Source organism: Fictibacillus sp. NPDC058756, from assembly GCF_042746035.1.
GTDB lineage: Bacteria > Bacillota > Bacilli > Bacillales > Fictibacillaceae > Fictibacillus.
In genome coordinates this window covers 1,326,000-1,383,670 of sequence record NZ_JBHYPU010000001.1, presented here as the reverse complement: position 1 = coordinate 1,383,670, position 57,671 = coordinate 1,326,000, and the positions used below count along the sequence as shown (strand labels likewise).

Annotated in this window: 62 protein-coding genes, 2 pseudogenes, 1 riboswitch and 1 other annotated feature; of the genes and pseudogenes, 13 read left to right on the top strand and 51 right to left on the bottom strand. The window is 38.2% G+C overall.

Features of this window, described 5'->3' with window-relative positions; all coding sequences use genetic code 11:
- Nucleotides 1–120 precede the first annotated feature (120 nt).
- Nucleotides 121–322: riboswitch (cobalamin riboswitch) on the bottom strand.
- 69 nt (nt 323–391) lie between these two features.
- From ACFW35_RS06875 to ACFW35_RS06825, 11 genes are all read right to left on the bottom strand, one after another.
- Entirely contained in the window at nt 392–1,177 is a 786-nt protein-coding gene (locus tag ACFW35_RS06875) for a 3-hydroxybutyrate dehydrogenase (RefSeq protein ID WP_379844647.1), read from the bottom strand.
- A 27-nt stretch (nt 1,178–1,204) separates the two neighbouring features.
- A complete protein-coding gene (locus tag ACFW35_RS06870) occupies nt 1,205–2,599 on the bottom strand; it encodes a GntP family permease (protein WP_379844645.1) in 1,395 nt (464 codons plus the stop codon).
- A gap of 311 nt (nt 2,600–2,910) precedes the next feature.
- A complete protein-coding gene (locus ACFW35_RS06865; protein ID WP_379844644.1) occupies nt 2,911–4,275 on the bottom strand; it encodes a sigma-54 interaction domain-containing protein in 1,365 nt (454 codons plus the stop codon).
- A gap of 106 nt (nt 4,276–4,381) precedes the next feature.
- Complete coding sequence (locus ACFW35_RS06860; protein WP_379844643.1) at nt 4,382–5,122, bottom strand: class I SAM-dependent DNA methyltransferase; 741 nt, start codon at nt 5,120–5,122, stop codon at nt 4,382–4,384.
- Nucleotides 5,122–5,490, bottom strand: a complete 369-nt coding sequence (rsfS, locus tag ACFW35_RS06855) for a ribosome silencing factor (protein WP_066291153.1) — start codon at nt 5,488–5,490, stop codon at nt 5,122–5,124. Before rsfS ends, ACFW35_RS06860 begins: the two co-directional genes overlap by 1 nt.
- 14 nt (nt 5,491–5,504) lie before the next feature.
- On the bottom strand, nt 5,505–6,077 hold the full coding sequence (gene yqeK, locus ACFW35_RS06850) for a bis(5'-nucleosyl)-tetraphosphatase (symmetrical) YqeK (RefSeq protein WP_379844641.1): 573 nt from the start codon (nt 6,075–6,077) through the stop codon (nt 5,505–5,507).
- Nucleotides 6,070–6,648: a nicotinate-nucleotide adenylyltransferase gene (locus ACFW35_RS06845; protein WP_379844639.1), complete on the bottom strand. Its 579-nt coding sequence runs from the start codon at nt 6,646–6,648 to the stop codon at nt 6,070–6,072. Before ACFW35_RS06845 ends, yqeK begins: the two co-directional genes overlap by 8 nt.
- Before the next feature lie 12 nt (nt 6,649–6,660).
- Entirely contained in the window at nt 6,661–6,951 is a 291-nt protein-coding gene (gene yhbY, locus ACFW35_RS06840; RefSeq protein ID WP_379834881.1) for a ribosome assembly RNA-binding protein YhbY, read from the bottom strand.
- A gap of 2 nt (nt 6,952–6,953) precedes the next feature.
- Nucleotides 6,954–7,781, bottom strand: coding sequence for a shikimate dehydrogenase (gene aroE / locus ACFW35_RS06835; RefSeq protein WP_379844637.1), 828 nt, complete (start codon nt 7,779–7,781; stop codon nt 6,954–6,956).
- A 14-nt stretch (nt 7,782–7,795) separates the two neighbouring features.
- Nucleotides 7,796–8,899 carry a ribosome biogenesis GTPase YqeH gene (yqeH, locus tag ACFW35_RS06830; RefSeq protein ID WP_379847411.1) on the bottom strand — a complete coding sequence of 368 codons (1,104 nt, stop codon included), beginning with the start codon at nt 8,897–8,899 and terminating at the stop codon, nt 7,796–7,798.
- Nucleotides 8,896–9,411, bottom strand: coding sequence for a YqeG family HAD IIIA-type phosphatase (locus tag ACFW35_RS06825; RefSeq protein ID WP_379844636.1), 516 nt, complete (start codon nt 9,409–9,411; stop codon nt 8,896–8,898). The genes yqeH and ACFW35_RS06825 overlap by 4 nt, the downstream gene beginning before the upstream one ends.
- Before the next feature lie 409 nt (nt 9,412–9,820).
- Here ACFW35_RS06825 and ACFW35_RS06820 point away from each other — a divergent pair, with 409 nt between their 5' ends.
- Entirely contained in the window at nt 9,821–9,964 is a 144-nt protein-coding gene (locus ACFW35_RS06820; RefSeq protein ID WP_066291173.1) for a sporulation histidine kinase inhibitor Sda, read from the top strand.
- Here the strand turns inward: ACFW35_RS06820 and ACFW35_RS06815 are convergent.
- Nucleotides 9,939–10,400: a hypothetical protein gene (locus ACFW35_RS06815; RefSeq protein WP_379844634.1), complete on the bottom strand. Its 462-nt coding sequence runs from the start codon at nt 10,398–10,400 to the stop codon at nt 9,939–9,941. The genes ACFW35_RS06820 and ACFW35_RS06815 overlap by 26 nt on opposite strands.
- A gap of 178 nt (nt 10,401–10,578) precedes the next feature.
- On the opposite strand from ACFW35_RS06815, the gene ACFW35_RS06810 reads away from it, so the two are divergent.
- The 7 genes from ACFW35_RS06810 to pssA all read left to right on the top strand — a co-directional run bounded on the left by ACFW35_RS06810 (nt 10,579) and on the right by pssA (nt 16,489).
- Complete coding sequence (locus tag ACFW35_RS06810; RefSeq protein WP_379847410.1) at nt 10,579–12,918, top strand: Na+/H+ antiporter subunit A; 2,340 nt, start codon at nt 10,579–10,581, stop codon at nt 12,916–12,918.
- A complete protein-coding gene (locus ACFW35_RS06805) occupies nt 12,918–13,256 on the top strand; it encodes a Na(+)/H(+) antiporter subunit C (RefSeq protein WP_379834889.1) in 339 nt (112 codons plus the stop codon). Before ACFW35_RS06810 ends, ACFW35_RS06805 begins: the two co-directional genes overlap by 1 nt.
- Complete coding sequence (locus tag ACFW35_RS06800) at nt 13,249–14,724, top strand: Na+/H+ antiporter subunit D (RefSeq protein WP_379844633.1); 1,476 nt, start codon at nt 13,249–13,251, stop codon at nt 14,722–14,724. The genes ACFW35_RS06805 and ACFW35_RS06800 overlap by 8 nt, the downstream gene beginning before the upstream one ends.
- 4 nt (nt 14,725–14,728) lie before the next feature.
- Nucleotides 14,729–15,205: a Na+/H+ antiporter subunit E gene (locus ACFW35_RS06795; RefSeq protein ID WP_379834892.1), complete on the top strand. Its 477-nt coding sequence runs from the start codon at nt 14,729–14,731 to the stop codon at nt 15,203–15,205.
- Nucleotides 15,202–15,492, top strand: coding sequence for a Na(+)/H(+) antiporter subunit F1 (locus tag ACFW35_RS06790; protein ID WP_379844631.1), 291 nt, complete (start codon nt 15,202–15,204; stop codon nt 15,490–15,492). Before ACFW35_RS06795 ends, ACFW35_RS06790 begins: the two co-directional genes overlap by 4 nt.
- Nucleotides 15,464–15,817, top strand: a complete 354-nt coding sequence (gene mnhG, locus ACFW35_RS06785; RefSeq protein WP_379844629.1) for a monovalent cation/H(+) antiporter subunit G — start codon at nt 15,464–15,466, stop codon at nt 15,815–15,817. The genes ACFW35_RS06790 and mnhG overlap by 29 nt, the downstream gene beginning before the upstream one ends.
- Before the next feature lie 126 nt (nt 15,818–15,943).
- Nucleotides 15,944–16,489 (top strand): CDP-diacylglycerol--serine O-phosphatidyltransferase, encoded by a 546-nt coding sequence (pssA, locus tag ACFW35_RS06780; protein ID WP_379844627.1) that lies wholly within the window; start codon nt 15,944–15,946, stop codon nt 16,487–16,489.
- Nucleotides 16,490–16,816: 327 nt separating this feature from the next.
- Here the strand turns inward: pssA and ACFW35_RS06775 are convergent, their stop codons facing one another.
- The 5 genes and pseudogenes from ACFW35_RS06775 to ACFW35_RS06755 form a co-directional block, all read right to left on the bottom strand.
- The gene (locus tag ACFW35_RS06775) at nt 16,817–18,598 is read right to left on the bottom strand and encodes a M3 family oligoendopeptidase (protein WP_379844625.1); all 1,782 of its coding nucleotides are present in this window, start codon (nt 18,596–18,598) and stop codon (nt 16,817–16,819) included.
- A 288-nt stretch (nt 18,599–18,886) separates the two neighbouring features.
- The gene (locus ACFW35_RS06770) at nt 18,887–19,168 is read right to left on the bottom strand and encodes a small, acid-soluble spore protein, alpha/beta type (RefSeq protein WP_379844623.1); all 282 of its coding nucleotides are present in this window, start codon (nt 19,166–19,168) and stop codon (nt 18,887–18,889) included.
- 83 nt (nt 19,169–19,251) lie between these two features.
- Nucleotides 19,252–19,635 (bottom strand): annotated as a pseudogene (locus tag ACFW35_RS06765) (sigma-70 family RNA polymerase sigma factor); the annotation flags it as partial.
- A 564-nt stretch (nt 19,636–20,199) separates the two neighbouring features.
- Nucleotides 20,200–20,718: a YbaK/EbsC family protein gene (locus ACFW35_RS06760; protein WP_379844621.1), complete on the bottom strand. Its 519-nt coding sequence runs from the start codon at nt 20,716–20,718 to the stop codon at nt 20,200–20,202.
- Between the two features lie 179 nt (nt 20,719–20,897).
- Complete coding sequence (locus ACFW35_RS06755; RefSeq protein WP_379844619.1) at nt 20,898–22,085, bottom strand: iron-containing alcohol dehydrogenase; 1,188 nt, start codon at nt 22,083–22,085, stop codon at nt 20,898–20,900.
- A gap of 465 nt (nt 22,086–22,550) precedes the next feature.
- Here ACFW35_RS06755 and ACFW35_RS06750 point away from each other — a divergent pair, with 465 nt between their 5' ends.
- A complete protein-coding gene (locus ACFW35_RS06750; protein ID WP_379844618.1) occupies nt 22,551–23,324 on the top strand; it encodes a 2-keto-4-pentenoate hydratase in 774 nt (257 codons plus the stop codon).
- A 427-nt stretch (nt 23,325–23,751) separates the two neighbouring features.
- Here the strand turns inward: ACFW35_RS06750 and ACFW35_RS06745 are convergent, their stop codons facing one another.
- The 7 genes and pseudogenes from ACFW35_RS06745 to ACFW35_RS06715 form a co-directional block, all read right to left on the bottom strand.
- Nucleotides 23,752–25,260: a recombinase family protein gene (locus ACFW35_RS06745; protein WP_379844616.1), complete on the bottom strand. Its 1,509-nt coding sequence runs from the start codon at nt 25,258–25,260 to the stop codon at nt 23,752–23,754.
- 229 nt (nt 25,261–25,489) lie between these two features.
- Nucleotides 25,490–25,789, bottom strand: a complete 300-nt coding sequence (locus ACFW35_RS06740) for a spore coat protein (protein WP_379844615.1) — start codon at nt 25,787–25,789, stop codon at nt 25,490–25,492.
- 2 nt (nt 25,790–25,791) lie between these two features.
- Entirely contained in the window at nt 25,792–26,001 is a 210-nt protein-coding gene (locus ACFW35_RS06735; protein ID WP_379844613.1) for a hypothetical protein, read from the bottom strand.
- A 17-nt stretch (nt 26,002–26,018) separates the two neighbouring features.
- On the bottom strand, nt 26,019–27,155 hold the full coding sequence (locus ACFW35_RS06730; protein ID WP_379844612.1) for a zinc-dependent alcohol dehydrogenase: 1,137 nt from the start codon (nt 27,153–27,155) through the stop codon (nt 26,019–26,021).
- Between the two features lie 18 nt (nt 27,156–27,173).
- Nucleotides 27,174–27,542 (bottom strand): spore coat protein, encoded by a 369-nt coding sequence (locus tag ACFW35_RS06725; RefSeq protein ID WP_379844610.1) that lies wholly within the window; start codon nt 27,540–27,542, stop codon nt 27,174–27,176.
- Nucleotides 27,535–27,804, bottom strand: coding sequence for a spore gernimation protein GerQ (locus tag ACFW35_RS06720; protein ID WP_379844609.1), 270 nt, complete (start codon nt 27,802–27,804; stop codon nt 27,535–27,537). Before ACFW35_RS06720 ends, ACFW35_RS06725 begins: the two co-directional genes overlap by 8 nt.
- A gap of 505 nt (nt 27,805–28,309) precedes the next feature.
- A pseudogene (locus tag ACFW35_RS06715) lies at nt 28,310–28,660 on the bottom strand (sigma-70 family RNA polymerase sigma factor); the annotation flags it as partial.
- Between the two features lie 168 nt (nt 28,661–28,828).
- Here ACFW35_RS06715 and ACFW35_RS06710 point away from each other — a divergent pair.
- Together ACFW35_RS06710 and ACFW35_RS06705 are read left to right on the top strand one after the other, a co-directional pair.
- Entirely contained in the window at nt 28,829–29,152 is a 324-nt protein-coding gene (locus ACFW35_RS06710; protein WP_077359138.1) for an aminotransferase yhxA, read from the top strand.
- 19 nt (nt 29,153–29,171) lie between these two features.
- Nucleotides 29,172–29,567 carry a DUF350 domain-containing protein gene (locus ACFW35_RS06705; protein WP_379844608.1) on the top strand — a complete coding sequence of 132 codons (396 nt, stop codon included), beginning with the start codon at nt 29,172–29,174 and terminating at the stop codon, nt 29,565–29,567.
- 329 nt (nt 29,568–29,896) lie between these two features.
- Here ACFW35_RS06705 and ACFW35_RS06700 read toward each other — a convergent pair whose 3' ends face one another.
- Nucleotides 29,897–30,343, bottom strand: coding sequence for an RNA helicase (locus ACFW35_RS06700; protein ID WP_379844607.1), 447 nt, complete (start codon nt 30,341–30,343; stop codon nt 29,897–29,899).
- A gap of 81 nt (nt 30,344–30,424) precedes the next feature.
- Here ACFW35_RS06700 and ACFW35_RS06695 point away from each other — a divergent pair, with 81 nt between their 5' ends.
- The gene (locus ACFW35_RS06695) at nt 30,425–31,663 is read left to right on the top strand and encodes a glutathionylspermidine synthase family protein (RefSeq protein ID WP_379844606.1); all 1,239 of its coding nucleotides are present in this window, start codon (nt 30,425–30,427) and stop codon (nt 31,661–31,663) included.
- 43 nt (nt 31,664–31,706) lie between these two features.
- Here the strand turns inward: ACFW35_RS06695 and ACFW35_RS06690 are convergent, their stop codons facing one another.
- Nucleotides 31,707–31,859 (bottom strand): YrzI family small protein, encoded by a 153-nt coding sequence (locus tag ACFW35_RS06690; protein ID WP_379834906.1) that lies wholly within the window; start codon nt 31,857–31,859, stop codon nt 31,707–31,709.
- Nucleotides 31,860–32,370: 511 nt separating this feature from the next.
- Between ACFW35_RS06690 and menA the strand changes: the two genes are divergently transcribed.
- Entirely contained in the window at nt 32,371–33,261 is an 891-nt protein-coding gene (gene menA / locus ACFW35_RS06685; protein WP_379844605.1) for a 1,4-dihydroxy-2-naphthoate octaprenyltransferase, read from the top strand.
- A 138-nt stretch (nt 33,262–33,399) separates the two neighbouring features.
- Here the strand turns inward: menA and ACFW35_RS06680 are convergent, their stop codons facing one another.
- From ACFW35_RS06680 to ACFW35_RS06560, 25 genes are all read right to left on the bottom strand, one after another.
- A complete protein-coding gene (locus tag ACFW35_RS06680; RefSeq protein ID WP_379844604.1) occupies nt 33,400–34,191 on the bottom strand; it encodes an SDR family oxidoreductase in 792 nt (263 codons plus the stop codon).
- Nucleotides 34,192–34,208: 17 nt separating this feature from the next.
- Complete coding sequence (locus tag ACFW35_RS06675; RefSeq protein ID WP_379844603.1) at nt 34,209–35,063, bottom strand: GRP family sugar transporter; 855 nt, start codon at nt 35,061–35,063, stop codon at nt 34,209–34,211.
- 145 nt (nt 35,064–35,208) lie between these two features.
- The gene (locus ACFW35_RS06670) at nt 35,209–35,448 is read right to left on the bottom strand and encodes a YrhC family protein (protein WP_379844602.1); all 240 of its coding nucleotides are present in this window, start codon (nt 35,446–35,448) and stop codon (nt 35,209–35,211) included.
- Nucleotides 35,449–35,887: 439 nt separating this feature from the next.
- A complete protein-coding gene (locus ACFW35_RS06665) occupies nt 35,888–37,024 on the bottom strand; it encodes a bifunctional cystathionine gamma-lyase/homocysteine desulfhydrase (RefSeq protein ID WP_379844601.1) in 1,137 nt (378 codons plus the stop codon).
- Between the two features lies 1 nt (nt 37,025).
- The gene (locus ACFW35_RS06660) at nt 37,026–37,949 is read right to left on the bottom strand and encodes a PLP-dependent cysteine synthase family protein (RefSeq protein ID WP_379844600.1); all 924 of its coding nucleotides are present in this window, start codon (nt 37,947–37,949) and stop codon (nt 37,026–37,028) included.
- Nucleotides 37,950–37,960: 11 nt separating this feature from the next.
- Entirely contained in the window at nt 37,961–38,428 is a 468-nt protein-coding gene (locus ACFW35_RS06655; protein WP_130294756.1) for an S-ribosylhomocysteine lyase, read from the bottom strand.
- Nucleotides 38,428–39,129, bottom strand: a complete 702-nt coding sequence (gene mtnN, locus ACFW35_RS06650; protein WP_379844599.1) for a 5'-methylthioadenosine/S-adenosylhomocysteine nucleosidase — start codon at nt 39,127–39,129, stop codon at nt 38,428–38,430. Before mtnN ends, ACFW35_RS06655 begins: the two co-directional genes overlap by 1 nt.
- A gap of 16 nt (nt 39,130–39,145) precedes the next feature.
- Entirely contained in the window at nt 39,146–39,784 is a 639-nt protein-coding gene (locus ACFW35_RS06645) for a class I SAM-dependent DNA methyltransferase (RefSeq protein WP_379844598.1), read from the bottom strand.
- A 556-nt stretch (nt 39,785–40,340) separates the two neighbouring features.
- On the bottom strand, nt 40,341–40,973 hold the full coding sequence (gene modB, locus ACFW35_RS06640) for a molybdate ABC transporter permease subunit (RefSeq protein ID WP_379844597.1): 633 nt from the start codon (nt 40,971–40,973) through the stop codon (nt 40,341–40,343).
- Entirely contained in the window at nt 40,970–41,722 is a 753-nt protein-coding gene (gene modA, locus ACFW35_RS06635) for a molybdate ABC transporter substrate-binding protein (RefSeq protein ID WP_379844595.1), read from the bottom strand. The genes modB and modA overlap by 4 nt, the downstream gene beginning before the upstream one ends.
- 99 nt (nt 41,723–41,821) lie before the next feature.
- The gene (locus ACFW35_RS06630; protein WP_379844594.1) at nt 41,822–42,430 is read right to left on the bottom strand and encodes a YrrS family protein; all 609 of its coding nucleotides are present in this window, start codon (nt 42,428–42,430) and stop codon (nt 41,822–41,824) included.
- 82 nt (nt 42,431–42,512) lie between these two features.
- Nucleotides 42,513–44,270 carry a peptidoglycan D,D-transpeptidase FtsI family protein gene (locus ACFW35_RS06625; protein ID WP_379844592.1) on the bottom strand — a complete coding sequence of 586 codons (1,758 nt, stop codon included), beginning with the start codon at nt 44,268–44,270 and terminating at the stop codon, nt 42,513–42,515.
- A 411-nt stretch (nt 44,271–44,681) separates the two neighbouring features.
- The gene (greA, locus tag ACFW35_RS06620) at nt 44,682–45,158 is read right to left on the bottom strand and encodes a transcription elongation factor GreA (RefSeq protein WP_066291237.1); all 477 of its coding nucleotides are present in this window, start codon (nt 45,156–45,158) and stop codon (nt 44,682–44,684) included.
- A 149-nt stretch (nt 45,159–45,307) separates the two neighbouring features.
- On the bottom strand, nt 45,308–45,949 hold the full coding sequence (gene udk, locus ACFW35_RS06615; RefSeq protein ID WP_077359155.1) for a uridine kinase: 642 nt from the start codon (nt 45,947–45,949) through the stop codon (nt 45,308–45,310).
- Nucleotides 45,950–45,978: 29 nt separating this feature from the next.
- Nucleotides 45,979–46,623, bottom strand: coding sequence for an O-methyltransferase (locus tag ACFW35_RS06610; protein WP_379844590.1), 645 nt, complete (start codon nt 46,621–46,623; stop codon nt 45,979–45,981).
- A gap of 154 nt (nt 46,624–46,777) precedes the next feature.
- Nucleotides 46,778–47,905 (bottom strand): endolytic transglycosylase MltG, encoded by a 1,128-nt coding sequence (gene mltG, locus ACFW35_RS06605; RefSeq protein ID WP_379844588.1) that lies wholly within the window; start codon nt 47,903–47,905, stop codon nt 46,778–46,780.
- Between the two features lie 596 nt (nt 47,906–48,501).
- Entirely contained in the window at nt 48,502–48,801 is a 300-nt protein-coding gene (locus ACFW35_RS06600) for a DUF1292 domain-containing protein (protein ID WP_379844587.1), read from the bottom strand.
- Nucleotides 48,802–48,813: 12 nt separating this feature from the next.
- Nucleotides 48,814–49,242 (bottom strand): Holliday junction resolvase RuvX, encoded by a 429-nt coding sequence (gene ruvX, locus ACFW35_RS06595; protein ID WP_379844585.1) that lies wholly within the window; start codon nt 49,240–49,242, stop codon nt 48,814–48,816.
- The gene (locus tag ACFW35_RS06590) at nt 49,242–49,517 is read right to left on the bottom strand and encodes an IreB family regulatory phosphoprotein (protein ID WP_066291257.1); all 276 of its coding nucleotides are present in this window, start codon (nt 49,515–49,517) and stop codon (nt 49,242–49,244) included. The genes ruvX and ACFW35_RS06590 overlap by 1 nt, the downstream gene beginning before the upstream one ends.
- A gap of 78 nt (nt 49,518–49,595) precedes the next feature.
- Nucleotides 49,596–52,232, bottom strand: coding sequence for an alanine--tRNA ligase (gene alaS / locus ACFW35_RS06585; protein WP_379844584.1), 2,637 nt, complete (start codon nt 52,230–52,232; stop codon nt 49,596–49,598).
- 280 nt (nt 52,233–52,512) lie between these two features.
- Nucleotides 52,513–52,728: a binding site (T-box leader), on the bottom strand.
- Between the two features lie 26 nt (nt 52,729–52,754).
- Nucleotides 52,755–53,840, bottom strand: a complete 1,086-nt coding sequence (locus ACFW35_RS06580) for an AI-2E family transporter (RefSeq protein WP_379844582.1) — start codon at nt 53,838–53,840, stop codon at nt 52,755–52,757.
- A 52-nt stretch (nt 53,841–53,892) separates the two neighbouring features.
- Nucleotides 53,893–54,072: a YrzQ family protein gene (locus ACFW35_RS06575; RefSeq protein WP_066291262.1), complete on the bottom strand. Its 180-nt coding sequence runs from the start codon at nt 54,070–54,072 to the stop codon at nt 53,893–53,895.
- A gap of 34 nt (nt 54,073–54,106) precedes the next feature.
- A complete protein-coding gene (locus tag ACFW35_RS06570; protein WP_066291264.1) occupies nt 54,107–54,304 on the bottom strand; it encodes a hypothetical protein in 198 nt (65 codons plus the stop codon).
- A 149-nt stretch (nt 54,305–54,453) separates the two neighbouring features.
- On the bottom strand, nt 54,454–56,784 hold the full coding sequence (gene recD2, locus ACFW35_RS06565) for an SF1B family DNA helicase RecD2 (protein WP_379844581.1): 2,331 nt from the start codon (nt 56,782–56,784) through the stop codon (nt 54,454–54,456).
- Between the two features lie 13 nt (nt 56,785–56,797).
- Nucleotides 56,798–57,457 carry a tetratricopeptide repeat protein gene (locus ACFW35_RS06560; RefSeq protein ID WP_379844579.1) on the bottom strand — a complete coding sequence of 220 codons (660 nt, stop codon included), beginning with the start codon at nt 57,455–57,457 and terminating at the stop codon, nt 56,798–56,800.
- Between the last annotated feature and the right edge of the window lie 214 nt (nt 57,458–57,671).

Genomic DNA, 57,671 nt, shown 5'->3' with positions numbered 1-57,671 from the left:
TAGAAAGAAGCCAATAATAAAAACCCCTCTTCATCAGGAAGAGGGGTAAGGAACGTATAGAAAACTTACAAGACTATTGCTTGAGTTAAATACCGTTCTTTCTCCCAATCCCCGAGGAAAAGAAAACAAGAGATTCAGGCAGGTCTACTGGCTTATGCTTCATCCTACTTTGGGCCTTCCCATACAGCAGCCATTTTCATAGCTAATCAGTACAGTGGCAGTTCCATTTCGTCCACAATTACAGTTGCGGGGACAGCTTCGGCATTTCACCGAATTCCCTTTTAAGCCGGATTAAAGCCGGCACCTGAAATCTCCATATATAGGTTTGTATCATTTACTTTGACACCAAATATAGTAATTGTCAATGAAAAAGCATTTTCAAAGACTTCTATTATTGTGCCACATAACCTCCATCAATTACAATCGCTTGGCCAGTAACACCTTTCGCTTTTTCACTTGAGAGGAAAATCGTATAATCAGCAATTTCCTGTACATCTAATAACCGTTTCTGAGGAACTAAAGGATAGATTACTTCTTCTAAAACTTTTTCAAGTTCCACTTTACGTGTTTTTGCAAGGTCTTCAAGCTGACCTCTAACAAGTGGAGTATCTACATAACCAGGACAAACAGCATTTACCGTTATGCCATATTCGGCCCCTTCTAAAGCGGCTACTTTCGTTAAACCGATAACGCCGTGTTTAGCACTGTTGTAAGCTGCCTTTCCGGCGAATCCTACTAGTCCATTAATAGATGCCATATTGATAATACGTCCGAACCCTTGTTTTTTCATGATTGGGAACACGTGCTTCGTTGCCATAAATGGAGCTGTAAGCATTACACTTATCAGCTGCTGAAATTTTTCAGTTGGAAACTCTTCTAGCGGTGATACATATTGCAGTCCAGCATTATTGATCAATACATCAATCCGATTATAGTGCTGAAGTGTTTCATCGAGTGCACCCCTCAAATCGTCTTCATCTGTTACATTGCAGCCTAATCCTAAACAATCATATCCCTTATTGTTAAGTTCATCAGCAGAAGCCTTTGCCTTCTCATCATTCAGATCACTTATTACAACTTTTGCGCCGTTCTGAGCAAATGATTTAGCTAACTCAAGACCGATTCCGCTTGCTGCCCCTGTAATAAAAACAACTTTATCTTTTACGAACGATTCCACAGATATCCGCTCCTTAACTTAAATGACTTATACAATCCCGAACATATAGTACAATCCGATGATAACAAATACAGCTGCTGTTTTAATAAGTGTCATTGCAAAGATATCGATATACGCCTGCTTATGAGTTAGACCGGTTACCGCTAAAAGAGTAATTACTGCACCGTTGTGAGGCAATGTATCCATGCCGCCACTCGCCATGGATGCAACACGGTGAAGAACTTCTGTATCGATTCCAAGCTTGTTTGCTTGTTCTACATATGTTTCACTCATAGTTGCCAGTGCAATACTCAGACCGCCTGAAGCTGAACCTGTAATACCCGCTAGCGTAGTGGTTGTAACAGCTTCGTTTACTAATGGGTCTTTTATCGTATTTGACATAGCATTGTTTACAGCTGCAAAACCTGGGAGTGCTGCGATAACACCGCCAAATCCATATTCTGACGCAGTGTTTAGAGTAGCAAGCAGTGCACCGCCGATGGATAAATTGATTCCTTTGTTAAAGTTGTTCTTGATTCTTTTAAAAGAAGACAGCAGTACTGTGATAATCCCAATAACTAGAGCTCCTTCAACAGCCCATACAGCAGCAAGTGTTGGAATTTGGATCTCCGGTACATTTTTCATACCAATTGCTGAGAAATCAAATGTCTTACCATAATATTTTGGTATAAGAACCGTAAACCATTTATTAAAAATACCTACTAAAATAAGAGGCAAGATCGCGATAAAAGCATTTGGGAGCTTCTCTGATTCGAGTTTCTCGGGTTCGTTGCTATGGCCTGTACCATACCCTTCACCTTTAGCTGCTGCCTGTCTTCGTCTCCATTCTAAGTAAACCATCCCAAGAATAAAAACAAACAAACCGCCTATAAATCCTAACCAAGGTGCAGCCCACGTGGTTGTTCCGAAAAATGATGTCGGAATAATATTTTGAATCTGAGGACTTCCTGGAAAAGCATCCATCGTAAATGTAAAGGCACCAAGTGCAATTGTTCCGGGAATAAGCCTCTTAGGAATATCTGCAAGCTTAAATAATTCTGCAGCAAATGGATAAAGTGCAAATGCCACCACGAAAAGTGATACCCCGCCATAAGTAAGAATAGCTCCTACCAGTACAATTGCCAGCATTGCACGCGACGGTCCGATTAGTTTGATTACAAACTGAGTGATTGATTTTGCAAATCCAGACATCTCGACGACCTTACCAAATATTGCTCCCAGCAAGAAGACCGGAAAGTATAACTTAATAAAGCCAACCATTTTCTCCATAAATACACCTGAGAAAAACGGAAGTACATGGCCTGGTTCTGTTAGCAAAACAGCAAACAAGGCAGCAATCGGTGCAAATAAAATGACACTAAAACCACGATAAGCTACAAACATCAGGAAAAATAATGATAATAAAATAATAATAATGTCCAATTTTCTTTCCCCCATTTCTTAAATAAAAATTCCGAATTCATAAAAGCGCTTACATTTTTAAATAAGTAATCTCCTTTCTACTAATATACTCCCAATTATACTATTGCAAGTTTTGTGCCAATTATTAAACCCGCAAACCACATGAATTCTCGCTCTATATATTCCGAAAAATCGGAAAAATAATACCAAAAAACGCTTACTACTCTCTATATTTTTTTATTTTTCTCTATACTAGCAGTCAAAAGTTAATAAAATGAACAATTCCGAAAAAACGGAATGGTTTTCCGGTTTTTCGGAATACAAAAATTGATTTATATTTTATATTTTTTTATTTTATCGTACAAATTTGTTTTTCCGATGCCAAGAGCATTAGCTACAGCTTTTATGTCTCCGTCCATCTTTTTTAAATAAGATGAAATTACTTTTTTCTCCGTTTCATGAACATAATCTTTTAATGATTTTTGAGTTTCATGAACTCCGAGTTTCTCTCGAAGAAAATCCGGAAAAGCGTCAAGAGAAATCTGGTCACTTTGTGTCAGCTGAATAGCGGCCTCAACAAAATTTTTCAGCTCTCTCGTATTTCCTGGCCAAGTGTATTGAAGAAAAGCTTCTTTAACATCATCATCAATTTTCACAATCCTTTTTCCCGTCTCCCTGCAATTAGACCGAATGAAGCTTTCGGCTAAAGGCCATATATCTTCTTTCCTTTCACGAAGCGGCGGTATTTGAATCTGCAAAACATTGATTCGGTAAAACAAGTCTTCTCGAAACTTATTACTATCTATAAGCTGCTCTAAGGGACGGTTAGTTGCTGCAATGACTCTAACGTTTACTTTATGGGAATTTAATGAACCCACAGGCTCCACTTCTTTTTCTTGCAGTACACGGAGAAGTTTAATTTGCATATTTTGCGGAAGATCCCCAATTTCATCTAAAAATAATGTGCCTCCGTCAGCCATCTGAAACTTACCTGGTTTTCCACCTCTTTTCGCCCCAGTAAAGGCGCCTTCAGAATAGCCGAAAAGCTCAGATTCAAATAGATGTTCTGGTACCGCTCCGCAGTTTATTTTTATAAATGGCTTAGCGCTTCTTTCACTCAGCTGATGTATGCTATGGGCAAGTAATTCTTTTCCTGTGCCGCTTTCACCGCGAATTAAGACTGATAAATCACCACTCGCGATGTTTTTTACACGCTCTTTGATTTTTTCAGCCTCACGGGATATTCCTATAAAATCATTGAGGGTATAAGTTGCTCCATTTATTTCATGCCATTCTTTTTTATAAAAATCAAGTTCATGCAAAAGTGCTTTAATATGGGAATTCATTTTCTTCCATTGTTCTGTATCCCTGAAGATTACAGTTCCTACTGCACCGATAACTTTTCCTTCATGAAAAATAGGAATTCGGTTTGCAATCATATAATTTCCCCTGATAAACTGCAAATCAGCGATCTCAACTTTCCCTTGAAGCACTGCTTTATGCATCCTTGTATTCTCTATCACATTTGTTACATGCTTACCGATTACTTCTCTCGGATTTTCACCTAAAAACTCACAATAGGTCTTGTTCATGTATTGAACGATACCTTCGTGATCAACTACAACAATCCATTCGTAAGCACTGTCAATAATAGTCTCTAAAATATTGTGTTTTAACAAAGGGTCATTATTCAACATGGCGTCCTATACCTCGCTCCTAGAAAACGTACTGCTTTTATTTGTAACCTATTGTACCGTACAAAGAATATTTATTAATATGGAAAAAGACAGCATATAGCTGTCTTTAGGATTTCTTTGCAATAAACAATATTCTATCACTTTGTTCTTTTGGATTCTGATCTTCAAAATCTGCTGTTATGCTCAATACTTCAAATTGACATTCTTTAAGCCATTTAGAATATTCTTCTGCTGAAAACGTTCTTTGAATGTGTAATTCGTCGTATCGTTCATAGTTATCTTTGTTTAGAATAAAAAAAGATAAATCGTGCTCTACACTATTAACGTATTCACCTTGATAGCATTGCCAGATGTAAGAAAGCTCTTCATTATTACTGCCGAAAGTATTGCCAATAAATATATGATTGACCTTATGTAAGGAATGAACATCAAAAAGAAACAAACCATTTGGTTCTAAATGATTCCATGCTGAAAGAAAGGTTTGTTTTACGTCTTCTTCCGTTAAAATATAATTAAGGGAATCGCACAAAATTGTCACGCACTCATATGATCCCAACCCTTCCAGATCTCTCATGTCCTGCTGAAAAAGTGAAAGTGCAACATTTTCATTTTCAGCTTTTTCTTTTGCAACCATAAGCATATCTGAAGAGAGATCAACACCAGTAACTTCAAATCCTTCTTTGGCCAGCAAGATTGGGATCGAACCAGTTCCGCAGCCTACGTCTAATAACCTGATGGTATTCGGGTGATAAGCAGAAACAGCATTTTTAATAAATGACAGCCACTTCGAATATGGTGCATCTGCCATTAATTCATCATAAAGATAAGCGAATTGCTGATAACTCATTACATATTTTCTTGGGGTGCAAGAATGGCGTCAACATCTACAGAATTTGCATCTCCCCATAACTTCTCTAGATTATAATAGCTGCGGTCATCACGGTGAAAGACATGTACGACTACATTTCCTAAATCAATCAATACCCAGCGAGCATGGTCATACCCTTCCATCCTGCGCAATTGAATATCGTTTTCTAGAGCTACATCTTTTAGCTCTTTTGAAATTGCCTGTACTTGTTTTTCCGAATTACCATGGCAGATTACGAAATAATCTGCGACTAAAGAAATTCCTTCCATGTCTAAAACAGCAATATTTTCCGCCCTTTTATCATCTACTGTTTTAACAACTAATTCCATAAGGTCTTTAACATTCATCCAATGCACTCCTCCTATTTTTTATTTTGAGTCTTATCCATTAGACCATTATAAGTTTCAAGGGTTAACGGATAGATCTTTTGGTTTTGCTTCATCAAAAAATTTATAGTGTTTTTTACAGCCATTAAACAGGCTTTATTTAAATCTTTTTCAGCTTCTTCTCTTATTTCTTCTACTCCTGGAAATTGACGGTTTGGCTCAATATAATCAGCCAAAAAAATGACTTTTTCTAATGTGTTCATATTACCATTTCCCGTTGTATGATAATAAATGGCACTTAAAACTTCTTCATCTTGTATACCAATTTCTTTCTCTACTAAGAAAGCACCAACTGGAGCATGCAGCACTTCACTTCCAAAAAGCAAAAGATCTTGTGGAAGGTTTTCATTTTTAACGATTTCTCTCATTTCATCTTTGGGACGAAATTTTGCGTAATCATGAAAAATGGCTGCGGTTTCTGTTTTATTTAAATCAGCGCCATACAGCTGTGCTAATTTCAAACTCGTTTCTAACACACCTAATGTGTGTATATATCTGTGTTCAGTTAAATGTTTTTTAACTATTTCAAGTGCTTTATTTCTATCCATAAAGCAAGTGCTCCTTAATATACTTCCAGACGTCATCTGCAACAAAATAACGAATGTTTTCGTTCTTTTTTGCCCTTAAACGAATAAATGTAGATGATATCCCGATATTAGGTATTTCTACAAGTTTCACGTGATACCTTTCCCAATGTTCATCAACCGGAAAGCCTTCACGGCCAACTCCTGCAAATTGGACAAGCTCATTCAGCTGGTCGATTTGATGCCAGCTGCCTAGAGAGTGAACCATATCTCCGCCCATAATAAAAGTAAATTCCTTTTTTGGAAACTTCTCTTTTAAGAGCCGGATTGTATCAATAGTATATGAAGGACCGCTTCTCTCAAACTCAAGTAAAGAAAGGGAGAATTGATTATTGTTTCCAATCGTTTTCTTAACCATCTCTATGCGATGTCCGTCTGAAACATCTTCCACTTTCTTCTTATGCGGAGGATTAGAAGCAGGCATCCACCACACTTCATCTAAATCCAGCTGTTTTAATGCTTCCTGGGCAATAATTAAATGCCCAATGTGCGGCGGATTAAACGTTCCCCCAAAAAGACCGATATGTTTGTCCAAGTCACTCACTCCTTATGGGAGTTCAATACGTTTCTGATTGATGGATTCTTTATAAAGGACAATCGTACTTCCAATAACTTGTACCAGCTCAGCTTTTGATCCAGTTGAAAGTTCTTCTGCAACCGTCTCTTTATCATCTTCACAGTTTTGAAGAACACTCACTTTAATTAATTCTCGTGCTTCGAGCGCTTCCTCTACTTGCTTAACCAAGTTCGAGTTCACTCCGCCTTTTCCTACCTGAAAGATGGGCTGAATATGATGTGCTTTTGAACGTAAAAAACGTTTTTGTTTTCCTGTTAGCATAATTACCTCCTGAGCTGTTCAATGACTGCTTTTTTCATTTTTTTTGTATCCGGAAAAGTGCCTGTCCATTTTTCAAATGCCATTGCACCTTGCATGACAAGCATTGAGACGCCGTTATCTATAATGGCACCTTTACTTTCTGCTGTATGCAGCCACTTCGTCTGAAGCGGATTATAGACAATATCACATACAACAGTATCATGTTTCAATTGAGCTAATTTTATAGGCATTGTTTCAATATTTGGATGCATACCTGCATTCGTAGTATTAATCAATATATCAAAACGGGATAATTCACTCTCCGCTTTCTTTAATGATAAGGGCTCTACACATGTATTATTTAAATCCTTTACTAAAAGGGTTAATCTTTCTGCTGAGCGGTTTGCAATAAAAAGCTTTTTTGGATTTTCTTTTAAAAGTGCATAAGCAATCGACCTCGCAGCTCCTCCTGCTCCAACTAAAAGAATATTCATCTCACTTATTGGTCTGCTGATTTTTTCTTTCAGACCTAATAAAAAGCCTTTTCCATCGGTATTGTACCCGATCAGTTTTCCATTATTATTTACAACAGTATTAACCGCTCCTATTTTTTCTGCTTCTGGATCGATTTCATCTAAAAAAGAAATAACTGCAACTTTATGCGGAATGGTAACATTGCAGCCCGCGTAATCACTCTCTTTTAAAAACTGTATAAAAGAGGGCAATTCTTCCGAAGTCACTCTCTTTTTTTCGTAAGATCCCTGAATTTCCGCTTGTACAAAAGCTTCGTTTTGCATCACGGGCGATAACGAATGTTCTATTGGATCTCCGATAACCAATGCTTTTATCATCTATAAAATCCTCCTTAAATTAAGGATTTTCGAATCGTAACTGATACACCTTCTGGAGCGTAGAAAGCAACTTTAGCACCTGCTTCAGGGAAAGTAACCCATCCTAATCCTGAAATAACCACATCTGTTTTGCTTTCCTTTATCATCCATTCATAGCGTCTCAGTTTTGGGAAATTAGCTGTATCTTCTGGAGGAGCCAGCATTTCACCAAGATGCTTTTCATATAATTCATCTGCTTTTTCAGTCTTCGTTCGATGGATGTTTAAATGATTAGAAAAATGACAAACAAAGGATTGTTTACCGCCCTTCAAATAATCCATTCTTGCAAGTCCGCCAAAGAATAAAGTCTGCATTTCATTTAACTGGAACACCATTGGTTTGATTTCTTTTTTGGGCATTATGATACTCAGTTCTTTTTTAGATACATAATGGGCCATTTGGTGATGATTAATGATTCCAGGTGTATCATACATATGACTTCTTGCGTCAAGGGGAATATCGATTAAGTCCAGAGTTGTTCCAGGAAAGTGAGACGTTGTAATAAAGTCGGAAGTTTCCTCTCCAAACTGCTTTATCAATCTGTTTATGAACGTAGATTTACCTGTGTTTGTACAGCCTACTACATAAACATCTCTGCCTTGCCTGTATTGGTCAATGCTATCAGCTAATTCTTCAATGCCATATCCTTTTTCAGCAGAAATAAGCTGAACATCGATCGGCTTCAGCCCTAGCTCTTTCGCTTCTTTTTTCATCCAATGAATAACTTTGTTAGGATTTACAGATTTCGGAAGGAGATCCAGCTTATTACCTACAAGTAATATAGGGTTCTTTCCAGCATAACGGTGAAGGCCAGGCAGCCAGCTTCCATTGAAATCGAAAATATCTACAATCTTTACAACGAGTGCATCTTCCTCTCCAATACTGGAGACAATTTTGCGATAATCGTCATCAGACAAACTCACATCGTTTATTTCATTATAGTGTTTTAAACGAAAACAGCGCTGGCAAATAGGCAGCTCTTTCGTTAATGCCGAAAGAGGTGCGTATCCAAGCGCTTCTTTGTCCTCGGTTTGTATGGAAATACCGCAGCCCACACACTTTATTTGTTCCAAACCTATTCCTCCCAATGAATCATGCCTTTTCTTTTCATCCAAGACAATATAATACGTTCAATTTTACGGTTAAACCTTGTCCAAAATCCGTCACTGCTCGCTACAGGAACAACAAGAATTGTATGTAATCCTATTCTGTTTCCTCCAAGTACATCTGTCAGCAACTGATCGCCGATTACAACAACCTGTTGATTTTTTAATTTCATATCTTTCAGCGCTCTTTTGAAAGCCTTGGTCATCGGTTTTCTTGCACTATAGATAAATGGAATCCCTACAGGTTCAGAAAAGCTTTTTACTCTTTGTTGAGTATTATTTGAAACAATTGTTATTAAAATGCCTTTTTCTTTAATAGAAGTGAACCATTTAATTAATTCAGGAGTTGCTTCGGGCCTGTCCCATTCTACAAGCGTATTATCTAAATCGGTGATAATCCCTTTCACTCCACGTTCTACTAACATTTCCGGTGTAATGTCCAATATATTTTGAACATGCTGATCCGGCAAAAAATGTTTTAACATTCTAGCACCTCTTCACATTTCCTAATGAACGTTTCTATTTTACCAGTAATGTAAGGAAGAACAAACGGTTTTTCAACTTTATTAGACAAAAGAAATTCTTTTTCGCCCTTGCTAAAAAAAGTTTTCGACAAATTGTTCCCCTGCTCTACAATGTGGATAATCTTATTCACATTATCCACCTAGTATTTAGTTACCTTTTCTAAAGATGTTAACACTTTACCCACAACTTATCCACCAAACACTGTGGATAAACGAACGATTGTTCTATTTTACAATACATGGTAAGCTTCAGATACATAAAACATTAACTTATCATTTTATGAATTCCATAGCATTTTAGAATACTTAAATTGAAGATTTATAATGAAAAAACAGGAGGTGACCAAGCCGCTTAAAAAACGGCTATATTATGGAAAAACTCTCGGACGACCTGTTAATTGAATCTTACCTGAAAGCTAGAGAACTTAAACTTAGCAAAGACTTTATTTTACTTATAAAAAAAGAAATCGATAGAAGATCACTGCATGTCAGATTGCAGCAGGTTCTAATGTAGGATTGTTTAAAGAGCGTAAATTACGCTCTTTTTTTGTGCGCAGCAATTTTTCCGCTTTACGATAATCATTAGGGGTAAATGTTACTTCCACAGGAATCTTCCATTTTTTCTCCCAGTACTCTTTGTATTGTTTGCTTATGGCTTCTGCTTTCTTCTGATGATAAGCCTTTATTTTTATTGCTATTAAATATTTGCTGTCTTGTTTTACTACTATTGCATGTTTCACTAGAGTGTCTTTTGTAATCTCATTTTTCATTTCTTCAGCGAGGGAAGAAGCAGTAAATACACCTGTTTCAGAAAAACTGATATGTTTTCTGTAATACTCTCTCGGCTGAAATACAGGACTGTCTTTGTCTTTTTTATAAACAGAATCATTAAAACAGCCTGTTAATTGAAACATAATGATAAGTAATCCGTATGTAAGTAGTAGTCTCATTTTCAATCACCTCTCAAATAGGTTAGGTATTTTTCGGGAAGGATATTCAAGAGTTCATGAAAACCTTATTTTGAGAGAGTTTTTTACAGTAAATGATTTGCTAAATCGGAAAGGTTTTGCTTACAATGTAATGGACAAATGACGACTATTTTTAGGTTTTAAGGAGGTTTACCGGTTGCTGCATTTTTACATACTGCTTCCTTTTTTAGCAGCTCTTCTGATAGGCTTGTCTGCAAAAAAAGTGAACCGGATACATACTGGATGGCTAGTATTGCCTGTTCCAGCTGTTCTATTTATTGTTTTTTGTTCTAAATTACCTGTTTTAGCGAAAGGAAAAATCGTACAAAGCACTGCGGATTGGATTCCCTCTTTGGATATCCAGTTAAGCTTTTATTTGGACGGACTAAGCATGCTGTTCTCGTTATTAATCACTGGAATTGGTTCACTCGTTGTACTCTATTCCATTTTTTATTTATCGCGAAAAGAACAGCTAGTACATTTTTATGTTTACTTGCTTTTATTCATGGGCTCAATGCTCGGAGTTGTTTTGTCGGATAATGTTTTTGTTCTATATACGTTTTGGGAATTTACGAGTATTTCATCGTTTTTGTTAATCGGTTTTTGGTTCTACCGTGAACGTTCAACTTACGGTGCACAAAAATCAATGCTTGTAACGGTGTTTGGCGGATTATCGATGCTTGGTGCTCTTATTCTACTTTCTATTACAACAGAGACTAACAGCATTCGGATGATGATCGCTAACCGATCAGATATATTAGAAAGTGACCTGTTTATTCTTATACTAATTTTGTTATTGATTGGGGCTTTTACTAAATCAGCACAATTCCCATTCCACAGCTGGCTTCCTGATGCAATGGAAGCTCCTACACCTGTCAGCGCATATTTGCATTCTGCAACAATGGTTAAAGCTGGGCTATATTTAGTAGCCCGTTTCTCGTTAATCTTCAGCGGAACAGATGAGTTTTTTATTATCGTTTCTGGTATTGGTCTGATTACACTTTGTTTGGGTTCATTTTTAGCTTCAAGACAAACCGATTTAAAGGGGATATTGGCGTACTCCACAATCAGTCAGCTTGGGATGATTATGGCGATGCTTGGTTTTGGAACAGGAGTGGCTATTCTTGCTGCTATCTTTCATATTTTTAATCATGCTACATTTAAAGGCAGTCTGTTTATGATTGCAGGTATAGTAGATCATGAAACAGGAACGAGAGATATAAGAAGACTAGGCGGATTATATACCTTTTTGCCGATTTCAGCTACGCTTGCGTTTATTGGAGCATTTTCAATGGCTGGTGTTCCTCTGCCGATTTTTAATGGGTTCTTAAGTAAAGAAATGTTCTTTGATTCTTCGCTGAAATTAGAACAATCAACTGGACTTGCTGGGATGTTTGCTGAATGGATACCTATTTTAGCTGTTTTGGGCAGCATTTTTACGTTTGTCTATTCCATGTATTTGGTATTTGGAACATTCCTCGGTAAACAAAAAACAGATCAATTAGAGAAAAAACCGCATGAGGCACCGATTGGTATGCTTTTATCACCAATCATTCTAATTATTTTTGTTGTTGCTGTTGGTCTGCTTCCAAACCTTATTAATGAGCCATTACTAGCTCCCGCAGTTGCTGCTGTAACAGGAGATCTGCCTCATACACACCTCGCATTCTGGCATGGTCTGAACACACCGTTCTATATGTCTTTAATAGTTGTAGGTGTTGGTGCTTTGCTGGCATACACGTTAAAGAGATGGCAGCCTGTCTATAATAAGATTCCAGGGAAGCTTTCATCTGATCATTGGTATCAGACAATCGTTTATGGATTATTAAGAACTTCTAAATCTTTTACTGAGTTTTATATGACAGGTTCATTACGTTTGTATTTTTCTATCATTTTAGTATTTTTGGTTGTAACGACTACCATTTTTATGTACTTCACGGACGGATTTACAATTTCGGTTGATGATTTGGCACCTATTACATGGCCAGAAGTACTCGTTGGCTTTGTGATGGCTGCAGCCTCAATTGCTACCATTTGGATGAATCAGCGAATTGCTGCAATTATTGTAATCGGAGTGGTAGGTTACGGACTTTCCCTGTTATTTGTATTCTTCAGGGCGCCTGATCTGGCATTAACACAGCTTATCGTTGAAACAATAACTGTAGCCTTATTCTTATTATGTTTTGCTCATTTGCCGAAACTTAAGAAATCAGATAAAAGCACCTCTGAAAAACTTATCGATTTAATTATTGCCGTTTCAACAGGTGCATTGCTTACATTAGTAGCTATTGCTTCACATAGCTCAAAATCGTTCGATAGCATCGCGAAATATTTTGTTGATAATTCTTATAAGCTGGGCGGCGGAGATAACATCGTAAACGTAATACTAGTTGACTTCCGCGGCTTGGATACACTTTTTGAAATTGCAGTTCTTGGACTAGCTGCGCTTGGCATTTTTGCCATGATAAAATACCGGGATAAAGGAGACATGAATCACTAATGGAAATTGTAATGTCTATACTTGCCGGAACTTTATTTGCGGCCGGCGTATATCTTTTGCTTCAAAAACAGCTTTTAAAAATTGTTCTGGGAACAGCGCTGCTTTCTCACGGTGCACATCTATTCATATTAACTATGGGGAAATTAAACCGTGGAGCTCCGCCTATTTTGGAAAAAGGGATCAAAGTGTATACGGATCCTCTTCCTCAAGCGCTTATTTTGACTTCAATCGTAATCAGTTTCGGTGTAACCAGCTTTTTGCTGGTGCTTGCGTACCGGACATACCAGAGCAATAAGACTGACATGATGGATCAGCTAAGGGGAACCGATGATGAGTAATTTAGTATTTTTGCCAATCTTTATTCCATTGTTCGTTGGTGCTCTTCTCGTTTTCTTTAATAAAAAGCATCAGCTGACAATGAAAATTTCATATTTGACAGTATTTCTAAGTTTAGGAGTATCCATTTACTTAAGCTATTATGTGTTTAAAAATAATCCTCTGATTCTTGAAACAGGAGCTTGGAAAGCACCTTATGGAATCATTCTTGTAGCAGATAAGCTTTCTGTTATTATGATACTTTCTGTAAATGTTATTGCATTAGCTGCAGTAATCTTTGCATCCTCTTCTGTTAACAGCAAGATGGTGCAGCATTATTTTTACCCCCTTTTCTTTCTATTGATCGCTGGGGTGAGCGGAGCCTTCTTGACAGGTGACTTATTCAATCTGTTTGTGTTTTTCGAAGTTCTTTTGATGGCTTCATATGGGCTAATCATCATTGGAGGATCAAAGCATCAATTTCGTGAATCTGTAAAGTATATATTGTTAAACTTATTTTCTTCAATTCTATTTGTAACTACTGTTGCTTTTCTTTACTCAGTAACTGGTACTGTTAACATGGCACAGCTCGGTGAACGTGTAGCAGAGGTTGAGCAGCAAGGCATATTAACAGGGATAGCCATATTGTTATTTGTGGTATTTGCAACCAAAGGGGCCTTGTTTCCGCTATACTTTTGGCTGCCAAAGTCATATATCGTTCCATCCCCTGTTGTCTCGGCTTTGTTTGGAGCTCTCCTGACTAAGGTTGGCGTGTATTCTATGCTTAGAGTTTATACACTTATTTTTTCTCACAAACTTGAGCTGACGCATACATTCTTCATATGGGTTGCGGCGATTACGATGCTGATCGGAGTAATAGGAGCTTTATCTACTTCAAATGTAAAGCTGATTATTGCCTACAACATTATGCCGGCGATTGGTTTCATGCTTCTTGGGATCGGAACATTTTCAGCTGAATCACTTGCTGGTACGATTTATTATCTTGTGCATGATATGGCAATAAAAGCCGCATTGTTCTTCCTTGCGGGTTTACTCGTATGGCATGCAGGCACTTCCAATTTGAATAAGATGGGCGGATATATTAAAACATCCCCTCTTTTAGGATGGATGTTTTTCATCGCTGCCCTCGTACTTGCGGGGATTCCTCCTTTTAGCGGCTTTATCGGCAAGTACCTTCTCTTAAGAGGTGCTTTTGACGAAGAACATTATATGGCTGCCGGGATCGGGCTTTTATCCAGTCTGTTAATCTTGTTTTCAGTAATCCGAATTTTTATTGGAGCATTCTGGGGTGAGGTTAAAGAAGAGCCTAAGGAAAAAGTTAGACGCTCCGGGCTAGCCGCATCTGGATTATTAATCGCTATCTCAATTCTGCTTGGGGTAGGAGCTGAATGGTTCTATCCATATATCCAATCTGCAGCTGATAGTCTTATCGACCCTCAAATCTATATTGATTTTGTTTTAAAGGAGTAGTTCCATGACATTTCAACTTATCTTGAATTTGCTGATCGGCGTCATTTGGATGTTCTTATCTGAGAGCTACTCATTCGCAAGTTTTTTGGTAGGATTTGTGATTGGGGCGGCGCTGCTGTTTCTGCTTAATCGCTTTATACCGGATTCCTATTACTTTAAACATGTTAAAGCTATCGGATATTTAATCTTTCTTTTTATAAAGGAATTAATTTTAGCCAATATCGAAGTACTAAAATGGGTATACAAGCCCAAACTTGATTTCCAGCCAGGAATTATCGCATTGCCGATTGATGTTAAAAAGAATTGGGAAATTACTTTGCTCGCTAACTTAATTACACTTACTCCAGGGACACTTTCTGTAGATGTTTCAAGAGACCAGCGATATATTTATATTCATGCTATAGACCTGCCTGACGTAAATCAAACGATCGTTGGGATTAAAGATACTTTTGAAAAAGCAATAAGGGAGGTAACACGATGACAGATTGGTTTTCTATGGTTGTCTATATTTGTTTGTTCGTGATAACCATCTCTATTCTTCTTCTTTTATACAGAGCAATTGTCGGCCCTTCGAACCCTGATCGTGTTGTTGCACTTGATACAATTGGTATTAATCTGATTGCGATTACCGGGTTAATGGCAATCCTATTAGATACAGTTCAATTGAACGATATTATACTGCTTATCGGAATATTGACTTTTATTGCAACCGTCGCTGTTGCAAAATTCTTGGAAAAGGGTGTTATCATTGATCAAGATCGTGATTAGTTTTTTCCTTATCATTGGCACCTTTTTTATTTTATCCGGAACGTTAGGTGTACTTCGTTTTCCAGATGTTTATTCAAGGCTTCATGCAGCAACTAAAAGTTCAACATTAGGTGTGTCTGGCGTCCTTATCGGCTCTGCTATTTATGTCTATTCAGATATGAATGTTTTCAGCGGAAAACTGATCTTAGGAATTCTATTTGTCCTCCTGACAGCACCAGTTGCAGGTCATATGATTTCTAGAGCTGCCTACCGGACAGGAGTGCCATTATCCGAAAAGACCGTTTATAATCATCTGGAAGAAAATAACAATATTAAGAAATCATAAACTTTTTGCTCTTTCAAACAGTGCCTAATTGGCATATAATGAATAAAATGGTTATATACTTTTAAGCAACTAACCGTAGCAGGATATATTTATATCCTGCTTGTGTTCCATTTGAGGAGTGATCGAATGTTTATGATTGAAAGAGAGCGCATTGATTCCACTGTTAAGAAAGTGAAGGGACAAACTGCAAACTTCTTAACATTGATCAACTTATCACTAGGCGCCTTAGCTTTGTTATTTATGATGAATGGTGATTTGAAAATCGGATTTATCTTAATCTTTTTAGCTTGTTTGTTTGATCGTTTTGACGGAATGGTTGCAAGAAAACTGAATATTGAATCCGAGTTTGGTAAACAACTGGATTCACTTTGTGATTTAATTTCCTTTGGCATCGCACCGGCATTTTTAATTTACCAAGCTGTACTTCATCAGTTTGGTGTTCCTGGCATTATATTCACGATTATATTTATCGTATGCGGAGCAATTCGTCTAGCACGATTTAACATTACAGAATTCACAGGATCGTTTGTTGGAGTGCCGATTACGGTTGCTGGATGTTTAATGGCTGCGGCATATCTGGCAATTAACTTTTTACCAGGATTCTTCTATATGTTCCTGACAATCGGTTTGGCCATATTAATGATCAGTACAATATCCATAGAAAAGAGATAAAAAAAACCGCAGAATATGAATCTGCGGTTTTTTTATTAGGCTCATTTCTAAAAGATTGTTGCTACTAAGAGATATTCAAAAGTTCTTCACTGCATGTTAATTGGAGCGGAAGGACGAGACTCCTCGAAAATAAAAATCACATTTTCTTCGTGCGATGTAACGCTTTCGAAGCCTTACTTGTCCTGCAGGATGTGCGGGGCAGGTGAGACCAATCAATGTACGCAGTACGGAGGGAGCTCACCTCACGCCCTGCGGAAAGCGAGCCACAAAGAGCGGAAATTAACCACATTCAAAAGTAACAATGTTTACGAAAACAGCCTTTTTTTATTATTTTTGAGTCAATTCAAGGAATTCTTCTACATCTGCAGCTGCCAATTCGATTCCCTTTAACCAGAAATCTTGCTTCGTAATATCAATTCCTAAATGTTTTTGTGCCAGTTCTTCTACTTCCATCTTTCCTGTGTCTTGTAAAAGCGCGATATATTTCTCTTCGAATGAAGGTCCCTCTTCTTTCGCTTTTGCGTAGATTCCAGCTGAGAACAAATATCCGAATGTATACGGGAAGTTATAGAACGGTACATCTGTAATGTAGAAGTGAAGTTTAGATGCCCAGAAATAAGGATGATACTCAGCTAAAGCTCCATTAAATGCTTCTTTTTGAGCTTCTTCCATCAATTCACACAGACGCTCAACTGATAATTGACCGTTCTTTCTTTCTTCATACATTCTTGTTTCAAACAAGAAACGTGCATGGATGTTCATAAAGAAGGCTACAGAACGCTGAGCTTTATCTTCTAAAAGAGCGATCTTTTCTTCTTTTGTTTTTGCATTTGTAACAGCAGCATCTGCAACAATCATTTCTGCAAAAGTAGATGCTGTTTCAGCAACGTTCATCGCATAATTCGTTGCATAATAAGGTAATTCTTTCAATACATCTGAATGGAATGCGTGGCCTAGCTCATGTGCTAATGTAGAAACATTGCTCGGCGTACCAGAGAACGTCATAAAAATACGAGTTTCTTTCTTAGTCGGGAAACCTGTACAGAAACCTCCAGGTCTTTTTCCAGCACGGTCTTCTGCTTCAATCCATCCTTTAAGAAAAGCTTTCTCTGAGAAATCAGCCATTTTAGGAGCAAGCGAACGGAAATGTTCAACGATAAACTGAGCCGATTCATCATAGCTCATCTTGCTGTTTGCAGAAGAAAGCGGTGCATCAACGTCGTACCAGCTTAGCTTTTCTAAACCGAGTAATTCTGCTTTACGATCTAGATATTTCACAAAAATATCTTTTTGTGATGAAATAGCGTCCCACATGGCCGTAAGTGTTTCTTCTTTCATACGGTTGATCGCAAGAGGCTCTTTTAACGTCTCTTTCCACCCTCTGTGTTTATAGATCTCATTTCTAAATCCAGCAATGTGATTAAGTGATGCTGCGCAAAATTCTCCCTCGTTATCCCATGCCTCAACGAACTTTTCGAATGTATCTTTTCTTATTTTACGATCAGGATTAGAAAATTTGTTTTCTGCTTGACCAACAGATAATTCTTCTTCTTTTCCGTCGATTTCAACTTTAATATTAATTCTTCCTACTACTAAATCATAAAGCGTTGACCATGCATGGTATCCATCTACTGCAAGATCATTGATTAAAGATTCTTCGGAAATGCCCAGTTTTTCTTTAGCTTGCATTCTTCTCTCGTTAAGTGAGAATGTGATATCTTTAAACTCCTGCATGCTGAGTACTTCTTTCCATGTATCTTCGGAGATTTCCATCAACTGCTTATCAAGTGCTGATCCCACATTGGAAAACGAAGCATATACAGATTCTAATCGCCCGCGTAGTGCCATCGCTTTTTTATCCTTAACATCTTGTGCGATCAAACAACCCACAAATGAACCTGTAGTTGAAAGTCTTTCAGAAAAACTTTGCATGTCTGAAATCAGGTTTAAAAAGCTTTGATTTGAAAATGTAAATTCATCTGCTTTTTTTGCAAGGACTTTAACTTCCTCTTCCGCCCATTTTATTTCTGCTAATAGCTCTTTTGACTCACTGCCGCCAGGAAAAACAGAATCAAGTTCCCATGTTTGCCTTAAATCTTGTAATAGCATATTCTTCCCCCTATTATGTATGTATTTACACTCTTTTCTTATTATAAAAAATATTCAAACAAAAATCGACTATGAAGTTTATTTTTATTCAATTTTATTTTTTTCACATAAAAAAACTCCCCTATTTGGAGAGATTTTTTATTATTCTGCGATTGCCGCATAAATAAAATAGGCTAACATCACTACGAATGATCCGTATAAAACAGCTTCCTGCATCTCAACGCCTCCTGTTTTTACCTATTCTATTCCCTGTTTTTACGATTTAAACACAGTTATCCATTTTTATTCTTAACGGGCTTGTTTACCAAGGTTTGCTTTTGCCTGCTGTATTAGTTCTTTAACCATCCTTCCGCCAATTTGTCCCCCTACACGCCCTGCATCTTTTGAAGTGATCTGCCCATTGTAGCCTTTTCCTAGCTGTACACCCATATCTTTAGCGACTTCATACTTCACATCATCCGGGGATTGGTCAGAAACTTTGTATCCCGCTTCTCTCATTACTTTTGCTTTTAATTTATCCAGTCCTTCACGTGCTTCTGGTACGATAGGCTGTCTTTTTCTTCTTGCCATTTAAAAAACTCCTTTTTTCTTTAGTTTGCCCGAAGTAAAAAATAAAAAGGCTGTAAATGTTACCAGCCTTTTGTTCAGATATATTACCGTTCAGATTGCTGACGGCTTCTGTAGAATTCATGGAACAGCTTCATGAGCGCTCTCTTTTCAATCCGTGAAACATAGCTCCTTGAGATCCCCAGCTGTTTAGCAATTTCTCTTTGTGTCTTTTCTTTTTGCAGATCCAAGCCAAAACGTCCAACAATTACTTCTTTTTCCCGGTCATCCAAAACATGAATATAATCGTAAATTTTCTTTTTTTGCATTTTTAATTGAATCGCATCAACAACATCTTCAGTTTCAGCTTTTAAGACATCAATGAGCGTAATTTCATTTCCTTCTTTGTCCGTTCCGATTGGGTCGTGAAGTGATACGTCTTTTTTCGTTTTCTTTAATGCCCTTAAATGCATTAATATTTCGATTCTAATGTCAATAACATAGCGTGAATAATTGTAAGTAAATGGTGGGATGTTTAGAATTGTATTTTGAATATCAAAACTACAAGAGTAATAAAGGTTTATTTGAGGGGATTTATTATTTTCTTAAGTTGCTTTCATTATATAACATGAACATCTCCATGTATTGATGTTTAAAAACATTAATCAATTACTTTAGAATGTATAGATTTGAATGTGGTCTTTATATACTTTTATCTCTTACGACATGAAGTATGAGTGACTTTTTTTTATAACGGACACGACAGTCGATAACCAATAAATATTGCTTAGAATATATTACTTATTCCCTCTGGATTAAATTTTCTCCTTCATCAACTCCTGCCCTTTTGTTGATGAATAAAATAAAAAGAGCTTACTCCTGAATACTTCAGTAAATAACTAAGTAACAAACTCGCCATAAAAAAAGCACTGATCATTATTTTCAGTGCTTCATTTCACCTTTATTTAGAGTAAACAATTCCTTTGAACGTTTCCATGGAGAGGTAATATTTGTTTTTGAAACATTGATTCATGTTCAATAATTTAAGGATTTATTCAAAGTCCATCGTTGCTTACTGTTACTGTCTCAATAAGCTGGGACTCTTCCCATCCTTTACAAACATCTACCCAATCTTTAGCCAATGAATATTGAAATAATTCATCACATGTTAGTTCAATAGCAGAGTTTCTGGTTCCACATGCAGGGAAAAGGGTTTTGAAACGTTTCATCGAGACATCTAGATAAACGTCCATTTCGTTTTCCAACCCGAAAGGGCAAACACCACCTATCACATGTCCGGTTTGCTCTATCACTTCCTCTGGCGTTAGCATACGTGCCTTGAATCCAAATGTGGTGCGGAATTTCTTGTTATCGATTTTTGCATCACCGGCTGCAACGATCAAGATGGCTTCGTTCCCTTCCCCCCTGAAGCTTAACGTCTTTGCAATTCGAGCAGGGATGACGCCAATTGTATTAGCTGCCTGCTCAACCGTTGCACTTAATGTTTCAAACTCCAACACATCACCTTCACGATTCCACTGTTTAAAATGAGTTAATACGCTTTCTAATGACATCTTATTCATCCTTCCCTTTTACGATATTACGTCAAATGATACTGCTTTAATAAGGTAAAGCAATATTAGCCTCTCGACATTATAGCTTGGCGAAAATGATTTCAGTTAGAAGAAAGGGACAAATGAAGAAAAGCCCGCTATTGCTGGTTTTTCTTCATTTCAGAGAACCTGATCCAACCTTATTTTTGCAGGCTAATTCTCGTATACTCTTTGGAGTAAGCAATCTTAAATAGTTCCAGATAGTCCTCTTTTGTTATTTCCCTTGCATTGCTTGGTGTAGAACCATTCAAGTACGATGACTCAGCAAGATAATCGAAGTCATTCTCGTTCACCCCAGGTAATGAGTGGAATGTTGGGATTGATAAATCGGAAGCCAGCTGCTTTAATTCCTCTACAAGGCGAGCAGTTGCATCCTTATCGGAATCGTTTGGAGGGGCGATACCTATCGTCCTCGCAATCGTTGCATGTTTTTTAAGATCCGCTCCTGCATTGAATTCGACCATATATGGCAGGAACATCGAATTTGCGACCCCATGTGGCGTATCATATAATCCACCGATCGCCTCAGCCATGCAATGAACGGATGCTACATCTGCATGGGAGAAAGCCATGCCTGCAAGAGTGGATCCAACCATCATGTTGTAACGGGCTTCTTGATTATTTCCATCATTTACAGCTGTCCTTAAATAAGGATAGATATGTTTCATTGCCTGTAATGCCAGACCGTCTGAAATGGGATTTGATAGTTTGCAAGTATAGGCCTCTATTGCATGCACCAAAGCGTCCATTCCTGTGGATGCAGTTAAGTGGGCAGGTAATCCATAGGTAAGCTCGGGATCCACAATCGCTAAAGCAGGTGCGATATTTACATCCTTGATGGTAAATTTAATCTTTTTTGCCGTATCCGTAATAACCGAAGAACGTGTCACTTCTGCACCTGTTCCAGCAGTAGTCGGAACAACAGCGATTGGGGTCACTTTTTCAGGAACATTATTTCGCCCAGCGTAATCCTGCGGCTTGCCACCTAGGCACTGCAAAATTGCAATCGCCTTCGCTGAATCAATAACTGATCCCCCGCCTATTGCCAATATGGCATCCGCACGAAATTCTCTGGCTGCTTCCCCGCCAGTTTTACAATCGATATCCCGTGGATTTGGCTTCACTTGATTAAACGTACGGGTTTCATAGCCTAGTCGTTCTAACATTTGGATAGCTTGCTTTACAAACCCAACTCGCTCAATTCCAGGGTCCGTTACGATAAAGATTCGAGTTCCCTTTATGAATTCTTTTAAGTATGTACCTGTTTTTTGAAATTCACCGTTTCCAGCTCGTATGATGGTTGGCAGATTAAATTCGATGTGGTTCATGAACATAACTCCTTCCCAGTTCTTTTCATCATCATAATGGAAAAAGAAGTACATTTAAACTAAATTGTCTTAATTTTATAAAAATGAATATGTCCTGCAAATCCAAAACCCTATATTGCTATGATAATCTTTGCAGCATAGCTCTTTTTATTATCAACGAAAAAAGTAACCCACCCTATGGGATGGGGATAACGGTTGCCGTCTCTATTTCCGATGACAACAATTTCTGTTCAAAACTACTTGTCCTTAAGATAAAAACTTAAAGTGCATTTGTAAGAATATAAGAATCATTTTTATATATTTTTATTATTCTTCTCTTATTAGAATTACATAGGTTTTCTGAATTTTGCTTAGTAAATTCCAATATTTATTAGTCACAGTAAAAAAGGCCAAAATTTATGCAGGTGCTTTAGAAATTGGTTAGAACATTATTAATAAACATATATGAAAAGGGGCATCATTCTTATGGATAAAACTCAAGAAATCGTGTCGTCATTAATAACTGCTCGCAAGAATAAACAGCCACTTCCTTTCATCGATCCGGAGAGCTTTTCTACAGAAGAATCTTTTTACAATGTCCAAAATGAATATATTCAAAGAGGGATCGAGGAATATCATCATCATGTCAAAGGTTATAAAATCAGCTTAACGAATAAAGGCCTTCAAAAAGTTTTTAACACTAATTCCCCTGTATATGGGACATTAACGGAAAACACAATTATTGAAGACGGTGTTGTAAGCAGAAAAGACTTTTTCGACCCGTTATTGGAAACGGAGTTAATGTTTAAAATAACAGAGGACATTTCGGCTTTTGCTGATCCATCTGAAATTATCGAAAAGAGTTTAATTGCTCCGGGGCTTGAAATACCCGATAGCCGGATAAAAAATTGGTACCCGAAGATTTCGATTGGCGAGCTGATAATGGATAACGCAGTTACAGGAAGAATAGTTGCTGGTACCCCAAAAAAATTAAACTCAAGCATTAAGTTAGATGAGATAGCTGTTACCCTCTTTTTGAACGATGAAGAAGTAGCCCATGGACAATCTAATTTTGTTTTAGACAATCCATTAAATGCTGTCTTATGGCTTAATAATACGCTATCTGCACAGGGAAAAACTCTTCTTAGAGGAATGATTATTTCATCAGGGACATTTATTGCACCCATCCCACTAACAATTGGCACTTATCGAGCTTGTTTTGATTACTTTGGTGAAGTAAATCTTAGTGTTTATGAATGAAACAAAAGACCTATATTTCTGAACTGCATTCCAATTGTTAGACAGCACTAACAATTGGAAGTGTAGTTTTTTTTATGCATAAAGGAGTAAAAAGATAGGTTAATAACCCAACCAATTATGTACTAGATTTCCACGAATCTTCACACATTACAGTTAACATAATAAAATTATTAGCAACAAGAAAACCCCGAGATATATAGAATCTCAGGGTCTTCTCTGAATTATTTAAGTGGAGAAGAAAAATAAAATTTAGTTCAGCTTGAGTATCTTGGTCTTCATCGACTATATGGTGTTTGTATGTTTTTTTAAAGACTACTACAAGGCAGTTTAAGAATTAATTTGAGGGGTTTTATTATTTGATTAAGTTGCTTTCATTATACAACATGGTGAGAACAACTCCATGTAACTAATGTTTAAAAATGTAAATCTAGAAAGTATAGATTTGAATATGATCTTTATATACTTTTATCTCTCTTACGACATGGCGTATGAGTGACTTTTTATCTTCAAAGGTAAGTTCTTGTTTTCCTTTTGAGAAATAAAACAAAGCTGCTTCTTCAATTAATTTCTTTCCGTAGATGTGTTGGTCACTTTCTTTCTTTTTCTCTTCCAGAGCTGAAAGATCTTTTTGCAATCGTTCTTCTTTTTCTTTTAATTCTTTTAACGATTGTTTAATTTCTTCTTCCGATATATCTATTCCTTGAGTAATTAAACTTAGTAATCTTTTCCTTCCAGATCTAACTTTTTTAATTTCACTTTCAAGCCGGTCTATTTCAACATTTTCTATATTTATGGATGTTCCTTCTTGATCTTTTTCTGTAGCTGCTGCTATCTCAACTGGCGCATTTAACCACTCAAGAATAGTGTTCCATACTTCTTCGTCTAAATTTTCAACAGAAACTCTCCGACCGCATCCTGGATGTTTAGCACCTGAATAATTTTTCTTATCAGTATAGTTATAAACGGTTTTACCCCAGTCTGTTCCGGTTACGCCAACCATCGTATTATTGCAATTTGCACATCGAATCAATCCACTTAATAAATACTCTCTTTTCCCTTTTTTAGCCCATCTCCGTCTGGATTCACTCAATAATTTTTGAGCATGGTTAAATGTTTCTTCATCAAGAATAGCTGGACATTCAATTTGTATCCATTCCTCTTTTGGTCGTTCTGTCATTGGAACTCTGTCTTCTTTGGATTTGTATTTGTTACCGAGCATTCCTTCTGTGTTCCAGCGATTTTGATAAAACTCACCAATATAATCTCTGTTCATTAGCAATTGACGAACCACTTGGCGATGCCAGACTTTTGCCCCACGTTTAGTTGGGACTCCTTTACTTGTTAAATACTTTGCGATTCCATTCATTCCTTCAACTAAATGATTAGGTTTTGTAAACAAATCAAAAATAAGTCTTACTATTTTAGCTTCATCTTCATTTATGATGATTTTTCCTATTTCTTTATCATAGTCATATCCATATATCTGAAAGTTTCTTAAAACTTTTCCTTGTCGTGCCTTCTCTTTTCTACCGCGACTCATACGCTCATTAATCTTTGCTTTTTCAAATTCAGCAATCGCACCGCGCATGCTGTAAAAGAGATTCCCTTCAGGTGTCTTTGTATATTCACCATTAACAAACACGAGTTGCACACCGCGTTTTTCGATTTCATCCGTTATTATTAACTGATTCATTAATTTTCTTGAAAGGCGGTCTGGGTCTAAACATACAACCTTAGTAATCAATCCATCCCGAACATCGTTTCTTAACTTGGTTAAGGCATGCCGATCAAGGATTTCCCCGGAAACTCCTCGATCTACATACTCGATTACTTCATCGGTCTGTGCTTTCTTCCTGCATTCCTTGATCTGATCTTCCAAGCTGAATCCCTTCTTCACTTGCTCTTCCGTACTTACCCTCGCATAAATCGCTATCATTGAGCTTCTCCCTTCTGTATTTTTCCTTAAGATAAGAGTAGCAAGAATACCGAATCTTGGCAGTAGAGTTACCTTCAATGATTTTGATATGCATCCCGCATCACCTCATCTAAAGGTATGCGTAAAGGGCTTGGTTACTTTCTAATTTTATCTTAGATGACTTGCCTGCTCCTGCATTCTGACAATAAATTAGGAACAGTTTATTCGATAAACTGTTCCTTTACATGAACTATAGTGTTGGCAAATCCAATGCGGTCTTCATATTTGTCAAGTTCAAATGGATTTGCTCGTTCGTATTCCAAGCATGATACCATTCTTTTTCCACCATATAACCGGAAACTTGTTCATGCAGCTCTATGGCTTCCTCTAAATGCCGAGTTAACATTTCTTTGATTTCAGGTGTTCCGGCTTCCGTGACCGCCATGGCGTAATTTCTGACCCCGCTTTTTGCCGCAATTAATAAATCCATCGCAACACTTTGGTCGGAAAGGGCATCCATTCCTGTTAAGTTTTCAATGATTGGATTCAATTTTACTCAACTCCTAATGATTGTTTTGCATTAGATAAAACAGAGGTATATTCGTTTAACTGTCTGGTGGAAAGATCAATGTCTTGCAGCATAATTTCTTTTAGCCTTGGGTCACTAACCATTGCTCTCATTGTTTTAGACTTGGTTAAACAATTGGTTTTAAAAGCGGCCATTTCTTGAACCTCAAGAACTTCGTGTAGGGCATAGTTCATTTTTCAATCCTCCTTCCTCAAGGCTTCAAGATGACTTTTATACAATCATCCGTTTTGGTGTCAAAAATCTCATAGCCACGCTTGGCTTCACTGAGAGGAAGGACATGGCTGATCACATCTCCCGGATCAATCTTTCCTGTAGAAACCAGTTCAAACATATAAGGCATATAGTGAATGACTGGAGCTTGTCCGGTGCGAATATTTACATTGCGGTTCATAATATCTCCAAATGGGAAACCGTTATATTTCCCCCCATAAACGCCGGTCACCTGGATATTTCCGCCTTTTCTGACGGCCTGGGTCGCCATGATAAATGCACCAAGTGCCCCACTCTGAAGTTTTAAACCGCTGGCTAGAAACTCCATATCGGTCATTTTCGCATCCATACCCACAGCATCAATGACTACATCCGCCCCACCCTTGGTGATTTCCTTCAGGTATTCTCCACAATTTTTATAATCCTCAAAGTTTACGATTTCAACTTTATTCGTTCGTTTCGCATGCTGCAAGCGGTAATTCACATAATCGACTGCAATCACCCGCTTCGCTCCTTTTAGCCAGCAAAACTTTTGTGCAAAAAGTCCCACCGGACCGCATCCCAAAACAATAACGGTATCCCCGTCCTTTACACCCGCATTATCAACACTCCAAAAACCAGTGGTCATCGCATCCGCTATAACCGTTAACTTTTCATCTGGTACCTCGCAGGTCTCCGGAACTTTAAAATGAGTAAAGTTGGCAAAAGGAACTCTCAAATATTCCGCTTGCCCGCCTGGGTAACCGCCAGTTGTTCCAGAATATCCGAAATAGGCTCCCATATCTCCATTATCATTTGAATTGTCGCACTGGCTTTCCAAATTGTCTTTACAGAAACGGCATTCACCGCATGCGATGTTAAATGGAATGATTACGCGGTCTCCCTTTTTTAGGTTAGTCACTTCAGGACCAACCTCTTCAACGATTCCCATCGGTTCATGTCCAATGACATAGTTTTCTTGCAGGTTTGGGATCATACCATGAATTAAATGCAAATCAGAACCACATATTGCAGTACTGGTCACTTTGATAATCATGTCATCTGGTTTTTCAATCTTAGGGTCTGGCACTTCTTTCACAACAACATTTTTTATCCCTTGATACGTTACCGCCTTCATACTATATAACCTCCAGTGTTAATGTTCATCAGGTGTACGATCGAACAAGCCCTTTCGATTGGTCTCAATGGGAAACAGGTTCATTTTGCCAATTTTAATCGTATTGTTAGCCGAAAGCTGATCCAATTGATACTGTTCCGATAATTCGTAAGGATGAAACCATTTTTTCTTGATCATTAACTCGGATATTTCCTGATGCATTGCAATGCCCTGCATCAATTGTTTTTTTAATACCGCCCGGACATCGGGTGATGCGGATTCGGTCAATGCTACAGCTATATTGCGAACGCCTTCTTTGGCACGAAGAAGAAAGTCCATGGCAAAGGTTGTGTCTGCTAGTTCAGGCATATGAAGCGAGTTTATCGGGTCCAAATAATCATTATTCATGAATGTTTTCTTCCTTTCCATCAATGATGGGGGTTGGGCGATTTTGAGGAACAGGAGCTTGAAACGGTGCTCTTTCATAAAGGGACTGCAATTCAGTCAGATCTTGTATTGATTGTTTAACATCTTTTTTCATTAAATTTCTTAAATCATCATCAAAGACCAGCCCTTGCATTAATTTAGACTTGGCGATACAAAGCGTTTTAAAGTTAATGGCCTCATGTAAATCCAACGACTCATGGGCAGCCAATTTTTGTTGATCCATTTTGATTCCCCTCCTTTTTTTCGTAAATACAATGATATTGTGCCAAAAAGGGGATGAAGTATGCTTTACAATATTTCCTACAAAGACTAATCAAAAAGAAGATCCTTTCCTTTTTTGACACATTATTAGTATTGATTTGATTTCATCCAGATTTATAATCAGAAAAGTCGCATCCGCTGCTTTTAGCGACACGAACTATTATTCCCAAATTGAATGGGAAAAAGGGTCCCGAGCCAAGAAGTCGCAAGATGGGGCTAGTCTTGTTTGCACAGATCTTACTTCCATAAAGCAATAACTCCTTTAGAATAGATCAGAATAGAGGAAAATAAGAAAACAGGTGCCCCTTATTCCGGTTCACCTGTTTTCCTTTTTAAATATATTTAATCCATCGAACTTACAATCATTTTCCGCAGCTTAAACAGAGATGAAGAATTTTCGGGGAATCACCAGCTTCGTGTTTTCGAGCGGCTCTTCCCAATCCGAGGCAGCTAGATCTTTGCATGGGTATTGACATTAGAATCTCGTTCTCTATACACCTGGCAGCATACGTAGCAAGCTTCGTTCCTTTTCCTCGTGAATAGCTTTCGATTGCTTTGATAAGTCCGATTGTACCGATGGAGATAAGGTCTTCCGTATCCTCCCCTGTATTTTCGAATTTTTTTACAATATGAGCAACAAGCCTCAAATTGTGCTCGATTAGCAATCCTCTAGCTGTTTCATCACCGTTTGCCATATCTTTTAAGTACTGCTTCTCTTCATTCTCAGACAGCGGCTGGGGAAAAGCATTGTTTTTTACGTATGACACAAAGAGCATGACTTCTTTAAAAAAATAGGCCAACACACCTACTAATGACATAAACAGCACCCCCAAGACAATTCTTACTCCTTTATCTTTATGCAAAGCTGGGCTTGGGTGTGTCTGTACATCAAAAATGGAACCTTTTTATTTCATTGACGTAATAGAAATAAATGGTTTTCAAGAATTGGGATTACATCTATAATTAGGCTTGAATGGGGTGAAATCATGAATAAAACAAAGAAACTTATTGCAGGTGTTTCATCTGCATCTGTAGCGGTTATGCTTTCTGGCTGTAATGATCAAGCTCAGGAGCTTCCTCCAGAACCTACTGATACTGAATGCCAGGATTGGGAATGGGATGAAGATGACGGCGTCTATGAATGTGACGATACCAATTCCCGTTATTTCGGCTATTACTTCTTTGGCGGCAGATATTTTAGCGGAACGAGCAGTTTGTTGAAAAACTCAAAGTACAAGGCTTACAAAAACAGCTCCAGCTTTAAAGGCGGAAGCACTGGATTCGGGAGCAGTAAAGGCTTTGGGGGATAAAAATTAAGGAGTTGTAAAGATGAACTTATTTATTAATTTTGCGTTATATGCGGCAACAGGCCTCGGACTTTTATTTGCAGGATTTATTATCTTTGAATTATCAACAAAAACAAAGGAACTTCAGTTAATCAGCAAAGGAAATACAGCAGCTGCTCTATCCCTTGGCGGAAGACTGTTTGGTCTTGCTTTTGTAATCGGCTCTTCAATAGCTAACTCATTGAGCATTATCGATTTGCTTATTTGGGGAGCAGTAGGGATCATTTCTCAGATTGCAGCGCTTTTCGTTGCAGAACATCTGGCTATTCGTTCAAGTATTTCAAAAGCCATAGATGCTGATAACAAAGCGGTCGGATTGCTCGTAATGTTTCTAAGCCTCTCTGTTGGATGGGTTATCGGACAATGTCTTACATATTAATATGAGACTGTTTTCGCAAACTTTGTTGTTTTTGAAAGTAGTTGATTTCCGTTCCAGGTTGCTTCGCTTTCCGCGGGGCGTGCGGTGAGCCTCCTGGCGCTCTGCACCATTAGTAGTCTCACCTTCAAGGAAGTAATGTGCTCCTGTGTCTACAAGCAAATCCTTACGCGCGTGTTCCTCGTCGCATGCCTTGCGAGAAAAGTATTCATGTAGTTGGCACGCACCTTGCACTCCAATCAACTTATCAATGAAGTGAAAGAAAAAATAATCATAAGCAACAATCTTTTAGAAAAGAGCCGAATAAAAAGCATGCAGCGTAGCCCGCATGCTTATATTTTTTCTCCTACATAAATGACGTAAACAGCACGGTCTTCATCCAGTTCTGCTGAATCTCTTAAAAATTGACCCTGCCTTGGAATCTCTATTACATCTTTTAAAAGATACCTCATAACATCCCAATGGCTGTTTAATGCCTGGACATGTAACAGGGGCATATCACCTGTATTTTGATATTGCCTGAACTCTAAAAAGATTCCTCTTCCTTTGTAGCTTTCTTCATCTACAAAGCGTCTGGCAGGACCTTTTTCTTTAACGATTAAAATCTCTTCGCTCCCTTTCATTTCATTTGATTGAAGTTCATATTCTTTTTGTCCCGTAACGAAAAATTCACATAACTGTCTCGCATATTTTTCATCATTATGCATATTTTCAGGTATTTTATAGGTTAAGAAAGGTTCATATCCATCTGATTTCTCTATGTAATAAGTTAATTCCATTATTCTCATCCCTTTTATTATTTGTTATGTTTATGATATCAGTTTTCATGAATGTATGTATCACCGGAGGTTTTTATTATTATGAGCTATATTGAAGAAAGAAAAAAATTCTATGAGAAGATTCCTGAGTTTTGGGCAGATATGTATGGGCAAGAGTATGCGTTATTTAAGCCGCTCTTTATTGAAAAAAAAGAAGCAGATTCAGTTAAGAAGTTTGGGTTCAGAGTGAGTCAAATTCTATTTAAAACAGCAGCACTTCTTCAATCACAGAACTTGGATGATGAGATCTTAAAGCTTTTAGGGTTTCCGGATTCACTGTTTCCGTTCCTCCGGTTTCATACATCGCTTCCAAAAACAGTGATCGGCAGAATTGACTCCATTGAAACTCTTGAAGGACACAAAGTAATGGAGTTTAACAGTGATACACCTACATTTATATATGAATGCTTTAAAGTAAACGGGCTGATTTCGGAACATTTTGGCGGTAATGACCCCAATGCAGGTTCGGAAGAGGAACTGAAGCGTGCAGTTCGATCAGCGATTCTTACTTCCTATCGAGGATTAAAAACTTCGCATTCTCCAAACATTGTATTTACATCGCATGATGACAATATAGAAGATAAAGAAACCGTCCTTTATTTGAAACAGCTAAGCGGTTTTCCTTCTCAATACATACCGTTAGACCAGCTTATTATCAGAAAAAATGAAGGTCTTTATGATACAGAAGGGAAAAAAATTGATGTCTTGTACCGGCAGACATTTCCAATAGAATTGCTTATTCAGGATAAAGACTTAGCGACAGATGAGGAAATCGGATTGCAGCTGACTGATCTTGTTATCAAAAAAAAGCTTGCTATTGTAAATCCTCCATCTGCATTTTTATTGCAGAGCAAAGCTGTACTTGCTGTCATCTGGGGCATGCATGAAGAGCGTGCATCCTATTTTACAGAGGAAGAACACGAATGGATTGGCCAATATTTTTTACCAACCTATTTAGAACCTGATCTTTTCCTGAAAAATAAGGAGATGTTTGTGCAAAAGCCAGTATTTGGCCGTGAAGGTGATACGGTCCGAATATATGATGAAAAAGGAATGCTGCTCGATCAGGACAAACATACAACATATGAACATTACGTTAGTGTTTATCAGAAGTACGTTCCCCTTCCAAAAATGAAGTTCGAGTCACAAAAAGGAACGACTGAAGGACACCGTATGACAGGTACATTTGTCATTACCGGTAAACCAAGTGCTTTCGGCTACCGTGTAGGAAACCGTATTACAGATAACCTTTCTTACTTCCTTCCCTCTTGTATAAAATAAAAAGCGCCTTTCCACATTATAGTGGAGGGCGCTGATTTTTTTATTAAAGCATTGAAGATATATTATATGATGCCTTTTCTTTAGCCCGATCATAAAGAGATTTTACTCTCTTATCAACCATGTATTGTTCTTCTGATCTATGGGTTCTTTTAATTGAAAAGGTAATCGTTACAAAAAACAAGTGTAATGTAAACATATTGTTATTCACTCCTAATTCATTATTTTATTTTTTCGGTTAGGTTGAGTCTTTCTCCGTTAACAGCCAAGTAAGCAGTGTAATTCCTACCATAATCATTGCAATCTCCTCCTTTAAATTTTTATATAAAAAACACCGCAGGAAATCCCTGCGGTGCAAAAATGGTCATAAAAAAACCGCAGGTATTCGACCCGCGGTGTCCTTTAAACATAATTAAATAGACAAACTGCTCCAGTTGGCGGTCGAACTTAAGTTTTTATTCAATTTCATTGTTGTACGTAACTTTAAAATCATTTTGTTCAACCTCCTTTTTGTAATTTTACTTTCCTTAGCAAATTATACACAATTTACCAAGTGTTGTAAAGTATTTTTTTTGGCCATTAAAAGGATATTCATTTTGTTCAGAAAGTTTCCTGTTTTTTTAAAAATTAGGTATTATTTATGAAAGTTATTTATGTGTACACTTTCACAAACTTTTATTATAATAATAATCGTAAAGGGGGAAACACAAATGATACATCCTAAGGTCATTTTCGCTTCTATAAGACCTTTTTCATTAACGGCGTCAGTCATACCTGTTATATTTGGAACGATTTTAGCTTTGCAATGGACAAGCATCAATTGGACTGCATTCTTACTTACACTTTTTGGAGCTGTATTTTTGCAATGCGGCACAAACCTTGTAAATGATTATTTTGATCATGTTAAAGGAGCAGATATTCCTGGTTCTTTAAGCCCGTCTGGTGTTATAGACCGAAAAGAAATGACACCTCGACAAGTATACATTACAGGACTTATTTTCTTTAGCCTTAGTATTATTATTGGATTAATTTTAACAGTATTAACTGGACCTGTGGTTCTTTATATCGGTATTCCTTCATTATTGGTAGGATATTTTTACACAGCTACACGGTATGCATTAGCCTATAACGGATTAGGTGAAGTAGCTTCAGGCAGTACACTGGGAATTTTAGCGGTGGTTGGATCTTTTTATACACAAACACTCAATCTGAATATGGAAGTCTTCTTGGCAGCAATACCAAACGCTCTTCTTGTAATGGCTATACTGCATGCTAATAATTTAAGAGACTTTGACACGGATAAACAGATCGGCAAAACGACTATTGCAGGACTGATCGGCAGGAAAGCCTCCCGTATCGAGTACTATTTTCTAATGCTTGGTACGTACGTTAGTTTAATTGCTTTAGTCCTTTTAAATATTTTACCTGTTTGGAGTCTGATAGCTGCTATTACCCTTCCTATTGCATTAAAAGGGCTGCAGATTGCAGTATCCACTTGGGAAGCCAAACAGCTTAACAAAGCTCTAGGGTTAACAGCCATGCTTCATATGGCTTTTGGAATTCTTTTATGTATTGGAACACTAACAGGCATTCTGTTATAAAGTAAACTTGGCTGATGTTTCGCGTCAGCCTTAGTTGCACTTATACTTTCGACCTAAACTTGTTGACATGTCGAATATCATAATACTTTCTGATAGTGTAACAAAAACACGTCCTCCTGAATCGGAGGACGTGTTTTTTTAGCCTTTTCCTGCTTGAAATCCCGGGTACAGCGTCATTCCGCCATCAGCAATTAATGTTAACCCTGTTACATAACTTGCCTGTTTTGATGCAAGCCAAACAGCAGTTGCAGCAATTTCTTCAGGTTCTCCTATGTACCCCATCGGAATTAGTTTTAATACTCCTTCTTTAAGCTTTGGATCTGAAAATTTTTCCGCGTTGATAGGTGTATTGATTGCACCTGGTGCTATGCTGTTAATTCTAATCTTTTTAGGCGCATATTCTAATGCAAGAGTTTGCGTCATCAATTTAATACCGCCCTTACTTGCTGCATAGTGGACAAAGTGTGGCCATGGTATAATTTCGTGAACACTCGACATATTTACAATTGATCCCTGAATATCATTTTCGAGAAAATAGTCAAGAGCTTCCCGGCATCCTAAAAATTGACCGGTTAAATTTGTAGAGATGACTTTGTTCCAATCTTCTAAAGTAAGTTCGTGTGATGGTACTTCATTTTCAATTCCGGCATTGTTAATCATGACATCAAGTGACCCGAATTCTTCTACCGCTTTATGTATCAAGTTCTTGATATCATCTTCCTTTGTTACGTCTCCTTGAACGGCTATTGCATTTCCGCCGTTTTGCTTAATTTCTTCAATAATTGCATCAGTTTCCTTCACTTGCTTATCAGAATGATAGTTAATTACAACATTCGCTTGTTCTTGTCCAAAGCGTATGGCACAAGCTTTCCCAATTCCAGTAGCCGCTCCTGTGATGATTACCGTTTTTCCTTCTAGATCTGGATACATCCAATCCACTCCTCTTTCTATGATTTCGTAAATCCTAGCATCACACCGCCAAGAATGATCAGTACACATCCTGAAATGACCCATATAATTTCTTTTTTACTTCGTTTTTCACCTAAAATAAAAATACCGCCGAGTGTTGAAATAATTATCCCTGTTTGTGATAAAGAAAAACTTGTCGCAATACCGATTAGCGGCAATGCAAGAAGTAAAGTTATGTTTCCCGTACTCCAGATCAAACCTGTCAAAATGTTTCTCATTGAATATTTATTAAATGGTTTGTGCTTGAGTGACATCACTAGTGCTCCAAGAAACATTCCTATGGCCTGAGGGAGAATAGCCTGCCATCCGTTTACTTCAAACCACCTTATTATTACGACATATGTAACATATCCAACAGTTGAAATTAAAAGGATTGTAATTCCTTTTTTAAAATTTTGTTTATCTTTCTCGTTCCCTTTCTTGCTGCGGCGGGAAGTCAGTAATGCGCCTGCTACTATCGCGCAGATCGCTGCAAGACCGATCAAAATCTCAGTTGTTGTTTTCCATTCATGAAAAACCAGTACTCCAAAGAGCGTTGTTCCAAACAATTGCATTCCTGTTGATAATGGAACAATTTTGGATACGCCTAAATAATCAACACTTGCAAATTGATTTCGCTGTCCAATTACCCAAAAAATTCCCGAAACCACACCAATAGCAACCACAGCCATGTTAAGGTCAGGCTGAACAATAAAAAACGCAACAAGTGAAAATAGCAATGCCCCAAGAGTCATTCCAAAGGTTTGGCTATGGAAATCGCCCCCGAGCTTTTCACTGACTAATACGATACTTCCCCAGCAAACTGCTGTAATAAGTGCCCATATGATACCCAAAAAACCACTTCTCTCTTTCTTGAAATTGTTAAAACTTAGTATGACCTTTTACGGTTATTCAGTATTCATACCCCTATTTCCGATTCATAAAAACAAAAATACCGCCCCTTTTTAAGGGACGGTACGTGAAATTAATGTTTAATTTTTATTTTGTAATTTCCTGTAATTGCACTTTGCACTTTCTAACAACATTGTACATAAGTGCGGTAAAGCCTAAACATGTTAGTGAAGCGATACCTAAAGTAATCGATTGGATAAAGTTTTTGTCTTCCACTGGAAGAACTAATCCTAAATAGAAGAATGTGCTTACTGCCAACAAAATAAAGCCAAAGCGCTGGTAGTCAGCCATCTTTTTTTGTAATTCCTTCTCATTTTTGTTTGTCATGCAGCTTCTACCTCCTAACCTCTATTAACAGAATAACATAGGTAAGTAAGCTACCTGCCAAGCACTTTTTGACAATCTAGTGAAAAAATTATGGCTAAATAGTGATCAAAAAAGGCTGTTTTCGTATACATTGTTGCTTTTGAAAGTGGTTGATCTCCGCTCCATCTGCTCGCTTTCCACGGGGCGTGTGGTGAGCCTCCTGCCGCTTTGCGCCATTAGGAGTCTCCACCTGACCGCCTCATGGAAGCATCCTTGCTCCTGCGTCTACAAGTAAATGCTACCGATGTGAGCTTCCTCGTCGCATGCCTTGCGAGAAGCTTCTCAGGTGGTAGGCACACTCCAATCAACTTGCAGATGATAAGAATAGAAAAAGCCTAAAGCAACTCCTTTAGAAAAGAGCAAAAAAAAGAGCAAACGCACCAGCGTCTGCTCTTTGTAACTAGTTGTTTAATGCATTCTTTAAGTCCTCGATCAGGTCCTCTGCATCTTCAATCCCTACAGAAATACGAACTAAACCATCTGTGATTCCAAGTTCTGCTCTGCGATCTGCTGGAATTGAAGCATGCGTCATTCTTGCCGGTACTGAGATCAGGCTTTCAACCGCTCCTAAACTTTCAGCCAATGTGAAATACTTCACTTTTTTCAGGACTGCATCTGCGTTTTTTTCGCTGCCAACATCAAACGATACCATGCCTCCAAAACCGCCAGATTGTTTTTTGGCGATATCATGCTGAGGATGATCTTCAAGACCAGGATAGTATATTTTTTCAACAGAAGGATGCTCTTTTAAGAACTCAACAATTTTCTTCGTGTTGCTCTCATGAGCTTCCATTCTTAAACCTAATGTCTTAATTCCACGGATTAAAAGCCAAGAATCCTGAGGCCCAAGAACGCCCCCTGTTGAGTTTTGTACGAAATGCAAGTCTTCGCCCAGCTTATCGTCGTTTACTACGACAAGGCCCGCTACAACGTCACTGTGGCCGCCAATATATTTTGTAGCTGAATGCAGCACGATGTCAGCACCAAGTTCGATTGGATTTTGCCAGTAAGGTGTATTAAACGTGTTATCTACCATAAAGAGAAGATTTTTAGATTTAGCCCATTTAGCTGCTGCTTCAATGTCTGTAACTTTTAACAACGGGTTTGTTGGTGTTTCAACATAAAGAGCTTTTGTATTTGGCTTTAAAGCTGCTTCGATCTGATTGATATCTGTTGTATCTACAAAAGTTGACTCGATGCCGAGACGGTTTAATACTTTTGACATCACACGGTAAGTTCCCCCGTATACATCATCCGTTAAAATTACGTGATCTCCTGAATCAAACAGCATCATAACTGCAGTAATAGCTGCCATGCCTGAACCAAAAGCAAATCCGCGCTTTCCGCCTTCAAGATCTTTAATTAATTCCTCAAGTGCATGGCGTGTAGGGTTTCCCGTTCGGGAATACTCGAATCCTTTATGAACCCCAACATCATCTTGCTTGTATGTGCTTACCTGATAGATCGGATAGACAACCGCTCCTGTATTTTTATCAGAAGGAATGCCTCCGTGGATTAATTGTGTTTTTCTTTTCATATCAGATGCCTCCTTCATAAATTTTTTTGCTTAGATAACGCTCTGAGCTGTCTGCAAAAACGGTTACGATTATATCCCCGTCTTTTGCGGATTGTGCCTCAATTAATGAAGCATGAAGTGCTGCTCCTGAAGAGCTGCCAACCAGCAGACCTTCTTTTTTTGCAAGTTCTCCAACACGATTAAAGGCGTCTACATCTGTTATTGTATGAATACTGTTGAAATAGGAAAGATCCATATAGTCTGGAAGAAACTCCATTCCAATGCCTTCGGTTTTATGCGGACCAGATTCTCCGCCATTTAAGATTGATCCTTCAGGCTCGACTATAACTGTTTTCACATTAGGATTCTTTTCTTTCAAGTACCGTGCTGTTCCCATGAATGTTCCGCCAGTGCCAGCTCCTGCTACAAAAATGTCTACTTTTCCATCCAGATCATTCCAGATTTCCGGTCCTAACGTTTTGTAATACGTGTTAGGATTGTCTGGATTTGAGAATTGGGCAGGTGAAAAAGAGTTCGGCACCTCATTTAAGAGTTCCTTCGTTTTCTTTATGGCACCTTTCATTCCTTCTGAAGTTGGAGTATGAATAATTTTTGCACCAAGAGCTTTCATGAGCTCCTGTTTTTCAATACTGAACTTTTCAGGGATAACAAAACAAACATTGATTCCTTTATTGATTGCAGCAAGTGCAAGGCCAATTCCTGTATTGCCTGCAGTTGGTTCAATAACTGTCCCGCCAGGTTTAAGCTGTCCGGAAGACAGGGCACATTCTAAAAGTTCCATACCTAATCTGTCTTTTACACTGCCCCCTGGATTCATGAACTCCAGTTTTGCAAAAAGGCGTACTCCTTTTGGTAGAGAAAACTGCGTAATCTCCATCAGGGGAGTATTGCCGATCATTTCATGCACATTTTTATAATAGTTCATTCTCACGCCCTCTATTCAGCGAAAACAACGTGCCACTCGTCTTTTTTAGATAGCATCTTGCGTGCGATCTCTTTAGCGCCTTCAAGGCTATGATTTGCTGCCCATCCGCACTGTACCTCATTACAAGCTGGCACCTCAGTCGCTTCTAATACATCGTTAAGTGTTTTTTCTAAAACTTCTAGAATTTCATCATAGTTATCATGGTTAATAACAGATAAATAGAAGCCTGTTTGGCAACCCATCGGGCTGATATCTACAACAGTAGAATGGTGGTTGCGGATATTTTCTGCCATCAAGTGCTCAATTGAGTGAAGACCTTCCATAGGCATGTGATCTTTGTTCGGCTGGCAGAAGCGGATATCGTATTTATGAATTACATCTCCGTTAGCTCCAGTAGTCGTACCTGCTAAACGGATATATGGTGCAACGACTTTTGTATGATCAAGATTAAAACTTTCAACGTTCATTTTTTTTGTCATTATGATTTCAGCTCCTCTACGATTTGTTGAACAAGTTCTGCAGAATTCTTTGATGCAGTTTTTAAAAACTGGTCATAAGATACGCGGGCATCTTTCCCGGCAATGTCTGATAATGACCGGATAATAACAAAAGGTACATTAAACTGATAGCATGTTTGTGCAATCGCTGCAGCTTCCATCTCAGCCGCATACAAGGCTGGAAATTTCTTGCGTATGTCTTCTACCCTCTCATGATCACTCATAAACGAATCACCAGATGCAATTAAACCTTTTGTAACTTGAATATTTTCAACACGAGAACCTGCTTTTACAGCTGCTTCTACAAGTGTTTGGTCAGGCATATAATTTGCAGGCATTTGAGGAACTTGCCCATATTCGTATCCGAAAATTGTTGCATCTACGTCATGGTGTCGAACTTCAGTGGATATCACAACATCGCCTACGTTTAGATCAGTATGAAATCCACCTGCAGATCCCGTATTTAAAATTACATCAGGTTCATACAGCTGAATCATGAGTGTAGTACCAATAGCTGCGTTTACTTTTCCGATTCCGGATTTCAACAAAACGACTTCCTGATCGTTTAAAAATCCTTGATAGAATTCACATCCTGCAAGCTTATTTTCCTGAAGGTTTGACAGCTGCTCTCTTAATAGAACAACCTCTTCTTCCATTGCACCAATAATTCCAATTCTCTTCATTTTAATTCTCCAATAACTATTTTTTTACCGCTTCCATAAGCCAGACATATTCATTTAGCTTTTCAAATGAGATATCAAAATCATGTTTTTTGAAAATTTCTTCGAGTACCCCAAGAGTTGTATAATATTCCGTCTGCAAGTCTTTTAAAAGATTAAGATATCCTTGTTTTTTGACCTTTTCATGGCGTTCTTTTTTATCTGATTCATGAAGGAATGCGGTATCTGCAAAAACAATTTTACCATCTTTTTTAAGCAGCTGGCTATAGTGTCCAACTGCCGCGTCTTTTTCATTATCTGTTAGATGATGAAAAGCATACGTACTGACAATCGTATCGATCTCTTTGTCTAATTTGGGAAAAGATAAAAAGTCTCCATCATGCAGCACTAGTTTTTGATTTCGTTTTAATGCTTTTTCTCGCATTCCTTTTGAAGGTTCGATTCCAATAACGGTTTTACCTTTTAAAAGCAGCTTTTCACTTAAGTTTCCTGTCCCTACGCCAAATTCTAAAACCACATTACCTGATTTATTCACCACAGTTTCTAGGATATGATCATATTTATGAAAAACTTCCTTGTATTCTAGGCTCTCGCCAGCCACTGTTTCATCATATGAAGAAGACCATTCATCAAAAAGTTCAATAAACTCTCGTCCCATTTTTTTCACTCCAAATTATTAAAATATATTATTCCTATCAATATACTATGAATTAAATGTTTACAGGTTCCAAATTAACATAATCTCGTGAGTTTTTCAAATGTATGAACCTGTAAACAATTCATTTATCTGCTAGGTCATTTTCGTAAAACCTCTGTTGCTATTAGTAGGGTTGATTTCCGCTCCAGTTTGCTCGCTTTCCGCGGGGCGTGCGGTGAGCCCCCTAGGGTAATCAAGCCTGCTGAGGCCTCATAAGGAAGTATCTGTGCTCCTGCGTCTGCAAGCTTATTCTGTTGAAGCTTGCTTCCTCGTCCCATGCCTTGCGAGAAGTATACTCAGGTGGTTGGCACGCTAATCCCGCAGGACAAGGAAGGCTTCGGCAGCGTTACATCGCACGAAGAAAATTGAATTTTATTTTCGAGGAGTCTCGCACCTTGCGCTCCAATCAACTATTCAACGATGAAAAAATCCAAAAGTAACATTCTTTTAGAAAACAGCCATCTGGTAACTAATAATCAAAAAATAAAAAAACTCTGAAATACATTCAGAGTCATAATCAAATTGATTTTTTTGCAAAAATTGAACTAATTGTTAACATAACAAATGAAAACAGTGTAAGGAACAAGGATAAAATCAGTGCTGTTTGTTCATCTCCTAAAAGAACATGATCATATATTGCAAGCGGAGCGGTTTGGGTAACACCCGGAATATTACCCGCAATCATAAGAGTTGCACCGAATTCCCCAATCGCCCTTAAAAAGGACAGCATTACAGCGGCTATCACTCCATGTTTCGCTAAGGGAATACCAACTCTACAAAAAATATTCCAACTCGATCCATCCAGCCGTGCTGCATCAATTATGTTGTCATCTAAATTTTCAAAGGAAGCTTTGGATGTGCGGAAAAACAAAGGAAAAGCTACGATTGCTGCCGCTAGAACAGCAGCTTTCCAAGTGAACACCCATTGTATGCCAAATCTGCCTAAACCATCTTTTCCTAACAGCAGCAATAATATATATCCAACTACCGAAGGAGGCAGAATTAATGGAAGGCTAAAAATTGTTTCAAAGATCGTTTTTCCTCTAAAAGACAAACGAGCAAACAAATAGGATAGCGGCAACCCTGCTGCCACTACGAAAATCGTAGCAATAAACGCAGTTTCTAAAGATAGTACCAATGGATGAATCAATTTTTAACACTCTCTCTAAAATTATATTTCTTTAAAATTTTCTGTCCTTCTTTTGATCTAGCGTATTTTAAAAATTGTTTAGCCGCTTTCTTTTCGGTCATTGAATATACAGGATATTGAATGGCTGGATACCAGTTGGGCGGCATATTTTTTATGATGTTAATACGGTTATTTTCAACGGCATCTGTTCGATACATGATGGCATATTCTACAGCTCCCGTTTCAATTAATCCTTTTAAGTGTACTGCATTTTGGCTGTATATGATTTTAATTTGTTTATGATCTACATTTTGCAGTGCTTTTTCGGCATAATATCCTGCGGGCACCATATCAGGATTGCCGATTCCGAGTTTGGCATTTGAAGGTATATCTTCGATAGAGTCAACCGGTGTATCGACCTTCGTTCCAGAAACAAAAACAAGCTCGTTAGATGCAATAATTCCTTCTTTATTAATTTTAATTTTATCATCGTCAGACATAAACCTTTGAAGTGACTGCGCTGAAAACATTAAATCAGCTGGTGCGCCGTTATTTATTTGATTGATTAAAACTCCTGATGCACCAAAGTTCATCTTAATTTCGATATCCTTATGTGTTTTTTCAAACCGTTCCTTCCACTCGGTAACTGGTTTTTTCAGACTGGATGCAGCAGATATATAAACAACCGTCTTTTGCTGGCTGGTTACGCTGCAAGATGTCAATAAGACTGCAAGAAATAAGATTCCAATAATATAGTTTGTTTTCTTCATAATTACTCCTAGTTATTTCATACCCTTATTGAATCATTAACAATAAAGAATGAAAAGAAAAAAGACAACCAGCATATGAGCAGATTGTCTAGTTAATCATTATTGTACTTGTGTTACACTTATCGGCTGCCATCCTTTTTCAGGAATCCACTGCAGAACAACATCATACTTTATCTTTTCAGTATTGGATTGTACGGTGCCTTTGGATATATCAGGACCACCGCCATTACCGAGCCAGAAAATTGTCATTTGGTCTTCTGGAATATTTGTTGCGTACGAAAGCGCCTGAATCATCTCTTTCCAGTCTTGAGACTGATCATCGTATGACTTCTGATGAGGCTCTGCTTGAGAAGTTCCGATTGGTTCCCACGGGCCTTCAGGGCCTCCGCCTTCAGGATTTTCAGATTGCATTTCCTCATCCGTATTTGTTTCAGTATCATCTGACTGATTCTCGGATTCGTCAGAAGAACGATCATCATTTTGATCTTCTTTATCAGATTCCATTTCAATCGAAGAATCGTCTTTCGTTTCATTCTTGCTCTCAGTTTGTTCATTTTCTGATGTTGATGCCGTCTCGTTTTCATCACCAGAGAAAAGATTGAACGCAACCACAACAATCAGCAAAAATACCAATCCGATTGCTATGTTTAAAAAACGATTTTGTTTTCGCTTTTCTAATCTCGTTTCATAACGTTGATTTCGTTTCATGTTATCCTCCCCAGTAAATAAGCTCATTTTATTTTACCACGAGCTTAGTGATCGAGGACACTTTTTGCTTTTTTCTATTCCATTATTCATCTTCCTTGTTTGATATCTCCATAACTGCTTTTGCAATATCAGCATATACAGGGACTGTCCTGTTTACTGTATCGTGTTTCATATCAACGACTACTAAAGCGAATTTAGGGTTGTCGGCGGGAAAATAACCTGCAAACCATTTATTATAGACGTTCGCTTCTTCTCCTTTTTGAGCTGTACCTGTCTTGCCAGCTATCTGAAAAGGAAGTGATTGCAAAGCATGCCCTGTCCCATTTTCATCCTTTACCGCATTTACCAGTAAAGATTGCAGTCTCATCATCGTATATGGAGATAACGATTTTTTTTTGCCAGTATGATCCTTAAATTCTACCAATTCTGTTCCATTTGCAAAATTTACCGATTTAGCAGCTTTTACTTCTGACCAAGTGCCGCCCTTCGCTATTGTTGCCATCATGTTGGCTGCTGCCAGCGGAGTAATTTTCACATCCAGCTGTCCGATTGCAGTCTGCGAAATGGCGAGTGGTGATTGATAATCCTGCATCTTTTTATTAGGATTTCTTATTTGTCCTTGTTCTTCCTGATAGAAATGTGAAAAGTTATCAAAATGATATACTTGTCCTCTCCAGCCATTTAGCTCAAGAAGACCTAGCTTTTGAGCATATTCCTCAATAATATTGTTATTCTCTGCTGCCATTTCGTTTGCAAGGTCTCCAAACGTTTTATTGCAGCTTTGAGAGAAACTTTCCTCAAAATTTAGCATGCCTAATTGTCTCTCATCTTGCTTGCCATAAATATTTACATTACAGTCGTATCGTTTATCATTCTGAACCTTATTTTCCTCTATTGCAGCAGCAGCAGTAACAACCTTAAAAATCGAACCAGGAATTTGATGGGTGGTCATCTTGTTTTCATGTTCATAGATCGTCTGACTATTAAATACAGGTCGGCTTGCCATAGCCAGAAGTTCATTTGTTTCTACGTCAAGCAAGACAGCACCGCCCGCTTCCACCTGATGATTACTTAAATATTTCTCAACAGTTTCCTGCATTTTTTTATCAATAGTAGTTTTAACATGCAAAGGATATAGCGGATTCGTCTGAGTACGATATTTTACATCGAGCCCAAATAAGGGATTTCCTTGCCGGTCCACATGATAAATAAACTGAGTTTCACCTTCAGATATTAAAAAAGGGTCAAAAGTATATTGCATTCCATTTTTCCCTGTTTTGGTAGCAGTGCTTACTGTTCCCTTATCTAATTTATCTTTATATTTTTGCTTTATTAAATCAGGGTCTTCGCCAACTGCTCCGATAATATGATTCGCAAATGGGAGGGGTTTTCTTCTTGTTACAAGCTGTGCATACAGACCCGGAATTTCGAGTTCATTGATTTGATTCATCTGCTGCAGAGTTAGCTCTTCTGGCAATAAAAGTGCTGAAGGTTTTTTCAGCTGAAAGATCATTTCTTCTATCTTTTGTGATGACAGCTGAAGAATTTCTGAAATGGTGTCTACCGGCCAATCCTTTGTATATAGGTTTGGGAACACAACAATTTGAGGTTTTACATCTGTAGACAGAAGTTCACCATTCCGGTCCAGAAAATAACCTCTCCCATCATTAATTGTAAAACGGTGAGTTCGCTGGTTTACACTCTCTTGTATTAAATTAACGTTATTTTTTGAAAAAGATTTTGTGGAAATCAGCTGTATATCTGCTAAGCGGTACATCAGACAGAGAATAAGCAATAGAATGCCAACACCTGCAGCTATTGTTCTTTTTCGAGATAACAATGCGGTCACCACCCTAACCACATTTTCTCCTCATCTCAATTTTCTTAAACAAAAGCTGTTTTCGCAAACAATTATTGTTCTTGTAAGTAGTTGATTTCCGCTCCAGGTTACTTTGCTTTCCGCGGGGCGTGCAGTGAGCCCCCTGCCGCTTTGCGCCTTTGAGTGGTCTCACCTGACCGGCTCATGGAAGTATTCTTGCTCCTGCGTCTACAAGTATATATGCTACCGATGTAAGCTTCCTCGTCGCATGCCTAGCGAGAAGCTTCTCATGTGGTAAGCACGCACCTTCCGCTCCAATCAACTTGTCAGTGAAGGGAATGAACAAAATTTCTTAAAAGCAACAATTTTTTAGAACAGACCAATCAAAAAAAAGACTTGCCGCAGCAAGCCTTCTTTCCTGATGATCTTAACTTATTTTACTTCTAAAATTACAACGCTGATTTCTCCGCCTGGTGTTTGAACAGAAACTTTGTCTCCAGGTTTCTTGCCTAATAAACTTTTAGCCATTGGAGAATCATTGGAAATTTTACCTTCAAATGGATCTGCTTCCGCACTTCCAACGATTACATATGTTTCTTCATCACCATCAGGAAGCTCTTGGAATTTAACAGTTTTCCCAATGGAAACGTTATCAGATTGATCTTTATTGTCTTCAATGATCACTGAATCACGAATCATTTTTTCTAATTGAACGATACGCGCTTCAACAAACGCCTGCTCGTCCTTTGCAGCATCATACTCAGAGTTCTCAGAAAGATCTCCAAAGCTTCGTGCTACTTTAATTCTTTCTACAACTTCTTTTCTTCGTTCTGTTTTTAAAAATTCTAATTCGTTTTCTAACTTTTGCTTACCCTCTAGGGTCATATAGTGTTTTTTCTCGTCTGCCATGTTTATTCACTCCTTCAATAATCAGTACCCTTGTTACGTTATATGATAATTCCGGCAGGGTATGTATAAAAAATAGGACAATAGTTGAATGCCATGCCGTTTTTAAAGATAATATTGTCCAAGTATACCGAAAAAATGAGGAGTGTTCCTCATTTTTTCAATAATGCTTTGTCTTCTAAAATGGTCTTAACTTTAGTAACCATTAAATCAATAGCAACGCGATTTTGACCGCCTTCTGGGATAATAATATCCGCGTACCTTTTTGTAGGTTCGATAAACTGATTATGCATAGGACGCACCACTGAAGTATATTGATCGATTACAGATTCTAAAGTTCTGCCGCGGTCACGTATATCACGAACCATCCTTCTGATGATTCGCACATCAGCATCAGTGTCGACAAATAACTTAATATCCATTAAATCACGTAAACGTTCATCTTCGAGTATAAGAATACCTTCCAATATAATGACATCTTTAGCATCAACTGGGATAATTTTATCACTTCTTGTATGCGCTGTATAGTCGTACACTGGTTTTTCAACTGATTCATATGCTTGAAGTGACATGATATGCTGGATCAGCAGATCATTATCAAAAGCAAGAGGGTGATCATAGTTTGTTTTCAAACGCTCTTCCATTGATTTTTCAGATTGATCTTTATAATAAGCATCCTGCTCAATAATAAGAATCGACTGATTTGCAAACTGCCTGTAAATTTCCTTAGCTACCGTCGTTTTACCCGATCCGGATCCTCCTGCAACCCCAATTACGATAGGTTTTTGTGCCATTTCTATTACTCCTCCAAACTGCTGTACCTTTAGGTTTTTCGAATGCTCACCATCATACCATCTCCTACCGGCAAGATTGAAGAATAATAATCAGGATGCTGCATGATATATTCATTAAAACTTCTAATTTTTTTAACAAGAGAACGCAGCCTTCTGCTCTCTAAGCCGCTTTCATCCGCGACATAGCCTCTAAAGAGCACATTATCTGTAATGATCATGCCGTCTTGTGACAGCATTGCAGAATAATGATCAAAAAAGTTTTGATATTGTCCTTTAGCTGCATCGATAAAAATAAAGTCGTATGGGGCATATTGTTCTACTTGACTCTGTAATTCATTCGCATCGCCAAGCAATAGTGTTATTCTATCGTTGAGGTCTAGTGCATTAACATTTTCTTTTGCTATATTGTACCGTTCTTCATCTCTTTCAATACTTACAATTTCGGTTGTCTCATTCGTGAGAGCCATTCTTATTGCAGAGTACCCAATGGCTGTACCAACTTCTAAAATCCGTTTGGGGCTTTTTAATCTGACATAAGTCAAAAGGGTCTCTATACCCGATAATTCCATGATTGGTACATCATGCTGCTTAGCATACTGCTCCATTTTCAAAATAGATTCAGAGCGTGCAGGAATTAAATTTTCAATATATTGGTTTACTCTATTTGAGACCAAAGTAACACGCCTCCTTCACACTAACCGGTATATTGTAACATAATCTTTTTATGAAGGCGAGAGTCCTCTATATTTCAACCTATTATGAATTTATATTCGTTGTGCGGATTGTTATTAAAAAAAGGACACTATAAGATAGTATCCTCAGAAAATATTATTGCTGCTCTTGCCATACTTTCCATTCATCTCTGTACTTCTTGTATACGGCATTATGTTCTTGCAGTGTCTTCGTATATATTACTTCTCCGTTCGGTCTTGCATAGAAGAATAGTTCTTCCATCTTTACTGGTTTTAGTGCAGCTTCAATAGATTTTTCCCCTGGAGATGCGATAGGACCGATTGGAATCCCTTTGTAGCGATACGTATTATAAGGAGAATCAACTTCTAAATGCTCATATAACACTTGTACATCAAAATCTTTTCTAGCATATTTAACAGTTGGATCTGAATCCAATTTCATGTCTTGTTCAAGTCTATTATAAAAAACGCCAGAGATTTTTTTTCGATCCTCTTCACGCTGAGACTCTTCTTCAATCAAAGAGGCTAAGGTGATCATCTCGAACATTGTATATCCGCTCTTTTTTATGTCATTCTCATATTTGGCAATTACAGTTGAGGACTGTTCTACCATTTTCCCCACAATCTCTTTTAGCTTAGGCTTCTTTTTATCAAATTCATATGTCGCAGGAAATAAAAATCCTTCAAGCGGATAATAAAGACCTTCTTTGTAAATATCATCAGGTATATTCTTATATTTGTTTTGAAGCTCTTTTAGAAATGCCTTATCGGTCATCACTTTTAATATTTCTTCTTTTTCATAACCAGTACTCACACTGATCTCTCCAGCAATTTGAGGAACATTAAACCCTTCTGGAATTGTTAAAGTCAGTTCTGGTTTTTTAAATAGTTTTCCCTCTTTAAGAGCTGCGATAATTTCGGTAAGGTTCATGGATGGAGATAATTGATAAACTCCTGCTTGAAAATCTCCTTCTCCCTTAACTCGCGTATAAAGTTTGAAGAATTGACCGCTGTTAATGATCCCTTTATCTTCAAGCTCTTTTCCGATATTCGCTGTTGAAGAGCCGATCGGAATCTCAACAGTAAAATTTTCTTGATTTGTTGAATCAAATGCTCCGATATTTTTATTGAAATAAAAATATAGTATGCCAGCAACAAGAACCATTACTGCTAAAAACAAAGCAATTATCGTGAATATGATGGATTTTGTGCGTTTCTTTTTCTTATTTTCTATGTAATTCCCAGAAGACTGGAGTTGTATCATCCCTTTTCCCCCTTCCATCTGTTTAATTATACTTTTGCTAGCAGAAATTGTCGAGATTAGCAGTAATAACAAAAAAGGATGACTCCCTCAAGAGTAATCCTTACATTTTTAACAGTTTTAACCATAATGAAACAGTTTTTGGCTATGCTGCGAGAAACTAATCCAAAAGTTTTAGTCGTGAATCCACAAAATACAGGGTTGATTCCACAAGATTTGTACCGTAATCAAAAAGTTTTGCCCTTTTATCCACAAGTTTGCATTTACAGACATGGTTCGACATTAGAGGATATTCTTGAAAGTAGTTGATTTCCATTCTAGGTTGCTTCGCTTTCCGCGGGGCGTGCGTTGAGCCCCCTCGCCGCTTTGCGCCTTTGAGTGGTCTCACCTGACCGCTCGTCCCGCAGGACAAGGAAGGCTTCGACAGCGTTACATCGCACGAAGAAAATGTGATTTTCATTTTCGAGGAGTCTCGCACCTTCCACTCCAATCAACTTGTCAGTGAAGGAAATGAACAAAATTACTTAAAAGCAACAATCTTTTAGAAAAGAGCCTTTTAAAAAAAAGAGGCTGCCTAAAGTAAGGCAGCCCCATTAAGATTATTCAGTTTCGTACTCATCATCTTGGAATGTATTTAACATTTCCTCGATCATATCCCACTCTTCATCTGTTTCAAGAGGGAACAAAGCAAGATCATCATCTGCTTCTCCCTTTTCTTCATAGCGGAAAGGGAATACTTCTACTTCATCCGTATCGTCATCTTCTGAATCAGCTATAGGTATAGTTACCATGTATGATTTTCCAGTCTGGTCAACATCGAATTTGAATAAAACTTCAAATAGATTTTCGTCACCATTCTCATCTGGAATTATAATGCGCTCGCGTTCTTCTTTTGCCATAATAGGCTCACCTCAATTTTTATTTTTTTGGCTGTCCATATACCCTTGCAGAATAATTACAGCAGCAAGTTTATCAATAACCTGTTTGCGTTTTTTTCTGCTTACATCGGCGGATATAAGTGTACGTTCAGCTGCCATTGTAGTCAGCCTCTCATCCCATAGGATAACCGAAAGGCCAGTAAGACTTTCAAGTTCTTTTGCAAAGTTTTGACAAGCCTCACCGCTCGGACCGATCGACCCGTTCATATTCTTAGGCAGGCCGACAACAACCTCTCCGATTTCATATTGAGAAATCAGCTCTTTAATTCTGTTGAAATCTTCTTCAGGATGGTTAGGACGCCGTCTAATTGTTTCAACGCCTTGTGCTGTCCAGCCGAGTAAGTCAGATACGGCAACACCAATCGTTTTTGTCCCGACGTCCAATCCGAGTATTCTTGTCATTAACGGCTTCCTTCTTTTTGATTTAAAAGGTATGATTTTACGAGCTCTTCGATAAGCTCGTCCCGCTCAAGCTTACGAATCATACTTCTCGCATCATTATGGCGCGGAATATATGCCGGGTCACCTGAGAGCAAATAACCAACAATCTGGTTGATCGGGTTGTAGCCTTTATCCTGCAGGGCGTCATAAACAGAAAACAGGACAGTTTCAACATTCGTCTTATAAGCATCATCCTCGTTGAAATTAAACTTCATCGTCTTGTCCATTGAACTCACTTGCGAACACCTCTTTCTGAAGATCTCCCTTAAGGGACAAATTAGTTATTTTCTCTATTGTACATGATAGACGAACGCTTAGGAAACCGTTTTAATCAATTCAACTGCAGAATCTATGCCTTCTTCTAACTTTTCAGGGTCTTTCCCGCCTGCCTGAGCCATGTCAGGGCGGCCTCCGCCGCCTCCGCCGCAGCGAACCGCAACTTCTTTAACAAGGGTGCCTGCATGGTATCCTTTTGACACTAAATCCTTTGTAACACCTGCAACAATGTTTACTTTCCCTTGGCTTTCAGCACCTAAAATAACAATCCCGCTCTGAAGCTTGTTCTTTAAGTCGTCTACGATTGCACGCAGGCCGTTCATATCAGAAGCATTTACTTTTTTAGCGATAACAGATACTCCGTTAATCGTTTGTACTTCGTCAACAAGACTTCCGGCTTCCAGATTTCCAAGTTTAGAAGCTAATGATTCCTTTTCTTTTTGCAGCTCACGGATTTGATCGTTCAGTGCATCGATACGCTGAGGAACATCTTTAAGATTAGTTTTTAATTTTGCAGCAGTATCTTTTAACAGCTGAACTTGACCATTCATTAATCGGTAAGCTGCTTCACCAGTAACAGCTTCAATACGTCTTGTACCAGCACCAATTCCTGATTCTGATACGATTTTAAACAATCCGATCTCAGCCGTATTGTTTACATGACATCCGCCGCATAATTCCAGGCTGTAATCTCCAACTTTAACTACACGGACTGTCTCACCATATTTTTCACCGAAAAGAGCCATAGCTCCCATAGCTTTTGCTTCTGCAATATTTTTTACCATTTTTTCAACAGGGATGTTTGCCCATACTTTTTCGTTTACAATCTCTTCAATTTTCTCAAGTTCTTCGGCAGTGATGCTTCCAAAATGCGTAAAGTCAAATCGCAGTCTGCCCTCTTGAACAAGTGAGCCCGCCTGATTAACGTGTGTGCCTAGAACATCTTTTAAAGCCTGATGAAGCAAATGAGTTGCTGTATGATTTTTTACTACTTTTGCTCGTGTTTCTCTGTCAACTTGTACAGAGACTTGCATGTTATTTTCCAAAACACCTTGTTCGATAATTACTGTATGCAGATTTTGTCCATTTGGAGCTTTTTGCACATCTTTTACTCGTAACTGAAGGTTGTTTCCTGTAATTGTTCCTTGGTCAGCAATCTGACCTCCGCTTTCAGCATAGAATGGCGTTTCATCAAGAATAACCTGAGCCTCATCGCCTTCTGATACCATGGAAACACGTTCTCCGTTTTGCAGAACTTCAAGAATTCTTGCATCCCCGCTCAAGGACTCATAACCTGAAAACTTACTTTTTACAGTAATGTCTGAAAGAACGCCGCCTTGTACCTGCATGCTGTCCACTTCTTGTCTTGCAGCACGTGCACGTTCACGCTGAGCTTTCATTTCGGATTCAAAGCCTTCCAGGTCAACTTCCATTCCATTTTCTGCTGCATACTCTTGTGTTAATTCAAATGGGAATCCGAATGTATCATACAGTTTAAATGCGTCTTTACCTGAAATAATTTTATTGTTTTGTGATTTTTCTTTAGTGATCACATCTTCTAGGATAGCTAATCCTTCGTTAATTGTTTCATGGAATCTTTCTTCTTCTGTCTTTACAACTTTTTGGATAAAAGGTACTTTTTCTTTCACTTCTGGATAGAAATCATCCATGATATCAGCAACAGTAGGCACTAATTCATACATGAAAGGCTTATTGATGTTGATCTTTTTAGCAAAACGGATCGCTCTTCTAATCAAGCGTCTTAAGATGTAGCCCCTTCCCTCATTAGATGGCAGTGCGTTATCACCAATCGCAAAGCTTACAGTACGAATATGGTCTGCGATAACTTTGAAAGCTGTATCACTTTCAGGACTGTTTCCATAAGACGTATTTGAAAGCTTCTCCGTTTCCTTAATGATCGGCAGAAAAAGGTCAGTTTCAAAATTTGTCTTCGTATCTTGAATAACAGATACCATTCTTTCAAGCCCCATGCCTGTATCGATATTCTTCTTAGGCAGTGGTGTATATGTGCCGTCTGGATTATGGTTGAACTGAGAAAACACTAGATTCCATACTTCAAGGTATCTTTCATTCTCACCGCCAGGATATAATTCAGGATCTGACGAATCATTTCCATAAGACTCACCGCGGTCATAAAAGATCTCAGTATTCGGTCCGCTTGGGCCTTCTCCAATATCCCAGAAGTTCCCCTCTAAACGAATGATTCGTTCTTCAGGCAATCCTACCTGTTTTGTCCAAATGTCAAAAGCTTCATTATCTTCGGGGTGGATTGTAACAGAAAGTTTTTCTGAATCAAATCCGATCCATTCTTCACTCGTTAAAAACTCCCAAGCCCAGAGAATTGCTTCCACTTTAAAATAATCACCGATTGAGAAGTTGCCTAGCATTTCAAAGAAAGTATGGTGTCTTGCAGTAATCCCAACATTCTCAATATCATTTGTACGGATAGATTTTTGTGCATTCGTAATACGAGGATTCTCTGGAATTACACGGCCGTCAAAATACTTTTTAAGCGTAGCTACCCCACTGTTGATCCAAAGCAAAGTTGGGTCTTCGTGCGGAACAAGAGAAGCACTTGGCTCTACACGATGACCTTTCTCTTGGAAAAAATCGAGGAACATTTGTCTGACTTGAGCTGAAGTCAAAGTTTTCATTGTTTTCATTCTCCTTTTTACTTAATAAGAAATCGTTAAAGATTAATACTTTAAACATTTTTGTGTAGTACGCTTCATTGACTAGTTGATTGGAGCGCAAGGTGCGAGACTCCAGCGGGATTAGCGGGACAGGTGAGACCACGACAGGCTTGATAAGCCTAGGGGGCTCACCGCACGCCCCGCGGAAAGCGAGCATCCTGGAGCGGAAATCAACTGCTCCTATTAACTACAAATGTTTAATAAAAATCTTTAGATAAAATAAAAAACTCCCATCCCAAAAAACAGGGACGAGAGTTTGAATTCACGCGGTACCACCCTGGTTACATGCAAGCAGCATGTCACCTTGATTACAGCCTTAACGCGGCTTAACGGCAGATTTTCCTTCTGCACTCCAGAGTAGCTTTCCGTTTCCTTCTTTCTGAAACACCTTTCAGCCGGTGGATGTTTCTCTCTTTAGAAAGGACTAAAACGTACTTATCTCTTTCAACGATTTTTGTTCTTCTAGCGTTAGTATACGTTTATTTATTCTGACTTGTCAATCGGATGTTGTCTTAATCGGTGTTCCCGAATATGAATGACAATAACTTTGATTACGCTAAATACCGGAACAGCTAAGATCATTCCCGGCACTCCCGCTAGTTCACTGCCTAAAAGGAGCGAAAAGATGATAAAGACAGGATGGATATGCAGATTTCTACCCACAATAAATGGGCCAAGAATGTTCCCTTCAATAAACTGCAATACAAGCATGATTCCAACTGTTATCCATACCATCTTCCAAGAGATCGTCAAAGCAATAAGAATGACAGGAATAGCCCCTAAAATCGGACCAAAATAAGGAATGATATCAGTAACGGCAATCACAATTCCTAATAAAATCGGATAAGGCATACCGACAATCCAAAGGGCAATCATCGCAGCAACACCAAGAATAGCCCCTACAAACAGCTGTCCTCTTATATAGCCTCCCAGTGATTTATCTACATCTTCTATAAAATGCTTTCCTTCATGGCGGAATCTGCGTGGTGTAATATACCACACAGCTTTTTTTATTTTTTCAAAATCGTTCAGAAAATAAAAAACTAAAAAAGGGACTACGATAATTACGAAGAAATAATCTACAATTTTTCTTAAAGAAAAAATTGCATTCGTTAAAATGTTCTGTGCGTTTGTTTCCATTTTGACAATATATTGTTCAATTTTAGTATGGACAGAATAGGGAAGTGCTGAAGTTCCTTGATCAACTCTGTATAAAAGTTCTTTATAATCTTTTGCAAGAGCTGGAACATTTTCTAACAGCTGTTTTAATTGAACTACAAAATAAGGAAAACCTTTAACAATGGTATAGCCTAACCCTCCAAAGAACAATAGGTATATCGTTAAAATTGCAACAAATCGCGGAACACCTTTCTCATGCACATACTCTACTAACGGATGAAGCAGATATGTAATTAGAGCGGCGAGAAAGAAAGGCAAAAATACACCTTGCAGCGCCTTTAATAATGGGTGGTACAAAGGATCTAACTTCATGAGAAGGAATAAGCACAAAAACAGCAATAAAAGAAGCGCCAGCCGGTAAATCCACTTCATTCGATTTTCCTTTGTCATTCTTCCTCACCCTTTTTTAAAAAACCCCGTCTTAGATAGACGGGGAATACATTTAATAAATGGCTTTTGCGATTCTTTTTCGGATTTTCTTTGCACGTCTCGATGTCCAAAGATCACCGATATCCGAAAAATTCATGTTCATTCTGGACATTCTAGACATCCTTCTGTTTCTCATCGCATATGTTGCCGCTCCAATACCAAGTGCGAAAAGAGAACTCATCGTCCTATTCATGCTTTATCACCTCGACATCAGAGTAATAAAAAATTTACGAAGTACTTTCTCTATAAGTCAGGTCATGATCTTCAAATAAATCGTCGAGTGATGTTAAAGAGCCGTCTTCTTCCACTTGATGAAGGGACAGTCTTCCTTTTTCAATGGAAAGCTCAATAAAACAGTTCCAGCAATAATACTGGTTCACCCCGATTTTCCCAATATCTTTACGGCTGCAGTTCGGACATTCCACTTGCTTTCTCTCCTTTAAATTTACTGTTACAAGGGTGTCCTGAAACTTTATAAAATATACGCCATAATTGGATTTGAAGTATTGTCCTGCCTATAGATATGAAAAAAGAAATGTCCGATAAGATGCTTTTCGTCATCCTCCGAACATTTCTAGTTTGTTTCATTAAAGAGTGTATCATTCATAAAATCTTTTTCCAGTAAGGTTTCTTGCAGACGAAGCTTAAGGCCCGAATATCTTTCTGATTCATCAGACCGCTGTACCGCCCAAGAGAATGCCTCTTGTTCTCCGCATAAAATCAGATATTCTTTACTTCTCGTAATAGCTGTATAAATCAGGTTGCGTTTAAGCATTCTATAGTAGCTTTTCACTATGGGAAGAATGACAATGGGATATTCACTGCCTTGAGATTTATGTATGGAACAGCAAAAAGCATGTGTGAAATGGTGAAATTCACTTCTTTTATACGTTACTTCAATTTCATCAAAACTTATCACAATCTGATCTTCTTTGTCTGTATTTTCCCTTGCATAAATAACCGCAACGATCTCCCCTATATCCCCGTTAAAAACGTTATCTTCAGGCTGATTTACAAGCTGCAGCACCTTATCCCCTTTTCTGTAAAAAACATTAGCAACTTGCAGCTGCCGCTGTTTTTGCTTTTCGGGATTAAATAAACGCTGCAGTTCCAAATTTAACCGGTCGATTCCTACTGGACCTTTATACATAGGGGCAAGCACTTGAATATCTCTCGAAGTATACCCTTTTTTTATCGCATTTTCACAAACTTGTATGATGGCTTGAAAAACCTGCTCTCCTGAACAAGAAAAAAAGCGCCTGTCATTTTGAGGAATCAGCAAGTCTTGCGGAAGATTCCCTTTTTTCATCTCATGTGCTAAACGAATAATTGAAGACCCTTCAGATTGTCTGTAAATATCAATCAATCGGGTTTGCGGAATATGATCTGATTCGAGCAGATCCTTTAACACTTGACCTGGTCCTACAGAAGGAAGCTGATCTTCATCTCCAACAAAAATAATTTGGATATGCTCAGGAAGTGCCTTTGAAAGTGAGTATGCAAGCCAAATATCGACCATCGACATTTCATCTACGATTAACAACTTTCCTTCTATTGGCACATCTTCATTTTTTTCAAAGTGACCTGCGCCTCTCCATCCCAATAAACGGTGAATGGTATGAGCCGGAATACAAGTAGATTCAGTCATGCGCTTTGCAGCACGTCCTGTAGGCGCAACAAGCAGGACAGGAAATGGTTCCTTTTTTCCGCGATAATCTTCTATATTTAGACTTACTCCATGTATCTCACTATAAAGTTCTACGATTCCCTTTATTACGGTGGTTTTACCTGTGCCGGGACCGCCAGTAAGTACCATTATTGAGGAAGTTAATGCTTTTTTAATGGCTTCTTTTTGACTGTTTGCGTATTTGATATTCAGACGTTTTTCTAAATTTTCCAGTTCTCTCTCAATTTGCTCAACAGGGATTTCGTAATCTGTTTTTTGACTTTGCAATAAATGATTGATTTTTTGAGCGAATCCTCGTTCAGCAAAATAAAGAGAAGGCAAATACACCACATTTTCTTTTAAGATCAATCGTTTTTCAGCTTCCATGTCTTGAATTTCCCTGAAAATACTCATCTCATCGACCGTGTTTTTCCCATCAGCTAAAAGCTTTCTTACCCCAGCAAGAAGTTCTTCAACTGGTAGATAAGAATGTCCCAGATCAGTACCTTGATCTCTTAAAAGAAATTGACAGGCCGCCTGAATACGTTCAGGATGGTTCACTTGCATGCCATTGCCTTTTGCGATTTCATCTGCCCTGTGAAACCCAATACCTGGTACATCCTCAATAAGCCGGTACGGTTCGTTCTTAACAACAGATGCCGCTTCATCCTGGTACGTTTGGAAGATTTTCATCGCAAGCTGAGGACCGATTCCATATGGCTGAACTGCCATCATAACCTGATCCAACCCTCTGTTTTGCAGCAGTGCTTCATGTAGATTTTTCGCTTGTTCTTCTGTTAACTTCGGAATCTGGCTGATGTATTCTGGAGATTCTAAGAGCTTCGTGATCGCATCGTCACCCATGACCTCAACGATATGCTCAGCAGTTTTCTTGCCGATTCCTTTAAACAAGTCGCTCGATAAATATTGAATCATCGCTTCTTTGGATTGCGGTATTTCTTTTTTAAAATATTCAACCTCATACTGCTTCCCATATTTGGGATGGTCTTTAAATTTTCCATAAAACAGGTAGAGTTCATCCTCCCTTAACGGAGGAAGTATACCCGTTATCATGACTTCCTTTTCATCATAATTTTCATTTGTCTCTTTAATTCTCACCCTTGCTACTGTATAAAGGCTTTCAGATTGATGATATACGGTGGAAATCAATGTCCCTTTTATATAACGGGATGTTTGAGACGTCTCATCCTCTAAATTAAAGGAAGGCTGCTGTGCCATAAAGCATCCCCTTTTAATGTTTTGTATTCTTATTTTCGATATTCCTTTTGCCATTACCTGCCAAATAATGATCAGGCTGAATATCTAAAGCTTTTTCAAATGCAGCAAGAGCCTCATCGTTACGATCAAAAAAGCTCAAAGAAACACCTAAGTTATACCAGGCATCTGCATGCTTTTCATCTTGTTCCGTTACTTTATCGAATGTATTTAAAGCAGACTTAACATCGCCGATTCTTCCCTGGCATAGTCCAAACTGGAAAAGTGCCTCATTGTCATTAGCGTTCAATTCAGTTGCTCTCATTAAGTAAGGAAATGCTAGTTTGTTTTCCCCAAGCGATACGAACGACATACCCGCCATAAAATACGTATCAGCATCTTGAAGACCACCTTTAATTGCTTCTTGGAAGAGCTTAGCTGCTTTCGTAAACTGTTCGAGATGATAGCATGCAATACCTGCACCATATAGAGCAGCTGCAGCATTCACATCAAGTGATAATGCCTTGTCAAAAAAATGTATCGCTCTTTCATGTTCATGTACGGCAGAAAGCAGATTTCCAAAATTAATATAATGAACCGGATTTTGAGGATCAGCCTCAATCATTGTTTCAAGGCTTTTTGCCGCTTCTTCAAATTTCCCTTTTTTTAAGTATTCAAGTCCTTTTGAAGGCTCCATTTCTATACCCCCATCTTTATTTCCTACCAAAGTATATCAAATCAGGCTGAAAATCGCACAGAGTTTCTGGCTTATTTATCGTAAATAATGAATCGGATGCGATCATAAATCTCTGATGGCGATCATAAATCTCTGATGGCGATCATAAATCTCTGATGGCGATCATAAATCTCTGATGGCGATCATAAATCTCTGATGGCGATCATAAATCTCT

Bases quoted from the DNA above. Each gene is read 5' to 3' on its own strand.
- alaS (WP_379844584.1), bottom strand. From the start codon at position 52,232: ATGAAAACTTTGACTTCAGCTCAAGTCAGACAAATGTTCCTCGATTTT.
- ACFW35_RS06710 (WP_077359138.1), top strand. From the start codon at position 28,829: ATGAATAAAACAAAGAAACTTATTGCAGGTGTTTCATCTGCATCTGTA.
- modA (WP_379844595.1), bottom strand. From the start codon at position 41,722: ATGAAGAAAACAAACTATATTATTGGAATCTTATTTCTTGCAGTCTTA.
- menA (WP_379844605.1), top strand. From the start codon at position 32,371: ATGATACATCCTAAGGTCATTTTCGCTTCTATAAGACCTTTTTCATTA.
- ACFW35_RS06825 (WP_379844636.1), bottom strand. From the start codon at position 9,411: ATGTTAAAACATTTTTTGCCGGATCAGCATGTTCAAAATATATTGGAC.
- ACFW35_RS06700 (WP_379844607.1), bottom strand. From the start codon at position 30,343: ATGGAATTAACTTATTACATAGAGAAATCAGATGGATATGAACCTTTC.
- ACFW35_RS06575 (WP_066291262.1), bottom strand. From the start codon at position 54,072: ATGAATAGGACGATGAGTTCTCTTTTCGCACTTGGTATTGGAGCGGCA.
- ruvX (WP_379844585.1), bottom strand. From the start codon at position 49,242: ATGACAAGAATACTCGGATTGGACGTCGGGACAAAAACGATTGGTGTT.
- ACFW35_RS06645 (WP_379844598.1), bottom strand. From the start codon at position 39,784: ATGGGACGAGAGTTTATTGAACTTTTTGATGAATGGTCTTCTTCATAT.
- ACFW35_RS06820 (WP_066291173.1), top strand. From the start codon at position 9,821: ATGGAAAAACTCTCGGACGACCTGTTAATTGAATCTTACCTGAAAGCT.
- ACFW35_RS06630 (WP_379844594.1), bottom strand. From the start codon at position 42,430: ATGAAACGAAATCAACGTTATGAAACGAGATTAGAAAAGCGAAAACAA.
- rsfS (WP_066291153.1), bottom strand. From the start codon at position 5,490: ATGAATGTTAAAGACCTTATGGAATTAGTTGTTAAAACAGTAGATGAT.
- pssA (WP_379844627.1), top strand. From the start codon at position 15,944: ATGTTTATGATTGAAAGAGAGCGCATTGATTCCACTGTTAAGAAAGTG.
- ACFW35_RS06725 (WP_379844610.1), bottom strand. From the start codon at position 27,542: ATGAATAATGATTATTTGGACCCGATAAACTCGCTTCATATGCCTGAA.
- ACFW35_RS06795 (WP_379834892.1), top strand. From the start codon at position 14,729: ATGACATTTCAACTTATCTTGAATTTGCTGATCGGCGTCATTTGGATG.
- ACFW35_RS06755 (WP_379844619.1), bottom strand. From the start codon at position 22,085: ATGAACCACATCGAATTTAATCTGCCAACCATCATACGAGCTGGAAAC.
- mtnN (WP_379844599.1), bottom strand. From the start codon at position 39,129: ATGAAGAGAATTGGAATTATTGGTGCAATGGAAGAAGAGGTTGTTCTA.
- ACFW35_RS06690 (WP_379834906.1), bottom strand. From the start codon at position 31,859: ATGTTTACATTACACTTGTTTTTTGTAACGATTACCTTTTCAATTAAA.
- ACFW35_RS06665 (WP_379844601.1), bottom strand. From the start codon at position 37,024: ATGAAAAGAAAAACACAATTAATCCACGGAGGCATTCCTTCTGATAAA.
- ACFW35_RS06760 (WP_379844621.1), bottom strand. From the start codon at position 20,718: ATGTCATTAGAAAGCGTATTAACTCATTTTAAACAGTGGAATCGTGAA.
- ACFW35_RS06775 (WP_379844625.1), bottom strand. From the start codon at position 18,598: ATGCTATTACAAGATTTAAGGCAAACATGGGAACTTGATTCTGTTTTT.
- udk (WP_077359155.1), bottom strand. From the start codon at position 45,949: ATGGCACAAAAACCTATCGTAATTGGGGTTGCAGGAGGATCCGGATCG.
- ACFW35_RS06680 (WP_379844604.1), bottom strand. From the start codon at position 34,191: ATGTATCCAGATCTAGAAGGAAAAACGGTAATCATCACAGGAGCGGCT.
- ACFW35_RS06735 (WP_379844613.1), bottom strand. From the start codon at position 26,001: ATGAACTATGCCCTACACGAAGTTCTTGAGGTTCAAGAAATGGCCGCT.
- ACFW35_RS06580 (WP_379844582.1), bottom strand. From the start codon at position 53,840: ATGACAAAGGAAAATCGAATGAAGTGGATTTACCGGCTGGCGCTTCTT.
- recD2 (WP_379844581.1), bottom strand. From the start codon at position 56,784: ATGGCACAGCAGCCTTCCTTTAATTTAGAGGATGAGACGTCTCAAACA.
- ACFW35_RS06770 (WP_379844623.1), bottom strand. From the start codon at position 19,168: ATGGCAAGAAGAAAAAGACAGCCTATCGTACCAGAAGCACGTGAAGGA.
- ACFW35_RS06745 (WP_379844616.1), bottom strand. From the start codon at position 25,260: ATGATAGCGATTTATGCGAGGGTAAGTACGGAAGAGCAAGTGAAGAAG.
- ACFW35_RS06705 (WP_379844608.1), top strand. From the start codon at position 29,172: ATGAACTTATTTATTAATTTTGCGTTATATGCGGCAACAGGCCTCGGA.
- ACFW35_RS06750 (WP_379844618.1), top strand. From the start codon at position 22,551: ATGGATAAAACTCAAGAAATCGTGTCGTCATTAATAACTGCTCGCAAG.
- ACFW35_RS06800 (WP_379844633.1), top strand. From the start codon at position 13,249: ATGAGTAATTTAGTATTTTTGCCAATCTTTATTCCATTGTTCGTTGGT.
- yhbY (WP_379834881.1), bottom strand. From the start codon at position 6,951: ATGCTAACAGGAAAACAAAAACGTTTTTTACGTTCAAAAGCACATCAT.
- ACFW35_RS06600 (WP_379844587.1), bottom strand. From the start codon at position 48,801: ATGGCAAAAGAAGAACGCGAGCGCATTATAATTCCAGATGAGAATGGT.
- greA (WP_066291237.1), bottom strand. From the start codon at position 45,158: ATGGCAGACGAGAAAAAACACTATATGACCCTAGAGGGTAAGCAAAAG.
- ACFW35_RS06695 (WP_379844606.1), top strand. From the start codon at position 30,425: ATGAGCTATATTGAAGAAAGAAAAAAATTCTATGAGAAGATTCCTGAG.
- mltG (WP_379844588.1), bottom strand. From the start codon at position 47,905: ATGATACAACTCCAGTCTTCTGGGAATTACATAGAAAATAAGAAAAAG.
- ACFW35_RS06805 (WP_379834889.1), top strand. From the start codon at position 12,918: ATGGAAATTGTAATGTCTATACTTGCCGGAACTTTATTTGCGGCCGGC.
- ACFW35_RS06730 (WP_379844612.1), bottom strand. From the start codon at position 27,155: ATGAAGGCGGTAACGTATCAAGGGATAAAAAATGTTGTTGTGAAAGAA.
- ACFW35_RS06815 (WP_379844634.1), bottom strand. From the start codon at position 10,400: ATGAGACTACTACTTACATACGGATTACTTATCATTATGTTTCAATTA.
- ACFW35_RS06790 (WP_379844631.1), top strand. From the start codon at position 15,202: ATGACAGATTGGTTTTCTATGGTTGTCTATATTTGTTTGTTCGTGATA.
- ACFW35_RS06860 (WP_379844643.1), bottom strand. From the start codon at position 5,122: ATGAGTTATCAGCAATTCGCTTATCTTTATGATGAATTAATGGCAGAT.
- yqeK (WP_379844641.1), bottom strand. From the start codon at position 6,077: ATGGATAGAAATAAAGCACTTGAAATAGTTAAAAAACATTTAACTGAA.
- ACFW35_RS06560 (WP_379844579.1), bottom strand. From the start codon at position 57,457: ATGGAGCCTTCAAAAGGACTTGAATACTTAAAAAAAGGGAAATTTGAA.
- ACFW35_RS06720 (WP_379844609.1), bottom strand. From the start codon at position 27,804: ATGGATCAACAAAAATTGGCTGCCCATGAGTCGTTGGATTTACATGAG.
- ACFW35_RS06660 (WP_379844600.1), bottom strand. From the start codon at position 37,949: ATGAACTATTATAAAAATGTGCATGAAATGATCGGCAATACTCCCCTG.
- ACFW35_RS06865 (WP_379844644.1), bottom strand. From the start codon at position 4,275: ATGTTGAATAATGACCCTTTGTTAAAACACAATATTTTAGAGACTATT.
- ACFW35_RS06670 (WP_379844602.1), bottom strand. From the start codon at position 35,448: ATGACAAACAAAAATGAGAAGGAATTACAAAAAAAGATGGCTGACTAC.
- aroE (WP_379844637.1), bottom strand. From the start codon at position 7,781: ATGATAAAAGCATTGGTTATCGGAGATCCAATAGAACATTCGTTATCG.
- ACFW35_RS06655 (WP_130294756.1), bottom strand. From the start codon at position 38,428: ATGACAAAAAAAATGAACGTTGAAAGTTTTAATCTTGATCATACAAAA.